Annotated in this window: 56 protein-coding genes and 1 riboswitch (2 of these 57 cut by a window edge); of the genes, 40 read left to right on the top strand and 16 right to left on the bottom strand. The window is 52.2% G+C overall.

From position 1 onward, the window contains the following. The 17 genes from M4I36_RS14620 to M4I36_RS14540 form a co-directional block, all read left to right on the top strand. A protein-coding gene (locus M4I36_RS14620; protein ID WP_258112490.1) for a LacI family DNA-binding transcriptional regulator crosses the window boundary here: on the top strand, positions 1 to 351 show its 3' portion. It extends 813 nt beyond the left edge of the window; only the last 351 of its 1164 coding nucleotides appear in the window; the start codon falls outside the window, past its left edge; its stop codon occupies positions 349 to 351. 151 nt (positions 352 to 502) lie between these two features. Next, positions 503 to 2194 carry an ABC transporter substrate-binding protein gene (locus tag M4I36_RS14615; protein ID WP_258112489.1) on the top strand — a complete coding sequence of 564 codons (1692 nt, stop codon included), beginning with the start codon at positions 503 to 505 and terminating at the stop codon, positions 2192 to 2194. A gap of 107 nt (positions 2195 to 2301) precedes the next feature. Continuing rightward, positions 2302 to 3294 (top strand): ABC transporter permease, encoded by a 993-nt coding sequence (locus M4I36_RS14610; RefSeq protein WP_258112488.1) that lies wholly within the window; start codon positions 2302 to 2304, stop codon positions 3292 to 3294. After that, a complete protein-coding gene (locus M4I36_RS14605; RefSeq protein WP_258112487.1) occupies positions 3291 to 4199 on the top strand; it encodes an ABC transporter permease in 909 nt (302 codons plus the stop codon). The genes M4I36_RS14610 and M4I36_RS14605 overlap by 4 nt, the downstream gene beginning before the upstream one ends. Next, positions 4196 to 5179 (top strand): ABC transporter ATP-binding protein, encoded by a 984-nt coding sequence (locus M4I36_RS14600; RefSeq protein ID WP_258112486.1) that lies wholly within the window; start codon positions 4196 to 4198, stop codon positions 5177 to 5179. The genes M4I36_RS14605 and M4I36_RS14600 overlap by 4 nt, the downstream gene beginning before the upstream one ends. Beyond that, complete coding sequence (locus M4I36_RS14595) at positions 5157 to 6116, top strand: ABC transporter ATP-binding protein (protein ID WP_258112485.1); 960 nt, start codon at positions 5157 to 5159, stop codon at positions 6114 to 6116. Before M4I36_RS14600 ends, M4I36_RS14595 begins: the two co-directional genes overlap by 23 nt. A gap of 2 nt (positions 6117 to 6118) precedes the next feature. Next, positions 6119 to 6868 (top strand): sugar phosphate isomerase/epimerase family protein, encoded by a 750-nt coding sequence (locus M4I36_RS14590; RefSeq protein WP_258112484.1) that lies wholly within the window; start codon positions 6119 to 6121, stop codon positions 6866 to 6868. 315 nt (positions 6869 to 7183) lie between these two features. Beyond that, positions 7184 to 8995 carry a peptide ABC transporter substrate-binding protein gene (locus M4I36_RS14585; protein ID WP_258112483.1) on the top strand — a complete coding sequence of 604 codons (1812 nt, stop codon included), beginning with the start codon at positions 7184 to 7186 and terminating at the stop codon, positions 8993 to 8995. Positions 8996 to 9160: 165 nt separating this feature from the next. Continuing rightward, positions 9161 to 9245, top strand: a riboswitch (cyclic di-GMP riboswitch). Between the two features lie 72 nt (positions 9246 to 9317). Next, a complete protein-coding gene (locus tag M4I36_RS14580) occupies positions 9318 to 10370 on the top strand; it encodes a PAS domain S-box protein (protein ID WP_258112482.1) in 1053 nt (350 codons plus the stop codon). Between the two features lie 213 nt (positions 10371 to 10583). Next, positions 10584 to 10706 (top strand): hypothetical protein, encoded by a 123-nt coding sequence (locus M4I36_RS14575; RefSeq protein WP_258112481.1) that lies wholly within the window; start codon positions 10584 to 10586, stop codon positions 10704 to 10706. Next, positions 10703 to 11314 (top strand): cytochrome b N-terminal domain-containing protein, encoded by a 612-nt coding sequence (locus M4I36_RS14570; RefSeq protein ID WP_258112480.1) that lies wholly within the window; start codon positions 10703 to 10705, stop codon positions 11312 to 11314. Before M4I36_RS14575 ends, M4I36_RS14570 begins: the two co-directional genes overlap by 4 nt. A gap of 1 nt (position 11315) precedes the next feature. Continuing rightward, positions 11316 to 12470 (top strand): hypothetical protein, encoded by a 1155-nt coding sequence (locus M4I36_RS14565; RefSeq protein WP_258112479.1) that lies wholly within the window; start codon positions 11316 to 11318, stop codon positions 12468 to 12470. 64 nt (positions 12471 to 12534) lie between these two features. Next, positions 12535 to 12756, top strand: coding sequence for a hypothetical protein (locus tag M4I36_RS14560; protein WP_258112478.1), 222 nt, complete (start codon positions 12535 to 12537; stop codon positions 12754 to 12756). 25 nt (positions 12757 to 12781) lie between these two features. Continuing rightward, positions 12782 to 13417 (top strand): hypothetical protein, encoded by a 636-nt coding sequence (locus M4I36_RS14555; RefSeq protein ID WP_258112477.1) that lies wholly within the window; start codon positions 12782 to 12784, stop codon positions 13415 to 13417. Between the two features lie 213 nt (positions 13418 to 13630). Then, on the top strand, positions 13631 to 14848 hold the full coding sequence (locus M4I36_RS14550; RefSeq protein ID WP_258112476.1) for an NAD(P)/FAD-dependent oxidoreductase: 1218 nt from the start codon (positions 13631 to 13633) through the stop codon (positions 14846 to 14848). A gap of 317 nt (positions 14849 to 15165) precedes the next feature. Then, positions 15166 to 15594 carry a universal stress protein gene (locus M4I36_RS14545; RefSeq protein WP_258112475.1) on the top strand — a complete coding sequence of 143 codons (429 nt, stop codon included), beginning with the start codon at positions 15166 to 15168 and terminating at the stop codon, positions 15592 to 15594. Positions 15595 to 15724: 130 nt separating this feature from the next. Continuing rightward, on the top strand, positions 15725 to 16420 hold the full coding sequence (locus M4I36_RS14540; RefSeq protein WP_258112474.1) for a response regulator: 696 nt from the start codon (positions 15725 to 15727) through the stop codon (positions 16418 to 16420). On the opposite strand, the gene M4I36_RS14535 is transcribed toward M4I36_RS14540, so the two are convergent. Continuing rightward, positions 16384 to 17499 carry a two-component system sensor histidine kinase NtrB gene (locus tag M4I36_RS14535; RefSeq protein ID WP_258112473.1) on the bottom strand — a complete coding sequence of 372 codons (1116 nt, stop codon included), beginning with the start codon at positions 17497 to 17499 and terminating at the stop codon, positions 16384 to 16386. The genes M4I36_RS14540 and M4I36_RS14535 overlap by 37 nt on opposite strands. Positions 17500 to 17778: 279 nt before the next feature. On the opposite strand from M4I36_RS14535, the gene M4I36_RS14530 reads away from it, so the two are divergent. The 10 genes from M4I36_RS14530 to M4I36_RS14485 all read left to right on the top strand — a co-directional run bounded on the left by M4I36_RS14530 (position 17779) and on the right by M4I36_RS14485 (position 27808). Continuing rightward, entirely contained in the window at positions 17779 to 18102 is a 324-nt protein-coding gene (locus tag M4I36_RS14530; RefSeq protein ID WP_258112472.1) for a cupin domain-containing protein, read from the top strand. Between the two features lie 238 nt (positions 18103 to 18340). Further along, entirely contained in the window at positions 18341 to 19378 is a 1038-nt protein-coding gene (locus M4I36_RS14525; RefSeq protein ID WP_258112471.1) for a tellurite resistance/C4-dicarboxylate transporter family protein, read from the top strand. A 32-nt stretch (positions 19379 to 19410) separates the two neighbouring features. Next, on the top strand, positions 19411 to 19863 hold the full coding sequence (locus M4I36_RS14520) for a hypothetical protein (RefSeq protein ID WP_258112470.1): 453 nt from the start codon (positions 19411 to 19413) through the stop codon (positions 19861 to 19863). 1 nt (position 19864) lies between these two features. Beyond that, positions 19865 to 20176, top strand: coding sequence for a hypothetical protein (locus M4I36_RS14515; RefSeq protein WP_258112469.1), 312 nt, complete (start codon positions 19865 to 19867; stop codon positions 20174 to 20176). A gap of 37 nt (positions 20177 to 20213) precedes the next feature. Beyond that, positions 20214 to 20471, top strand: a complete 258-nt coding sequence (locus M4I36_RS14510) for a hypothetical protein (RefSeq protein WP_258112468.1) — start codon at positions 20214 to 20216, stop codon at positions 20469 to 20471. A 12-nt stretch (positions 20472 to 20483) separates the two neighbouring features. Further along, positions 20484 to 24164, top strand: a complete 3681-nt coding sequence (locus tag M4I36_RS14505; protein WP_258112467.1) for a nitrate reductase subunit alpha — start codon at positions 20484 to 20486, stop codon at positions 24162 to 24164. Continuing rightward, entirely contained in the window at positions 24154 to 25638 is a 1485-nt protein-coding gene (gene narH, locus M4I36_RS14500) for a nitrate reductase subunit beta (protein ID WP_258112466.1), read from the top strand. Before M4I36_RS14505 ends, narH begins: the two co-directional genes overlap by 11 nt. Then, positions 25638 to 26336, top strand: a complete 699-nt coding sequence (narJ, locus tag M4I36_RS14495; RefSeq protein WP_258112465.1) for a nitrate reductase molybdenum cofactor assembly chaperone — start codon at positions 25638 to 25640, stop codon at positions 26334 to 26336. The genes narH and narJ overlap by 1 nt, the downstream gene beginning before the upstream one ends. A gap of 62 nt (positions 26337 to 26398) precedes the next feature. Next, the gene (narI, locus tag M4I36_RS14490; RefSeq protein WP_258112464.1) at positions 26399 to 27103 is read left to right on the top strand and encodes a respiratory nitrate reductase subunit gamma; all 705 of its coding nucleotides are present in this window, start codon (positions 26399 to 26401) and stop codon (positions 27101 to 27103) included. A gap of 27 nt (positions 27104 to 27130) precedes the next feature. Further along, positions 27131 to 27808, top strand: a complete 678-nt coding sequence (locus M4I36_RS14485) for a Crp/Fnr family transcriptional regulator (protein WP_258112463.1) — start codon at positions 27131 to 27133, stop codon at positions 27806 to 27808. A 41-nt stretch (positions 27809 to 27849) separates the two neighbouring features. On the opposite strand, the gene hmpA is transcribed toward M4I36_RS14485, so the two are convergent. Next, a complete protein-coding gene (hmpA, locus tag M4I36_RS14480; protein WP_258112462.1) occupies positions 27850 to 29073 on the bottom strand; it encodes an NO-inducible flavohemoprotein in 1224 nt (407 codons plus the stop codon). A gap of 216 nt (positions 29074 to 29289) precedes the next feature. On the opposite strand from hmpA, the gene M4I36_RS14475 reads away from it, so the two are divergent. Then, positions 29290 to 29733 carry an Rrf2 family transcriptional regulator gene (locus M4I36_RS14475; protein ID WP_258112461.1) on the top strand — a complete coding sequence of 148 codons (444 nt, stop codon included), beginning with the start codon at positions 29290 to 29292 and terminating at the stop codon, positions 29731 to 29733. 170 nt (positions 29734 to 29903) lie between these two features. Next, a complete protein-coding gene (locus M4I36_RS14470; RefSeq protein WP_258112460.1) occupies positions 29904 to 30887 on the top strand; it encodes a quinone oxidoreductase family protein in 984 nt (327 codons plus the stop codon). 141 nt (positions 30888 to 31028) lie between these two features. On the opposite strand, the gene M4I36_RS14465 is transcribed toward M4I36_RS14470, so the two are convergent. After that, positions 31029 to 31895, bottom strand: a complete 867-nt coding sequence (locus M4I36_RS14465) for an aldo/keto reductase (protein ID WP_258112459.1) — start codon at positions 31893 to 31895, stop codon at positions 31029 to 31031. A gap of 174 nt (positions 31896 to 32069) precedes the next feature. Here M4I36_RS14465 and M4I36_RS14460 point away from each other — a divergent pair, with 174 nt between their 5' ends. Together M4I36_RS14460 and M4I36_RS14455 are read left to right on the top strand one after the other, a co-directional pair. Continuing rightward, entirely contained in the window at positions 32070 to 32543 is a 474-nt protein-coding gene (locus M4I36_RS14460; protein WP_258112458.1) for a MarR family winged helix-turn-helix transcriptional regulator, read from the top strand. A 24-nt stretch (positions 32544 to 32567) separates the two neighbouring features. Further along, a complete protein-coding gene (locus tag M4I36_RS14455; RefSeq protein WP_258112457.1) occupies positions 32568 to 34397 on the top strand; it encodes an ABC transporter ATP-binding protein in 1830 nt (609 codons plus the stop codon). Here M4I36_RS14455 and M4I36_RS14450 read toward each other — a convergent pair. The 5 genes from M4I36_RS14450 to M4I36_RS14430 all read right to left on the bottom strand — a co-directional run bounded on the left by M4I36_RS14450 (position 34349) and on the right by M4I36_RS14430 (position 38647). Continuing rightward, complete coding sequence (locus M4I36_RS14450) at positions 34349 to 35203, bottom strand: metal ABC transporter permease (protein WP_258112456.1); 855 nt, start codon at positions 35201 to 35203, stop codon at positions 34349 to 34351. The two genes, M4I36_RS14455 and M4I36_RS14450, sit on opposite strands and share 49 nt — an antisense overlap. Then, positions 35200 to 36147 (bottom strand): metal ABC transporter permease, encoded by a 948-nt coding sequence (locus M4I36_RS14445; RefSeq protein WP_258112455.1) that lies wholly within the window; start codon positions 36145 to 36147, stop codon positions 35200 to 35202. Before M4I36_RS14445 ends, M4I36_RS14450 begins: the two co-directional genes overlap by 4 nt. Further along, positions 36137 to 37012: a metal ABC transporter ATP-binding protein gene (locus M4I36_RS14440; RefSeq protein ID WP_258112454.1), complete on the bottom strand. Its 876-nt coding sequence runs from the start codon at positions 37010 to 37012 to the stop codon at positions 36137 to 36139. Before M4I36_RS14440 ends, M4I36_RS14445 begins: the two co-directional genes overlap by 11 nt. Further along, the gene (locus M4I36_RS14435; protein ID WP_258112453.1) at positions 37012 to 38004 is read right to left on the bottom strand and encodes a metal ABC transporter solute-binding protein, Zn/Mn family; all 993 of its coding nucleotides are present in this window, start codon (positions 38002 to 38004) and stop codon (positions 37012 to 37014) included. Before M4I36_RS14435 ends, M4I36_RS14440 begins: the two co-directional genes overlap by 1 nt. Positions 38005 to 38218: 214 nt before the next feature. After that, complete coding sequence (locus M4I36_RS14430) at positions 38219 to 38647, bottom strand: Fur family transcriptional regulator (RefSeq protein ID WP_258112514.1); 429 nt, start codon at positions 38645 to 38647, stop codon at positions 38219 to 38221. A gap of 151 nt (positions 38648 to 38798) precedes the next feature. Here M4I36_RS14430 and M4I36_RS14425 point away from each other — a divergent pair, with 151 nt between their 5' ends. From M4I36_RS14425 to M4I36_RS14400, 6 genes are all read left to right on the top strand, one after another. Beyond that, the gene (locus M4I36_RS14425) at positions 38799 to 39623 is read left to right on the top strand and encodes an urease accessory protein UreH domain-containing protein (protein ID WP_258112452.1); all 825 of its coding nucleotides are present in this window, start codon (positions 38799 to 38801) and stop codon (positions 39621 to 39623) included. Positions 39624 to 39672: 49 nt separating this feature from the next. Further along, the gene (locus M4I36_RS14420; RefSeq protein ID WP_258112451.1) at positions 39673 to 40986 is read left to right on the top strand and encodes a cytochrome P450; all 1314 of its coding nucleotides are present in this window, start codon (positions 39673 to 39675) and stop codon (positions 40984 to 40986) included. 84 nt (positions 40987 to 41070) lie between these two features. Continuing rightward, entirely contained in the window at positions 41071 to 41454 is a 384-nt protein-coding gene (locus M4I36_RS14415) for a DUF423 domain-containing protein (protein WP_258112450.1), read from the top strand. 55 nt (positions 41455 to 41509) lie between these two features. Continuing rightward, the gene (locus M4I36_RS14410; protein ID WP_258112449.1) at positions 41510 to 43159 is read left to right on the top strand and encodes an SWIM zinc finger family protein; all 1650 of its coding nucleotides are present in this window, start codon (positions 41510 to 41512) and stop codon (positions 43157 to 43159) included. After that, on the top strand, positions 43156 to 46014 hold the full coding sequence (locus M4I36_RS14405) for a DEAD/DEAH box helicase (protein ID WP_258112448.1): 2859 nt from the start codon (positions 43156 to 43158) through the stop codon (positions 46012 to 46014). Before M4I36_RS14410 ends, M4I36_RS14405 begins: the two co-directional genes overlap by 4 nt. A gap of 2 nt (positions 46015 to 46016) precedes the next feature. Continuing rightward, the gene (locus M4I36_RS14400) at positions 46017 to 46196 is read left to right on the top strand and encodes a hypothetical protein (protein WP_258112447.1); all 180 of its coding nucleotides are present in this window, start codon (positions 46017 to 46019) and stop codon (positions 46194 to 46196) included. Positions 46197 to 46231: 35 nt separating this feature from the next. On the opposite strand, the gene M4I36_RS14395 is transcribed toward M4I36_RS14400, so the two are convergent. Together M4I36_RS14395 and aceB are read right to left on the bottom strand one after the other, a co-directional pair. Beyond that, positions 46232 to 47455: an APC family permease gene (locus M4I36_RS14395; RefSeq protein WP_258112446.1), complete on the bottom strand. Its 1224-nt coding sequence runs from the start codon at positions 47453 to 47455 to the stop codon at positions 46232 to 46234. 104 nt (positions 47456 to 47559) lie between these two features. Next, positions 47560 to 49170: a malate synthase A gene (gene aceB, locus M4I36_RS14390; protein ID WP_258112445.1), complete on the bottom strand. Its 1611-nt coding sequence runs from the start codon at positions 49168 to 49170 to the stop codon at positions 47560 to 47562. A 219-nt stretch (positions 49171 to 49389) separates the two neighbouring features. Here aceB and M4I36_RS14385 point away from each other — a divergent pair, with 219 nt between their 5' ends. After that, the gene (locus M4I36_RS14385) at positions 49390 to 50196 is read left to right on the top strand and encodes an IclR family transcriptional regulator (RefSeq protein ID WP_258112443.1); all 807 of its coding nucleotides are present in this window, start codon (positions 49390 to 49392) and stop codon (positions 50194 to 50196) included. A 127-nt stretch (positions 50197 to 50323) separates the two neighbouring features. Here M4I36_RS14385 and M4I36_RS14380 read toward each other — a convergent pair whose 3' ends face one another. The 4 genes from M4I36_RS14380 to M4I36_RS14365 form a co-directional block, all read right to left on the bottom strand. After that, entirely contained in the window at positions 50324 to 51751 is a 1428-nt protein-coding gene (locus M4I36_RS14380; RefSeq protein WP_258112442.1) for an APC family permease, read from the bottom strand. A 126-nt stretch (positions 51752 to 51877) separates the two neighbouring features. Then, complete coding sequence (locus M4I36_RS14375; RefSeq protein WP_258112441.1) at positions 51878 to 52123, bottom strand: hypothetical protein; 246 nt, start codon at positions 52121 to 52123, stop codon at positions 51878 to 51880. 202 nt (positions 52124 to 52325) lie between these two features. Beyond that, positions 52326 to 53138, bottom strand: coding sequence for an ABC transporter permease (locus tag M4I36_RS14370; protein ID WP_258112440.1), 813 nt, complete (start codon positions 53136 to 53138; stop codon positions 52326 to 52328). 88 nt (positions 53139 to 53226) lie between these two features. Then, positions 53227 to 54186 carry an ATP-binding cassette domain-containing protein gene (locus M4I36_RS14365; protein WP_258112439.1) on the bottom strand — a complete coding sequence of 320 codons (960 nt, stop codon included), beginning with the start codon at positions 54184 to 54186 and terminating at the stop codon, positions 53227 to 53229. 205 nt (positions 54187 to 54391) lie between these two features. Between M4I36_RS14365 and M4I36_RS14360 the strand changes: the two genes are divergently transcribed. After that, on the top strand, positions 54392 to 55702 hold the full coding sequence (locus M4I36_RS14360) for an MFS transporter (protein WP_258112438.1): 1311 nt from the start codon (positions 54392 to 54394) through the stop codon (positions 55700 to 55702). Positions 55703 to 55762: 60 nt separating this feature from the next. Further along, positions 55763 to 56512 carry an SDR family NAD(P)-dependent oxidoreductase gene (locus M4I36_RS14355; protein ID WP_258112437.1) on the top strand — a complete coding sequence of 250 codons (750 nt, stop codon included), beginning with the start codon at positions 55763 to 55765 and terminating at the stop codon, positions 56510 to 56512. A 166-nt stretch (positions 56513 to 56678) separates the two neighbouring features. Here the strand turns inward: M4I36_RS14355 and M4I36_RS14350 are convergent, their stop codons facing one another. Together M4I36_RS14350 and M4I36_RS14345 are read right to left on the bottom strand one after the other, a co-directional pair. After that, the gene (locus M4I36_RS14350; protein ID WP_258112436.1) at positions 56679 to 57320 is read right to left on the bottom strand and encodes a hypothetical protein; all 642 of its coding nucleotides are present in this window, start codon (positions 57318 to 57320) and stop codon (positions 56679 to 56681) included. Between the two features lie 339 nt (positions 57321 to 57659). Then, positions 57660 to 57671, bottom strand: partial view of an acetamidase/formamidase family protein gene (locus M4I36_RS14345; RefSeq protein WP_258112435.1) — the final stretch only. The gene runs 888 nt beyond the window's last position; 12 of the gene's 900 nt are visible here — the last part of the coding sequence; its start codon lies off the right edge, out of view — the gene reads right to left on this strand; its stop codon occupies positions 57660 to 57662.

Raw genomic sequence — 57671 nt, 5'->3', positions numbered from 1 at the left:
GAACTTTTGAAGCAAAGAGGCTATGTCATTCCGGAAGACTTCTCCATCATCGGGTTTGACGACATCGTCATGAGTAGTCACCTTTCTCCGGCTCTCACGACGATTCGACAAAAACGAGGAGAAATGGGAACCCGAGCTGCTCAAGAATTGCTCGAGCTTATTCACAAACCGGGAAAACCTCCCTCGGGAGTCGTGGTTGATGTCGAGCTGGTTGCGAGAGAAACGGTAAGGATAGTCTGCGCGGATTCTAGTTCGTCTCTCGCATCAAGCGATTTTTTTGAGAAAAGTGGGCAAGCGTGTGATGTGGATGCTGTCGAGCAAGTTTGTGTGACGCACAGTGCCGAAGAATAGGAGTCTGCTGTTAGGGAGGTGATGTGGGACGTTTTGCCGACATCCGGTGACGGTTGTCGTCTGATTTGCTGTGAGGTCTGCACGTCAAGTAAGCGTTTACAGGCGCAAATTGCTTTCATGAATTCTTGAAGAACAATGAGGGGGAGTCATTGTGGCAAAGAAGAGAATGCTCGCTGTAGTATCTTCGACCACGCTGCTGGTGGCGATGGGCGTGGCGGGTTGCGGTACGGCAACCACGTCAAACTCGAGTACAGCACCGAGTTCTACCACCACTGCAGCGGCCGGGATGGGGACGGCACCACTTGTCATCGGTGCTCAAGACGGATCGCCAGGATATACAGAAAACTTTAACCCGTTCTCACCGAACGCGCTTGAAGGCGAGTTCTTTATGTATGAACCGTTGTATGAAGTCGATGGGCTGACGGGTGCCAAGACGCCATGGCTTGCCACCAGTTATCAGTGGGTTGGAACAAAGAAGTTAGAATTCACCATTCGTCAAGGCGTCAAATGGTCTAACGGGAAGCCATTTACGGCAAAAGATGTAGTTTTCACGTTTGACTTACTGAAGAAATACCCAGCACTCGATAGCAACGGCATCTGGAGTTACGTCAGTTCGGTGTCTTCTAAAGGGAACGTTGTGACGTTCGATTTTTCGCAGCCAAACGTTCCAGGGTGGCAGTACATCGCCGAGCAGTTAATCGTCTATCCAGGGCAGTTCAAAAATGTCAATCCGGTGACGTTTACGGACGACAATCCGATTGTGACCGGGCCTTATGTGGTGGATACCTTCAATCCGAGTCAGTATACCTTGAAACTAAACCCTCTTTATTGGCAGAAAAATCTAGTGAAAGTGCCGGAAATTACGGAAATTGCGCTGAGTGGGAATCAAACGGCAGACCTGCAGATGTCGGAAGGCAAGTTTGATCAAGCTGTGCTCTTTGAGCCGGGCATTCAGAAAGTGTATGTGGATAAAAATCCGGCCGATTATCATTACTGGTTCCCTCTCGCGTCGCCGACCGCTCTGTATTTCAATTTGTCGGAGGCACCGTTCAACAACGTCAAATTCCGTCAAGCGATGGCTTACGCCATTAATAAAGAAGTCATCTATAAAAAAGGCGAATATGGCTATGAGCCGCCTGCAAGTCAGTCGCTGTTGCCTCCGTCGTTGGACAGCAAATGGCTAGACCCCACGCTGGCACAGAAATATCAGTATAACTACTCGCCGAAAAAGGCGTTGTCCTTGCTCGAATCGATTGGTTATCACATGCAAAATGGGAAACTGATAGGGCCGAATGGTAAGCAATTGAGTTTTACACTGGAATGCCCGACCGGCTGGACCGACTATATTCAAGACATGCAAATCATTCAATCAGAACTCGCAAAAATCGGCATTAAAGTCAACACGGAAACTCCTTCTCAGTCAACGGACTACAACGATGTCGAAACAGGGCACTTCCAAGCGGCTCTCGTTTATGGGTGGTCCGAGTCCAATCCTTATTACATCTATGACTACCTGATGTCGTCCTCAGAATCTGCGCCGATTGGCAAAGTTGCCGCGTTCAATGCCAACAGTGAACGATTCAACGATCCAAAGGCGAATCAACTGCTGACTGAGCTTGCACAAACTACGAGTTCGTCGAAACAACACAAAATTGTCGACCAGTTGGAGAAGATTGCGTTTACTCAAGTCCCGATTGTTGGACTGGTTTCCGGTGCGGGATGGAACGAGTACCAGACCAATCACTACGTCGGCTGGCCGACTGCGAGCAACCCGTATGCTTCGCCTGGCCTCACGTCGACGAACGCATTGCTCGAAATCATTCACCTGCGTCCGGTCAAGTAAAGGACGACATCTGCGGCGGGACGAGGCCCAGAGAAATGTTTTCTCGGCCTGTCCCGGCCCGTCCTATTCGCTCCCTTTACATCGATCCGTTACGGAGGAGGTGCCTGATGCGTTACTTTGTGAGGCGAGTGATCATCCTGCTCTGCACCCTTTGGGTCGCCATCACAGTCAATTTCATGATTCCGCGACTGATGCCGGGAAATCCCGTAGAAACGATGATGGCGCGATTTCATGAACGTGGTTCGATGAGTCCAAGTGCGATGAAAGCCATCGCGCTGATGCTCGGAGTAAAACACGGGAATGTATTTCAACAATACTGGCAGTATCTCGGAGAAGTTGTGCACTTCAATTTTGGTGTTTCTTATACGTATTTTCCTTATACTGTGACGTATATGATTGCGCACGCGTTGCCCTGGACGCTGGGATTGGTGGGGATATCCACGCTCATCAGCTTTGGACTGGGAACTGCGCTTGGTATCGTCGCCGCCATGAGGCGCGGTAAATCGGCGGACGGCGTGTTGACGACCATTTCGAGTTTCACAAACACGTTCCCTTATTTTTGGCTGGGACTGGCTGCTGTGTATGTCTTGGCATTCGTGTTGCACTGGTTTCCGTTGAGTGGCGCGTATAACGCTGCATTTCCCACAGGGTTCCATTGGAGCTTTATCGTCAGCGTTGTTCACCACGGATTTTTACCTGCCATGACTATTGTCATCAGTTCGATTGGCGGTTGGCTGCTCGGCATGCGCAATAACATGATTAATACCTTAAATGAAGACTACGTTCTTCTCGCCAATGCTAAAGGCTTGAAAAGTCGGTGGGTCGCTTGGATGTATGTGGCGAGAAATGCACTCTTGCCGAATTTGACGGGTTTCGCGATGGCCCTGGGATTTGTCGTCGGTGGTTCGCTGCTGACGGAAATCGTCTTCTCCTATCCAGGCATTGGGTTTTTACTCTACAATGCGGTCATTAATGAAGACTATCCACTCATGCAAGGCATTTTCTTGATTATCGTCGTATGTGTCGTATTGGCCAACTTTTTTGCCGATTTGGCATATGTGTTATTCGATCCCCGTGTCCGGCGAGGAGGGACATCATGAGCATCGGAACATTGGCAAAGCAACCAAAAGCTCCGGCTAGGGCTCGGTCTCGTGGTGCTGTTGCGGAGATTGCGAGTATTTTGTGGCGGAATCGCAAGGCACGGGTCGGCATTGTCATGCTCGGTATTTTTGTCGCGGTTTCTATCTTTGGGGCATGGTTGGTACCCTATAGTCCTAAGGACTCCAGCTTTGCTGCGATGGCAGGTCCATCGTGGCAGCACTGGCTCGGCACCACGCAGAATGGACAGGATGTTCTGTCTGAACTCATCTACGGAACGCGCGTTTCCATTCTTGTTTCTTTTTCCGTAGGAGCTATCGCCACTTTTTTGGCGATGTTGATAGGCATTACCGCAGGATATGTGTCAGGTTGGGTCGATGAAGTTCTGTCGTTTTTGACCAATGTATTTTTGGTGCTACCAGGACTGCCGCTGTTAATCGTCTTAGCCTCTTACGCCCCAGGACGAGGTATGACGTTAATTGTGATTATCATCGGCTTTACCGGATGGCCTTGGGGCGCGCGAGTGCTTCGCTCGCAGGTCGTCACGCTACGCTCTCGAGACTTTGTCACTGCGGCGCGTCTCGCGGGGGACAGTGTGGGCCGAATTATTTCTCGTGAAGTCGTCCCGAATATGCTGTCGTTGGTCATGGCCAACTTTCTTGGCGCTTCGACTGCGGGGTTGTTGGCTGCCGTCGGATTGGAGTTCCTCGGATTTGGGAATCCGAGTCAAATTTCCTGGGGCTCGATGCTTTATTGGGCTCAAAATTCGAGTGCCCTTTTGCAAGGGCAGTGGGCTTGGATTTTAGCACCAGGACTTTGTATTGCCTTCTTCGGAATGTCGCTCGTCCTCATTAACTTCGGGTTTGACGCCGTCTCCAATCCCCGTCTTCAGGAGGAATCGCGATGAGTACTCTCCTTTCCGTAGAAGATTTATCGATTGATTATGGGCGCCGCAACCCAGTGCACGCGGTTCGAAACGTGTCTCTGTCCATTGAAGAGGATGAATTTGTAGGATTAGTTGGGGAGTCTGGCTGCGGCAAGTCCACTCTCGGATTTGCCATTGCTCGTTTAGAGCGCCCCCCTGCTCAGATTGTCGGTGGCCGCATTCATATAGGTGGGAATGACTGGATGTCCATGGATGCAGAGTCGATGCGCAAAGCGCGGTGGGAGACGGTCTCTGTTGTCCTGCAAAGTGGCATGAATGCCCTCAACCCCATCATGACGATTGGCGCTCAGTTTCGCGATGTGATGGAACAACATGGTCACCGAGGAAGACGAGCTATCGAAGAACGGGCCGTTGAAGTGTTGGATTTAGTGCAAATCCGTCCTGAGGTCTTGCGTCGGTATCCACACGAGTTGTCCGGTGGGATGAAACAACGCATTGCGATTGCACTCTCCCTGGTTCTTCGGCCAAAACTTGTCATTATGGATGAACCGACCACAGCGCTCGACATGGTCGTGCAACGTCAAATTCTCGAGAACTTGAAGGCGCTTCGCCATCAGCAGTCGTTTGCCATGTTGTTCATCAGTCACGACTTAGGCCTCGTCTTGGAACTCGTAGACCGTGTAGTCGTCATGTACGCGGGAGAAATTATTGAAGAGCAAAGTTCGCGAGGATTACTCAAACATGCCTGGCATCCCTACACTCGTGCGTTAATGGACTCTTTGCCGGACCCTGAAAACCCCAAGGGGTCTTACCAAGGCATACCGGGTTCTCCTCCAGACCTTCACGTGATTCCGGAGGCATGCATGTACGCGCCTCGCTGTCCTTTAGTTCAGGAGTCTTGCCGCACATCGACGCCGTCCTTGGAGACATTTCAAGACGTTCAGTCGAGGTGTCCCGTGACGAGACAGGAGGTGGTCGATGGTGTCGGAGTCCGTTCTTGAGGTGCACGGGTTGACGAAAGTTTTTCGCGTGCCACGCCGTCGCGCGGAGCCCTTTGTGGCGGTGCGGGACGTCTCTTTCACGCTTGGCCATGGAGAAGTTGTGGCACTGGTGGGCGAGAGTGGCAGTGGGAAAACGACGATTGGTCGCATGTTGGCGGGAATTGAGACCCCTACTGAGGGTAGCATCCGACTGTCCGAAGAGAGCGCCGAACGCAGTGGACGAAGCCTTCGGCAACGCGTACAAATGGTCTTTCAAGACCCATATGCGGCACTCAATCCATTTAATCGGATCAGTTATACCATCAGCCGCCCCATCATCAATTATCACCAAATGAACAATGCAGCCGCCCTAGAAAGGGCACGTGAGATTCTCGGAACAGTACAGTTGATTCCAGCAGACGAATACTTGGAAAAACGGCCTCATCAGCTGTCGGGAGGACAGCGTCAGCGCGTGGTGATTGCGCGCGCACTCGCGGCTTCTCCGGAAATCGTCATCGCCGACGAACCCGTGTCGATGCTTGACGTTTCCATCCGCGCTGATGTTCTGCGCCTGCTGCGAGATTTACTCGACCAGAAGAAAGTATCCGCCATGCTCTACATCACGCACGATTTGCTCAGCGCCCGACTACTGGCGCAGCGCATCATGGTACTGTATCGTGGAAACGTTGTGGAAATTGGTGAGACGGAAACGCTGTTGACGAATCCGCTGCATCCGTACACCAAATTGCTCTGGTCAGCCATCCCCAATCCGCGCCGCGCCGCAGAAGGGAAAGCAATGGTCATTCCGACCGCAGGAACTGGAGATATTCCAAAGCACGGATGTCCGTTTGCGCCGCGCTGCCCGCTCGCCGATGAGCGATGTCAAGTGGAGATGCCACCGCTTGAGGAGAGGACGAACCAACACGCTGTCGCTTGTCACATGGTGGAAGGAGTATGAGTATGCCGAACATCGGGATCCAACTATATACACTTCGCGAGATGATGCAAGAGGCGTACCTGCCGACACTGCAAAAAGTGGCGGACCTTGGATTTGAAGGTGTGGAATTTGCAGGTTATGGGGGAATGACGCCACGGGAGTTACGGCATGCGGTGGACCATCTCGGTCTGACTCCTGTTTCTAGTCACGTCCCGTTGGCAGATTTGGAGGACAGTTTGGAGCGCGTAGTGGAGCAGTCGGCAGAGTTGGGGTTGCAACATGTCTTTTGTCCCTATCTTCCAGAGGAACGGCGTCAGACGAAAGCGGATTATCAACGTCTTGCGGAATGGTTGCAGAAATCGGGAGAGTTGTTTGCCGAGGCGAACATTGGATTTGGATATCACAACCATGCGTTTGAATTCATGTCGTTTGATGGAATCTTCGCTTTAGATTATCTGTACGAACAGACAGATGCCAAGTTTGTGGAAGCGGAATTAGACCTCTACTGGATTGCTTATGCGAATCAAAGCCCGAGTGCGTACATTGAGCGGTACGCTGGGCGTTGTCCGATTCTGCACATGAAGGACATGACCCCGGACGAGGAGCGCTTTTTCGCACCAGTGGGTCACGGGTGCCTGGATTGGTCAAGCATCTTTACGGCGGCGAACGCATCCGGAGTAGAATGGTATATTGTTGAGCAGGACGTGTGCCGAGGTAACCCGCTCGAGAGCATTCAATCGAGCTTCGAGTTTCTTGCATCGCATCGCCCCTGAGGCACTGGTTTTCATGAACGCTTTCTCTTCTACGGTCAGTATGGGCTGCCCCTAAGGTTGCGATTGCCGGCGGCAGTCCATGCGGCGCCGGCTGGCCGTTTGGCCCGGAGACAAGGTTTTAAGGAACGCCATTGGGTGAAGTGCAGCATATGGATGCAGCATATGGAATGACGGAGCTCTCAACTGGCATGTCAACGAATCTGACAAACGCTCATTGACCAATCCTTCACCTACCGTTATAATTGACGGAATCATCGGATCATTGTGTCGGGTTGTCCGACATGGTGATTGATCGATTCGAGGGGAGGTTGCCAAATGAAGTCGAAGGTTGGCATGCTGGTAAGGCCAGCGCGCATGAGAAAGAGACGTATGGCGGCCGTCACAGGAATGTTGGCGCTAGGCACTGCCGTGCTGGTGACGGGTTGCGGTACTTCTGCAACGACGGCGAAGGCGCCGGCTGGTAAGAAATCTTCGACTCCGTCTGCTCAGACGAATCAGGGTGGAAGCATCGTGTATGCACTGTCCCCGCAATCGAACATCACGTGGTATCTTCCGCTCATCAATGGGGCAAACGACACAACGTTTAACACGGAAATGACGCAGCAGATGTATAAACCGCTGATATGGATTGGCGATGGGTTCAAAATCGATTGGAAGTCGTCTATCGCAAGTAAAATCACCTATAACAAGCAAGGAACAGTCTATCATGTCTATTTAAATCCCAAGTGGCATTGGTCCAATGGACATCCTGTCACAAGCAAGGACTTTCTTTTCACATGGGACGTCATTAAAGCGACGTCTTCCGCGCATGCGCCGGCGCCTTGGCCATTTATTGGGGCAGGCACGGGCGATTTGCCGAACGGAATTCAAAGCGTGGTCGCGAACGGGTTGTACGAAGTGACGGTCACGCTCAAAAAACCAGCCAATCAAGAGTGGTTTATTTACAACGGGCTTGTCCAAATTACTCCTCTGCCCGCCGCTTCTATGGATAAATACCCGGACAATATGATGAAAGAAATGAAGTATCTCGGCAATGGGGCGACTAATCCGAAATTCGACAAAGTGGTCGACGGTCCGTTTGAATTAGTCAAAGCCGTACCCAACCAAGAATGGGTCTTGGTTCCCAATCCTCATTACGATGGTCACAAAAGCACGGTCCATCAGCTTATCTTCCAATATGAAGGGTCAAACAGTGCGGAATTCAGTGGATTGAAGTCTGGTACTGTCAACTACGGCTATCTCGATTTAAGTCAATATGGGTCAAAAGGGGCTTTGACCTCGATGGGCGACACCATCACCCCCGAGTATTCGCTCGCTATGGCGTATACCTCTTTGAATATGTATCCAGGGTCTAAAACGAAAAAGATTTTTGACCACTTCTACATTCGGAAGGCGTTTCAACTAGGCATTGATAACTCAGCCATCGCGAAAGCGGTATATCATGGGTACGCCAGTCCCACCGATGGTCCCATTCCGTCTGTGCCCAACACCCAATTTTTCGATCCCGCTCTTCAAAACAACCCATACCCGTATAATCCTCTGGCAGGTAAGCAATTGCTTGAGTCCCACGGGTGGAAAGAGGTCAACGGCGTCATGACCAAAGGGAACGAGAAGCTTCAGTTCGTCATGATGTACGTCAGCGGTAGTCAAGCGGAGACCGACGAGGTCGTGTTGATGAAAGAAGACTGGGCGAAAGAAGGTATTCATGTCACGCTCAAACCGGTCCCCTTCAGCACATTTGTCAGTATTGTCGAGCCTAGCCAACCGAACAGTTGGCAAATTGCCACGGGAACGGAGTGGTTTTATAACGGGCCTGGTTACTATCCGACGGGAGGACAGTTGTTTGCGACGAATGCCCCATCTGGGGTTGGGTATAGCAATCAAAAAGAAGATGCTCTCATCCAAGCATCGCATGAAGCTGGTGCGAATGCTGAGGCTACCCTCCATCAATTCTATCAATATGAGGAGTACACGGCGAAACAATTGCCCCTCTTGTGGGGAGATAATGTCGCTACTTTGGCAGTACACGCACCGAACTTGCACGGATCGGTTCAATACGCTGATGCGGTGGTTGGATATCCACAAATTCAATACTGGTCTGTATCGAAGAGTTCTTCGTCCAACTAAGTCGCATTGCGTCCATTGTAAAGAGAGATTTCCCGGAAAAATCGAACTCAGGGGCAGTGGGTCTCACGGTAGGAGATTGCCAGTCGCTCGGTATGGACCCTTGGCGCAGGTGTGAATTTTTGGTTGTCTGAAAGTTTCGTTCGTTGTACAATGATCTTGACCACAAGTGAATATGGGCAAACGCATCGAAAGTTGCGGGCGCAAAGCCACGGGTCTAACGACGAAAGTCTATGGTAGCCGGGTTGCAGACGTTTCAGGCGACAGGGTTCTGCATCCGCAGAACCCTGTTTGAATGTTCTCGATGGGAAGAAGGGTGGCTAAGATGATGGAAAACCTGTTAAATTACAGGGCCTTTCTGTTTGAGCCGATTGCAGAAGCCATGGAGGAAATGCTCATTCTCATTGATGAGGACTTCCGCGTGACCTTTATGAATCAGTCTGCAAAGCGGATGCTTGGTACCACGAGTGACGATTACATAGGACGACATTTTTTTGACGAATTGGGAGCATGGGTCCTTCATGGAAATCGGGAAAACACAAAAGTTCATGAAGTGTTGAAGAGAGATGTTGCGGTACGGGGTATCATGCGTCAGACGACGGATGGTCGCACATTGTCCGTCAATCTTGTGCCAGTGACGATTCACGAGGGCTTGCGCGGCGTGCTCATTACTGCAGAGGATGTGACGCATCTGCGGGAGATGGAGCAAGAACTCGATATGGCGTTTGCGCTGACGTTGCCGAACAGTAAAGTGGAATATCGCCTTCGTTCCATCCCCGAGTATCAAGATTGGTACAATCCGGACACAAAGCAAATCACCATTACAGGCATTGTTGTTGATGGTGGATATCGGCATGTGGTCAACTGCCTGAAAATTTTCTCTCAGTTGACGGCAAAAGGCGTGAGTCGGCTGATAGGCATTGACAAGGATGAACTGGTACAAGTATTTGTTTACCATGATATAGGAAAGTCACAGCCAATTTTAAAAGTAGGTGATGTGGTTGACCCTCGGTCCGTCTTTGAAGATGGCAAGCAGCATGCGGACCGTAGCGCCGATATGGCCAAGTATTATTACAATCAGAATGATGACATTGTAGACATCATCCGATTTCATCATCATTCCGAGCGCGAATTACCGGAGACATTTCCGCGCAGACTTTTGCCTATGCTACGTCTGTTTCAAATCGTGGATGGAACTTCTGCGGCTGTCACGCGGGGTGGAGTCAGTGTCTGTTTTGATGTGCAAGATTGCACCGTCAAAATCCGCGAAGTCAACCACAGACCCGAGTACAATGGGATTCGAACCGTGAACTTATACACTGGGCAGCGTGAGTGGGAGCCGCTCGGTGAACATCAACATCCGCAGACTCGCGAATAGACTCGCCAATAGTGGGTTTTGATAATCCTGATATCTAAAGCATGGAGCGAGATAGTCCAAAAAGACTAGGGAGACCTAGTCTTTTTGCATGAGAAGGGGTCTCTTTGAACTAGTCTCGATGCGGGCCGAAGATAGTCCGTTTGGAACTGCCTGAAACGCTGCACGGTCTCTATCATGAACCTTGTAAGCAGAACAAGAAAGGGAGTGTAGCTCATGGTCGACTACGCCAATGCATGGCCGAATTATTACGTTGGATTTCTGTGGCTGGCTGCATTTATCGGATTTGTTGCCTTTAAGTATCCGCACGGAAAAGGAAAAGGCGGGAAAAAATCGTGAACTGGTCACGGGCCATTCGAACCAAAGTGTCGGAAAAATTGACCTGGGATAACCTGCTCCCTTCCGAGCAACCCGTGTATGTATCGTCTTTGGTGTATAGCTTCGGAGTTTTCACTCTCAGCAGTCTCGTTTTCTGCATTGCGTCAGGAGTCATCATGGCGGCCAAGGGGCCGCTCTGGTATCAGCATACGTCTCTCGGAGACTTTATGCGCAGTGTTCATTTTTGGAGCGTCCAAGCATTTTTCTTCTTTATGACCATGCACTTAGTCGGGCAGTTCTTTATGGGTTCCTGGCGAGAAGGACGCGCTATGACTTGGGTCTTAGGCTCCCTTTCGTTCGCGGTTGCTGTCGTGGAGGCGTTTACCGGCTATCTCAGTCGCGGCGACTTCTTTGCTCAGTGGAACCAGGTGCAAAGCAAGGACGCATTCAACGGAGCGGGTCTGGATGGGTTTTTGAACATCCTCAACAACGGTCAGGTGTATGGGCTACACATCGCCGTACTGCCGTTGATTTTGATTGGTTTGGTTGGACTGCACATGTTGGCGGTTCGCAGCAAAGGCGTAGTACCGCCCTATCGAGCCAAGTCTCGTTCCAAGGAGGATGCGTGAGATGGCGAAGACACGTCGAGCACGATTTTCTCGGGACACACTTCAATTTCCGCAAAAAGAGTTTGACATGGTCAAAGAGGGAACAGTCAGCCTGGTCATCGCCGGGGTATTGATTGTCGGCGTGGCAGCGTTCTTCGGGGCCCCGTATCGCCCCGCCGTCACCAATCAGCAGATTGCCAGCACCAAGCCCATCCTGCTCGAACAGACGGCCTTGGGTGATCTCGACGGCACAGGCGAAATGTCTCATTACGGTCCTCCGTATAATCACGGATTTCACGGGGAAGCGCCGCAACATGTGCAATCGATTTTAGGATATCATCCACAAACTTTTTGGGGAACGCCGTATCCGGTCAACACGGCGACGGACGACGTCTTGAACCCGCTGCGCATGTTGGCGACGGCATCCAATAATGCAGCCTTGAGCGGGGCAGTGGCAACCTTCCAAGCGGCGCCGTTTGCTACGCAACAAACGTGGGCTATGAACTACGCGAATGCCTTGAAAAAGGCGGCCGTGGTGAATGGGCGCGTCGTGGTTCCCAGTGGGGACTATGGACCGGTTCAAACCATGATGACAGCGGAACTGTCGTTTGCCAAATCAGGTCTACTGTCGGGAGCATTAGACCGGGAGAGCAATCCAGGGACGATTTATCGCTACAACATTCAAGATGACCTTTTATTTTTGCAAGGTAAGGCGCTCCATCAGATTGCCCACGGGATTGACATGAAAGGCGGGCAGTGGGGCATCAACCACGATGAGCAGCCGTACCCCGGTCCGTGGTGGCTGACGCCCTATACGTTTCTGTATCAGATTCCACCGGGATCGACCGCACCTTGGGGAGACGAGTTCGTCGCTTACACCATTGCTTTCCTGTTCGTGCTTTTGACGCTCCTGCCTTGGATTCCGGGATTGAATAAGTTACCGAGGGCACTGCCTGTGCATCGGTTGATTTGGCGGGACTGGTATCGGAGACTCGAGACGAACAAGACGTGCGCCACGTGTCCGCTGAAAGCGGCTTGTACGCAGGAGTTTCGTGGTCCGAAAGTAGCAGCAACGGCAGCGTCAGCCTCGCCTGCTTGCTATGAGGGGAAACAAAATGTGCCGATGCCACCGAGACCAGAGGGGAAAGGGACGTCCGGTGCACCCTTCGGCATGTGAGAAACGACGAGCGTGACGGTGGATGTTCGATTGGAAAGCAAACGAATCTTTTGAGGAGGAACGGATGATGGGAAAAGTCGTGCGGATGTATGCCATATGGATGTTGGCGCTTGCTTCTGGGGTGTATGGAACGGCGTTGGTGTATCGCGGCATTTTTCAAGGAGAGACCAACAATTTGATTTTTGGCATTCCGATTCTCTTGTTAGGCATTTGGGTGACTGGGAACATGTGGGCGTCTGCCCGGCAAATCTATCGCAAACAGCGGGCCGAAGGGAAGGCCGTCTGACTCGAACGAAGGGTGGGGGCGACGGATGCATCGTGTGGTTCGGGGTTGGCAGATGCTCCAAGCGTGGGATGAGGCCTTTCTGGCGTTCGGACGTACGCATCTGCCTTTGTGGATGGCGTTACTGTCCAGCCTGTTGGCCGTCTTCGGACTCTTTTCGGGGTTTCCATGGTTTTCTCTTCGACTCGCGCTGATAGGTTCTCTGGCTTACTTTGGTGGCTTGGTACCAGCACTGTGCCTCGGCTTTTTCTCCTGCACGGCATGGGCTGTGGATGGGTTCCTTCATCCGTCGATGACAACAGACACCACGCTGAGTTTGGCTATCGTTCAAGGGATTGGGGTGGTGAACATCTGCTGGCTTGGGTACCATCACGCGATGCTCCGCCGGCAGCAGGAAGCTCGGACACGAGGGGGCGGAGACGGGCTCGATGTGGGGCGAAACGGCACGACGGATTCGGTGCTTCCCTGGAGAGTGGTCAATGACATTCGCTCTTCCCTGGCTGCGGTGCGATTTCTCTTGTTTCCCCTTCGGGACGGCGTCGAAGACGGAAGTGTGCGGGCGGCGACCTCCGAGCTTGAGCGGTTAGAGAGCCTCTTTCAAGGATTGACGCAAAGGCCGTCCGAGCAGCCCCTTGAGAAGAAAGATGGGGAGAGCGATGCATGAGGCAGAAGCACGGTCTGCGCTTTCTCCTGTGGCAGATAAGAGAGAGGGAAATTCCATGCGAATTCTCATCAACGAAACCACGTGGCAGTGGCTCGATGCGCAATACGCTCGCAGTTCGGTACGGGTGTTGTTAGACTGTGATTACAGAGAGTGGTTCCAGACTGTCGGAAGCGTGGTTGCTTCGGAGTGCACTCTACTAGGGGAGGACATTGTGTGTATAGAGTCGTGATTTTGGGAGCTGGCTTTGGTGGAATGACCGTTTTTCATCACATCGTTCCGTGGGCGAAAAAAGAGCAGGTACAGTTAACGGTCATTGACGAGCGAGAGACCTTTTTGTTGAAGCCGTCGCTGCCAGAAGTAGCCATGGGGGAGAAGGGCATTCAGGATGTGACTTTTGCAGTGCGTCCGGTGATTGAAGCGCATGGCACATTCCTTTGCAGTCGGGTGCAGCGGATTGACCCGGAGGACAAGTCGGTCGTTTTGGAAGACGGCACAAAAATTTTCTACGACACCCTCGTTCTCGCCTTGGGCGCACAGAAAGACTTTCGTGCCATTCCGGGCTTTTCCGACTTCGGGCATTCGGTCTGCACGGATGTTCTCGCGCCACGCCTCTTTCAGGCTTTAGAAGAATTCTCGGGTGGAGACCTTGTGATTGGTTCTGCACCTATGACTCAAGGCACGCGTACTCCGGATGTTCCGTTTTTAAAAGCGGCATGTGAGGGACCTGTTGGGGAAATTGCGTTTATGGTGGATGCGTATCTGCAAAGACGCGGTCTTCGGGAAAAGTCCCGCATTCATTGCTTCAGTCCAGCCGATGTCTTTTTTGAGGATGTCGGAGACAAGGTGCATGAAGCGTTTGGGGAGTTCACCGAGCAGCATCAAATTGGTATCGAGACCAAGAAAATCATCGATCATCTGGAAGCGGACAAAGTGGTGTTTGCGGACGGGACAGAAATTCCTTCGGCACTGTCGATTCTCATCCCTGCGTATCGCGGTCCAGAGGTTGTCGCGGAAAGTCATCTTGGCGACGAAGCGGGGTTTGCACCCACGGACGAACAATTTCGCCATCTGGATTATCCAGATATCTATGCGATTGGCGATGGAGCCTCTCGGACGGTGCCGAAGTTGGGCCATTTAGCGGTAGAACAGGGTGCCTTGGTGGCCAGTCTCCTGCACCGGGAATTGACCGGACGAGGGGCCATTCATGACTTTGACCCAGAGATTTTTTGCATTATGAACATGGGAAACCACAGGGCGATGCTCATTCGTTCGAATACGCTGTATGGAGGAAATATGGACATTGCGTATTATGGAGCAGTATCCAGCTTCATGAAGAAAGCTTTCGACGATTATCTCCTTCATCTTAAAGGGAAGATGCCACCAGACATTGCCCAGCGTTTGCTCAATGTCTACTTACAGCGCTTGGCGTAAACTCTCTGTGGCCTCTCTTGCTGTTCGGTCGTTGCAAAGGTGGCGGGGGCCAAAAGACATGAGGCGACTTATTCTGCGGGAAGATGCTGTGTGAATTGAAAAGGTTAGACTTGGAGTTGTACGGTCTATCTTGTATGAAACAGGAAATTGCGTCCAAAATGTGTCTTCCGAGCCCATGCAAGATAGTCCTTTCGGACCTGTCGCGATGAAGACAGAGGGGCTATTCTAGAATCGGATGGGGATGTTAGCTGCGGGGACTTCGCCGCCACCCCCTGTCATGGGGCATTGCGGCGAATCAAATGAAGGAGTGGATAGACGTGAAGAAGGTGTTGTTTGCTTCGGACGGATCGGCCAGTTCCAAAAAAGCACAGGAAGCCGTAGTAAGCATCTTGTCTGCATGGCCGGAAGTTGAAGTGACCGTGTTGCATGTGATAACCGAGTCGGCGATGGTGATGAGCAGCAACATTCAACCACAACTTTTGTGGGATGCCGAAACGGCAGTCGTCCAGGAAGTGAAAGAAGCAGTCAAGCCGCTGTTAGACGACTTCCCCAATCGAGTAACGTTCCGAACCGAGCGTGCGATTGGCTCGCCAGCACACAAGATATGTGAAGTTGGAGAGCAAACCCACGCGGATTTGTTAGTGGTGGGAAGCCATGGTCGAGGCACAGTGGATGGACTATTGCTCGGTAGTGTCAGCCATGGCGTGATGCATCGTGCTAAGATGTCTGTTTTGGTTGTGAAATAGTCGTTGTAGGAGTTTGTCATGGGACGCGCTACCACTACCCTTCAGACAGCCCGGGATGCCTGTGGTGTGGTCTCTGGTGCTGCATCGTTCGCGTGGACCAGGGTAGGCGGAACCAAAGGAGGTGGGCAGGGTGCCAGACGAAAAAATGGGCGAGACGCGCATTCGTGTTCTCCTTGCCGATGACCATGAATTGTTTCGTCAAGGCGTGAAAGCCATCCTGACCCGGGTGCCTTGGATTGACGTTGTTGGAGATGTGGCTAACGGACAACAAGCGTTTGAACACTGCAACTCGGCAAGGAATCTGGATGTCGTCCTCATGGATATTCACATGCCGGTATGGGACGGATTAACAGCAACCAAAGTCATTCACCGAGAATTCCCTGAAATAGGAATACTTATGTTAACGGCCTCCGACACAGAGGAATCTCTGTTTGATGCGATTCAAGCGGGTGCGTTGGGGTATGTGTTGAAGACCTCCAGTCCGGACCACGTCTTAGAGAGCATTCAACGCGTCTATCGAAAAGAGCCTGTTATTCCGGAACAATTGGCGCTGCGCATCTTGACGGAGCTAGCGCCCCAGCGAAAAGTCCATTCTCCGGAGAGCATCGAACCTTTGACACAACGAGAGCAGGATGTATTGCGCCAACTGAGCATAGGAGCATCCAACCAGCACATCGCAAAGGCACTGTTTATTAGCGAAAATACCGTCCGCAATCACGTTAGAAATATTTTGGAGAAATTGCATCTGGCTAATCGAGTACAGGCCGCAGCCTACGCGGTGCGGGAAGGCTACACATTGCCGCCTGTCCCCTCAGAAGATTCGTAAAGCGGAAGGGTGACCGTAGCAGTGGTCCCTTCTCCGACTTGACTGCGAAAGTTTAAGGCACCTTGGTGGGAATGCAGAATCTGGTGGCATACGGTGAGTCCTAAACCAGTTCCATCCGGTTTGGTCGTGAAAAAGGCCCGCTCTAAATTCGAGAGTTGCCAAGCCGTCATACCGCATCCACTGTCCGCTATCGCAATGGAGATGCACGGGCGGTTGGAAGAGTCGTGAGTTTGCTCTGCTCGAACGGTCAGCCGTCCACCGACTTCCATCGACTCCAAGGCATTCTTCATGAGATTGAGAAAGACCTGACGAAGTTGGTGTTCATCGCCCCAGACCTTTCCGGAGACCGAATGCACCTCGACGTCGAGAGTAATCCCTTGCTGCCGGGCTTGCGCCGCAACGATGTCGACCGTCTTGCAGCAAACTAAGTCTGGCAAGTCAATTTCGAAGAAGACAGACTCTCTCTTTTTCGACAGGGTGAGAAATTCCGTCAAGATGGCATCAATTCTAGTCAATTCCGCCTGAACCAGAGACAGTTGATGTTCGCGGTCGGCAGCATCGTTGGACAACGAGAGCAAAGTCCACTGGATGGCCGCAAGCGGGTTTCGTATCTCATGCGCAATGCTGGCGGAGATTTGTCCAGCAATCTGCAGTTGGTCAAGGCGACGCATCTGCTCTTCCACGTGCTTTCTCGCCGTGATGTCGACACGAAAAGCAATATATTGATACGGTTTTCCCTTCTCGTCGAGGCAGGGAACGATGGTGGTGTCAACCCAGTACAAGTCGCCATTTTTTGCCCGATTTCGGATTTCGCCTTTCCAGATTCGCCCTTGACCGATGGTGCGCCAGAGGTCTTTGAAAAACTCCGGTGGATGAAATCCAGAATTGACGATCCGATGATTCTGCCCAATGAGTTCTTGTTGGCTGTATTGGGAGATGTCACAGAATTTTTTGTTGGCAAAGGTAATCATGCCTTGTTGGTTGGTGATAGCCAAAATGATGGCTTCATCAATGGCTCGGTTGACCTCCATCAAATGGGAAACATTTTGCCCGAGTTTCAGCAAGACATCATCCATCATGGGCCAAATCGCCTCCTGACTGGTGTTTCAAGACTTGGGAAGACACGATGGTCTTAACGTAGCAGACTTTATGGCTGATTGCTACACGGCCTTGCTAACAAGATGACAAAAAATGAGTCTCATGGGTGTGAGTTTGATCACATCGCGATACCTCTCATCTTGGCATAATCATGACAGAATGGCATTTTGCTCTGTCCTGTCATCGTAGAGACTTGCGCTGTTGTGGCTTGTTGGTCGTTCCTACTTTGAATGTACCTGTATGAGGAAAGGATGATGAATATGGAAAAATATTCTTTGCAATTTCGCCATGCCAAAGTGGAAAGTATTTTAGAGCGCGAGAAGAGAGGGCACGTACAGACAAAGTTTGTTCAACTCTCTTTGCTTCCAGGTGCTTCGTTGCCGAAGCATCATGCTCATGCCCCTGTAGCCGTCATTTTACTTAGTGGCCGCATTCGCTTGGAAGCTGGAGACAAGAGTATGGAACTCAAAGAGTTGGAGATGGTTTTGATGGAACCTGAAGAAATTCATGCGCTGGATGCCCTGGAAAAGAGCATCGTACTTTTGGTCGTCAGCCAAGCCGATAGTGCGCCACCGGTCGAGTAAACAGCCGATATGTCCTATCCGCAGTATCATCTGTGATACATCACCATCAACAGCAACTGATATGTTCTCATAGTATTGAGCTTCAAGGGAACGCTTTGGGATGTGCCTTCCAAAGCTGGAGGTGTGACATATATCACAGCTATGCAATCCTTAAATTGGTAAGATGAGAGGGTGTTCATGACTGTGAAGGCCGCTCTCTTAGTGTCCCACAAATATTCTATGAAGAGGAGGCACCGTATTGGACAAGTCGGCTACTTGGAGTTTGAGTAACCTCTATCCTGGATATTTTGCTTTGGTCATGGCCACTGGCATTCTCTCTGTCGTTGGATTTTTGGTTCATTGGACCGATTTGTCTGACGCGTTGTTTATCATTGCGAGCGTATTTTACTTGTGGCTGATTGTCCTCTACATAACCCGAATTTTCCGTTTTCCTGCGCAAGTCAAGGCGGATATGTTTAATCCATTGCGTGTCTTTGGCTACTTTACATTTGTTGCCGGAACCGACATCTTGGCAACGCGCCTAGGTCTTTCAGGATATCTTTGGCCCGTCTTGATTTTGGGCTGTATCGCTTTTCTCGTTTGGTGCGGACTCTTGTACTTTATCTTCGCGATGCTTGTCTTTCACAACGAGCGGGCGGTTCACGAGTCCGTTAATGGCGCGTGGCTGATTGCGACCGTGGGAACAGAGTCGCTCTCCATCGTTGCAGCGATTTTGGCGGTTCATCTGCACTTTATGAGTGAAGCCCTGTTGTTTGTCGCCTATGCGTTCTGGTCGTTTGGCATCTTGCTATACCTCATTTTCATCGTGATTATCATGTATCGGTTTTTCTTCAAAGCGGTTCATCCTGCAGACCTTAGTCCTCCGTATTGGATTAATATGGGGGCTATGGCGATTACGACAGTTGCGGGTGTGCGGCTCGCGAATCCAGGTGCTGCAACAAAGTTTCTGGCCGCAGTCCATCCCTTTGTGGTTGCTTTTACAGTCACCATGTGGACATGGGGAACTTGGTGGATTCCCCTCTTGGTCATTATGGGCATTTGGAAATATCGAATGTACAAACGGATTGAACCGTTCGACCCTAGTTTATGGAGTATCATCTTCCCACTAGGCATGTACTCGGCGGCATTGGCACTGATGAGCAGTTTCCCAGGACTTCACTTCCTGCATTATGCTGTGAAATACTTCTATATTCTTGCGTTAGTTTGTTGGTGTTTGGTGCTGGTCGACTGGTTTGCTCACGATGTTTTGAAAGTGCGGTCCCAAGAGGCCAAATAAGGACGCCAGATGTATGGAAGGAGTACTGCGATATGTCGGGAAAAGGTTTGGCTCAGTTTGATGCGCACCACGCTATTCACCAAGCGGCGTTCGATGAAGCTGAGCAGTGGACGCGTATTCTCCGCAAAAAGGCACATGAAGGGCAGGTGGATGAAGCGCTGCATCTTGCGTCCGTGCTCTTGGAACATTGGGAAACGCGTACTCTCCGTCATGCGGATTCGGAGGAGGAAGGTTTGTATCAAGAAATCGAACGAGCCGAATCGCGCGTGGCGAGGAGAATCGCCCAACTCACGAGAGATCACGATTTAATGCGCACTCTGGTAACAGAAATTGAAGGTATTTTGGCTACACACGGATGGTCGGATGGCGTGGTGGAGCGATTTGAAGCGATGTTGCTGATAAACGCCATTCACGGACGAGATGAAGAGAAGTTTTTGTTTCAATCGGGTCTGCCGCTTGCCGACATTCTGGCAAAGGAGAGGTGATATGGATAAACCGCTCCGCTTTGCAAGTCCCGCCTTGTATCAACAAGTCATGGATAAATTATCGGCTCATGGATTGAACCCGTATGACGTTGACGGACAAGTCGTCGATGAGCGAGGGGGTCACATTCTGGTCATGTCCTATGGCGGTGACTTTACATATCATGCAGACTATGCGTTCGAGCATGGTGAGTGGGAAATGGTCGAGACAGGTTTTTTACCGCCTGCGTTCCATGAGTACCTGGACAAAACCGTTTTGGATGTGAAGGATCGCTTAGTCAAGGATTATCGGAAGGGGATGAAACAAAAATTCTGAGAGCCGATTCAGACGAGAGGAAGAGGGGAGAGGGCATTTGGACGAGCATGTTGTGAACTCAATGCTGATGGTCGATCTCGCTGATTTGATTGCGCTGTTGGAAATGAAGTTTGGCCCTATTCCTTCGGAGGTCATGGAGAAAATAGAGGCAATTCGCAAGCCGGAGGTTTTACAGCGACTCATTCTTGTCGCGGCTAATGCACCCAAGGCGAGTGTTTTCTTGGCGGAACTAGCTGCCGGAGACGGAGCGTTTCGACTTGTTGGTCAAGAGTTCAATCCATTGCGACAGGAATAGGGGGAGCAGACATTGACAGAACAAATCCCATACTGGAAACGCATTTGGTACTTACGCAGAGGTCCTCGAATCAATGACGGTTGGACCGAACTGAGCCGACGGTCTCGAAATTGGGAATCTATGTATCGAGAGCGTTGGCAGCATGACAGGATTGTCCGTTCGACGCATGGAGTGAACTGCACTGGGTCCTGTAGTTGGCAAATTTACGTCAAGGACGGCATTATCACGTGGGAGACGCAGCAGATTGACTATCCGTCCCTCGGACATGACTTCCCAGAATATGAGCCGCGTGGATGTCCGCGCGGAGCCAGCTTTTCGTGGTATACATATAGTCCGATGCGCGTGAAGTACCCATATGTTCGCAAAGAACTGTTGTCTCTTTGGCGAAAAGAGCGCGAGACAAGCCATCCGGTTGAGGCTTGGCGGCGCATTGTGACGGACTCGGACAAACGTGCTCAGTATGTGCGCAGCCGTGGTAAGGGGGGTCTCTTGCGCGCAAGCTGGGATGAAGTGAGCGAAATCATTGCGGCATCCAACATTTACACCATTTTAGAATATGGACCAGACCGAATTGCGGGATTTAGTCCGATTCCCGCCATGTCCCAAGTGAGTTATGCGGGGGGATCGCGCTATTTGTCGTTGATAGGCGGGTCCGTTCTGAGCTTCTATGACTGGTACGCTGACTTGCCACCTGCATCTCCGCAAATTTGGGGTGAACAAACGGATGTTCCGGAAAGTGGCGATTGGTACAATGCCAAGTATTTTATTATTTGGGGTACGAATTTACCGATGACACGGACTCCCGACGCTCATTTCATGGTGGAAGCACGCTACAACGGAACGAAAGTGATTGGCGTCAGCCCGGATTATTCAGAGTACATTAAGTTTGCAGATCAGTGGTTACCAGCGAAAGCGGGTACCGATGCTGCGCTGGCCATGGCCATGACACACGTCATCTTGAAGGAATTTTATGTCGACAAATCGACCCCGTATTTTTTGGACTACGTACAGCGTTACACTGATTTACCGTTTTTGGTCACGCTTCAAGAATCGGATGGCACGTTCCGGCCAGACCGCCTACTGCGAGCAAGCGACCTGGGTTCTGTGGAATCGAACGCCGAGTGGAAACCCGTAGTTTGGGACGAGCTTCGCAACAGTCCGGCCGTTCCAATTGGAAGCATCGGTTATCGATGGGATGAATCGGGTCAATGGAATTTGAATTTAGAGGATGCGGCAGGAAGCACCATCCGTCCGGTACTCAGCTTGCTCGAAGGCGCTGAAGATACAGTACCCGTCGAATTTCCTCATTTTTTGGACGGCCATCGACAGGCTCAGTTGATGCGACGCCATGTTCCCTGCAAGCGACTACGGCTGAATCATGGCGAAACTGTGGTTGTCACGACGGTTTTTGACTTGCTCCTAGGGCAGTGTGGCGTTGGACGGGGACTAGCTGGCGAATATCCTGCGAATTATGATGATCCGATGCCGTGCACACCGGCTTGGCAAGAAGCCATTACAGGCGTTCGCCGTGAGGATGCAATTCGCGTTGCAAGAGAATTTGCGGAAAATGCGGAGTTGACACGAGGTAAGTCCATGATTGCTCTTGGGGCGGGGACAAACCATTGGTACCATAGTGACCTCATCTATCGAAGCATCATCAATTTAGTTCTTCTGACCGGATGTGAAGGGGTGAACGGAGGTGGATGGGCGCACTATGTCGGACAAGAAAAAGTACGGCCGATGGAGGGGTGGTCTACGGTCGCGTTTGGTCTCGACTGGGTTAAGCCTCCGCGTCAAATGCAAGGAACGCTGTTCTTCTATTTTGTGTCCGACCAGTTTCGCTACGAGGAACTCCACGCCGAGTCAATTGGCACACCGTTTTCTTCGCGCTTTCAAAGCATGCATCCAGCGGATATGGCCGCACTGTCTGTTCGACTGGGTTGGCAGCCTTCTTATCCGCAATTGCGCCAAAATCCTTTGAGGGTTGTCCAAGAGGCTCGTGCGGCCGGTGCAAAAACGGATGCGGAAGTTGTGCAGAGAGTAGCTGACGGCTTGGCGAGCGGCGAGATACAGTTTGCCGTTGACGCGCCGGATCATCCACAAAATTTCCCTCGAGTATTTTTTGTCTGGCGCTCGAATTTACTAGGTTCCAGTGGGAAGGGTCACGAGTACTTTATTAAACACATGGTCGGTAGTGACGGACATGTGTTGGCCAATGAAAAGTCGTCCTGGAAGCCGGAAACTATCGATGTCCCGGAAGATGCGCCCATTGGAAAGCTCGACTTGCTCGTGGATGTCGACTTTCGCATGACCTCGACCGCGCTATACTCAGACGTCATTTTACCCGCCGCCACGTGGTATGAGAAATACGACGTATCGACTACGGACATGCATCCTTACGTACACCCATTTAATCCGGCCATCTCTCCTCCTTGGGAGACGCGCAGCGACTGGGCTGCTTTTCGGAAGCTCGCGGAAACCTTTACATGCTTGGCGAAAGAATATCTACCTTTGCAAGAAGACTTAGTGATGTCTCCGCTCGGACACGATGCGAAGGGAGAAATCGCTCAGCCGTATGGGAAAGTCAAAGACTGGCGGCGAGGTGAATGTCCACCCAAACCGGGGCTGACGATGCCGAATTTTGCGATTGTGAAGCGGGACTATCCACATTTGTACGAGCAGTTTGTGACTCTTGGACCCTTGGCGGAGTCTGCGTTGACAACGAAGGGGATTACGATTCCTGGAAAATCTGCATATCAGGAACTGATTCAAAGAGTAGGCACGTATTCCGAAGAGGGAATTGGAAACGGACGTCCTACACTGGAAATGGATAAAAATGTGGTTGAGGCCATTCTCACTTTATCGGGTGCGACCAACGGAGAGAGAGCCCATGAAGAGTGGACAGCGTTGGAGAAAACGACAGGACTCCATTTGTCAGAAATAGCGGATCATCATCGGTCCATTGCGCAAACGCTCCAGACCATCAGTGCCCAGCCTCAATTTACTTTGGCGACTCCTGTATGGAGCGGACTGGAGGGTGCAGACAGACGCTATTCGCCGTTTACCTCGAACGTGGAATACAAGATTCCCTGGAGAACGTTGACAGGCCGTCAGACTTTTTATTTGGAACATGAAATGATGTTGGAATTTGGCGAGTCCTTGCCAGTCTATCGCCCACCTCTTGAACTCACTCCGTTTCGCTCGGATGAGGGTGTGCCAATGGAGGGAAAGACGGTCACCGTACGATATCTGACGCCGCATCAAAAGTGGGGAATTCATTCAACGTATGCGGATACTCCGCGCATGTTGAGCTTATTTCGTGGCGGTCAGACCATCTGGATGTCAGAGCAAGATGCTGAAAAAATTGGTGTGCGCGATAACGACTGGGTGGAAGTGTACAACCGCAATGGTGTCATTGCCGCTCGTGCGGTTGTGTCGTATCGGATTCCGGAAGGTATTTCAATGATGTATCACGCGCAAGACCGCACAGTCGGAGTTCCGGGAACGCAGATAACAAAAGACAGAGGCGGAACACACAACAGTGTGACGAGAATCATTCCGAAGCCTACGCACATGATAGGGGGTTATGCCCAACTGTCCTTTGGCTTCAATTATTATGGGCCAACTGGGCACCAAAGAGATGTTATGGCAGTGATTCGACCGCTCAAGGAGGTGCGTTGGCTTGAAGATTAAAGCACAAATTGCCATGGTAATGAATCTCGACAAGTGCATTGGCTGTCACACCTGCAGTGTCACGTGTAAGAATACGTGGACGAGTCGTCCTGGGGCCGAATACATGTGGTTTAACAACGTCGAAACCAGGCCAGGCCCAGGTTATCCGAAATTATGGGAGGATCAAGACAAGTATCAAGGAGGGTTTGTGCTCAAAAATGGGCGTTTGATGCTCAAAACAGGCGGCGCTGCAAAGCGCCTGTCGAACATTTTCGGTCCAGCAGAAATGCCAGTGATTGACGACTATTACGAACCATGGACATATGACTACGGAAATCTTCTGGAGAGTCCCCACCGCAAGCATCAGCCTGTGGCCCGACCGAAATCAAGCTTGACTGGGAAAAATATGGACAATCCTGTGTGGGGCCCTAATTGGGACGACGATCTCGCTGGAGGAAAACAGATTGCCCCGACGGATCCTAATTTTAGAAACGTTCAAAGTCACGTGGCGTTTGAGTATGAGCAGACGTTTATGATGTACTTGCCACGCATTTGCGAGCATTGTCTGAATCCAGCCTGTGTGGCCGCGTGTCCGTCGGGTGCCCTGTATAAGCGAGATGAAGACGGTATTGTTTTAGTCGATCAGGAGGCGTGCAGGGGGTGGCGTTTCTGTGTAAGTTCGTGTCCCTACAAAAAAGTGTATTTCAACTGGAACACGCATAAAGCGGAAAAATGTACCTTTTGTTATCCGCGAATAGAGGCCGGACTGCCGACCATCTGTTCTGAAACATGCGTCGGGAGAATTCGGTATTTAGGTGTGCTGCTCTATGATGCTGACCGGGTACGAGCAGCGGCCTCGGAACCGCAAACCGATAATCTCTACAAAGCGCAATTGGATTTATTTCTCGATCCGTTTGACCCAGAGGTCATCAAATGTGCTCGAGAACAGGGTATCAATGATGCCTGGTTGGATGCTGCCCAGCAGTCTCCCGTTTATCAGATGGCGGTAGAATACAAAGTTGCTCTTCCCTTACATCCGGAATTCAGAACTCTCCCTATGGTTTGGTATGTGCCTCCGCTAAGTCCCATTATGAATCAACTGAGTAACGAGGAACACCTGACGGACCAAGGATATCTCGCCGCTATTTCTGATATGCGTATTCCAATGGAGTACTTGGCATCGATTTTGACGGCAGGAGATGTGGAAGTGATTCGCGGGGTATTGCTTCGCCTGACGGCCATGCGCATGCATATGCGCAACAAGACTGTGGGTGGGATGACAGAGAATGCCTTACTCCAAGCGAGTGGCTTGACCGCAAGCGAACTTGAGCGCATGGCCCGGCTGTTTGGTGTAGCAAAGTACAATGAGCGTTTTGTCATTCCGACAGGACAGCGTGAAATGGACAATATGTTGCCGTATCAGCAAGGCGCGTGTAGCATCGAGGAATTGGCGCCGCCGGAGGGACCTGGTGCATTGATCGGGTGGGACAGCTGATGAGCGAGCAGACGGAACGCACGCTGTACGAAGATGGGCGAAAAATCCCATTATCGCCGCGGACGATCACACTTTTTTCCGCAGCGCGTATGCTCTCCTACCCGGGCGAAACAGATTTTTTTCGTCAGTTGCGAGACAGTTACGATGCTCTGGAGGAAGTCGGGATGCCAATGGACAGTCCATTGGCCCGTGCTATGGGCGCGATGCTTGGTTTATCTCCTGTCGATTTGGAAGAGCACTATGTGTCAGTGTTTGATTTGTCGCAAGAGACCACTTTGCATTTAACTGCGCACGAATACGGCGACGGGCGCCAGCGCGGTCCTGCTCTTCTGGAATTGGCTCAGACTTTTCGCGCGGCGGGATGGATGCCTGCGGAGGAGCAATTATCCGATTATTTGCCGCAACTCTTGGAGTTTTTAGGTATGGTCGAGGCTTCTCGGCAAACCCAAACAGTACTTGCGTTGGAACAGCGCATTTCTAATCTTTGCCGCCTGATGGAACAACGGCTGGCAGGAGACGGCGTCTATGAATTCATCTTTTCCGCACTGCGAACCGTCTTAGTGCCAGCCGATGAGACGATTTTAGCGCGGGCGGAGCCATCGGCCGATTTTGATAGTCGGTCCGGCGGCGAAGACGATGCAGCAGCGGACATGCCGTATCCTCTTCACTATGAATCTGACAGTCGCAGTCGTACCTGAGACGAGAGGGACCACGTTGCGGTGCGTATCTGTAAAAGTTTTCAACAAAGGAGGTTTTCTCGATGGCAATGCTGTGGTGGGGGGTTTTTCCGTACATCTGTTTAGGTTCGATTGTGTTTGGGTCGATGTACCGCTATGCGTATCACCCGATGAGTTGGACATCCAAATCCAGTGAGTTGTTAGAACGACGTTGGTTGCGGATTGGTAGTATGCTGTTTCACTGGGGACTACTCTTTGTGGTTATTGGTCACATTATGGGATTGCTAATCCCGATTCAAGTATACCAATGGCTTGGTGTATCGAATACGATGTACCACACGAACGCGGAACTCTTTGGTGGATTCTTCGGTTTGGTTACCTTAATCGGGATGACGATTCTTTTGCTGCGGAGGATTTTTAACGCCCGCGTGCGTAGGAACTCCAGTCCGTCGGACTTTCTCGCGGATGCGTTGCTTTGGATTGTGATTGCTTTAGGGGAGGCCATGACGACCATTTGGGACACCGTCAATGGTCCCTACGAATATCGAACGACGGTCGGTCCGTGGGTGCGTAGTCTGTTTACATTGCAACCGAAAATTGAACTGATGGTTCATGTTCCTTTGTTACTGCAAATCCACATCATCGCGTCGTTCGTCCTGTTTGGAGTAGCGCCGTTTACGCGGTTGATACATATGTACAGTGCACCCATCATCTATATCACAAGGGCACCTATGCAGTATCGGTCCCGTGTTCGCTATGCACATCGCCCACCAAGAGAGCGCAGTTAACTTGATGACGCGGGAGGAGACTGTTCTGTGTCGCAGGTTCAGCTCGATAGTTTGAGAAAAGTAAATATCTTTCAAGACTTTACGACGGAGCAACTGACGGAAATTCAGAGCATGGCGACCATGCATACATTTGACCGAGGATATACGATTTTTATGGAAGGCCACGAGCGCGAATTTGTTTTCTTCATTCTTCGAGGATTGGTGAAGGTTTTTCAAGTCAATAAAGACGGACGTCAGCATATCGTTAACATACTTGGCGTTGGCGAGATGTTCCCGCACATTGGCTTTTTTAGTCGGGTCCCGTATCCTGGGACCGCTCAAACGATGGATGCGACTACACTCTTGTCGATTCGCTGTACTCAGTTCGATGCTTTTTTAGAAGCTCATGAAGACATTACGCATAAAGTCATGGCTGTGATGAGTACTCAAATTTCTCGTCTCCAGTTGAAAATTCAAGAGCTTTCGCTCTACGATTCGCGCCATCGTGTTATCGCGTTGTTGAAACATTTGGCGGAGGAACATGGAGAGATTTGTGGAAACCAAGCGCACATCCAACTTCCTTTGACGCATTCTGAGATGGCTCAGATGATTGGCGTCACGCGTGAGTCCGTCAATCGCGTGTGGAGCGAATTGCGCCGCGAAGGGGTCATTACCGGGAGGACTGACCAGTGGACTTTTCATTTTGACAAACTGACCGACGACTGAGAGAGTCGCCGGTCAGTTTTTTTCTTCTTCTTTTTCTTTGCTTAAGCGGTGAAAGACAGTTGAGGGCCAAAAACTTCATAGTGAATGTCTTGCTCCGCAACTCCAAAATCGCGCAAAGAGCGATTCATGGCGTGCATGAAGGGCGCAGGTCCACAGAAGTAAAAGTCCGCCTCGGGTCCGGCCAGTACAGACTGTAACCAAGGTAGGTCAATAAATCCGGATTTATCGAATTTACGCTGCACTTGGTCGTTTTCTGTGGGAGTTTCGTAGACAACCTTGTAGGTCAGGTTGGGATGTGATTTCGCGAGTGTCTCCACTTCTTCTTGGAAGGCGTGCACATCTCCGTTGATGGCTGCGTGAATGTAGGTGATGTCGCGCGTTGCGTTGTTGTGCAATGCCGACTTCAGCATACTCAAAATGGGCGTCATACCAACTCCACCACTGAGGAAGACGAGCGGCCGAATGGTGTCTGTGTCTGACAGGATAAAGTCGCCTGCGGGAGCACTCACTTCCAAGACGTCACCCTCGTTAACGTGTGCATGGAGATAAGTGGACACTTTCCCAGGTGGCTGATTGGGTATGGTGTCTTCTCGTTTGACGGAGATGCGGTAGTGATTTGGGTTTGGTACGTCCGATAGGCTGTAGTGTCGAACATGTGCGTATTTTTCGCCAGGAATGTGAATCGAGAAAGTCAGGTACTGCCCCGGTTCGTAAGAGACAATGGCGGAGCCATCCTCTGGACGTAGGTAAAAGGACGTGATAACGTCGCTTTCGACCACCTTTTTATCGACAATGAATCGCCGGTACCCAATCCATCCTCCTGGTTTATTGGCGACTTCTTCATACATTTGCTGCTCGACGGAAATGAACGCCCCTGCAATTTCACCATAGGCCTCTGACCAAGCTTGAAGGATTTCCGGTGTGGCTGCATCCCCTAAAACTTCAGACATTGCTGCGAGCAGATTCTCACCGACAATCGGATAATGTTCTGGCTTCACTCCGATACCTCTATGTTTTTGAGCAATTTGCTTGACGGTGGGCATGATGTCATTCAATCGATCAATGTGTACGGCAGCTGCGTAAACTGCGTTTGCCAGCGCTGTCTGTTGGCGACCTTCCTGTTGATTGCTATGATTAAAGACATTCAATAACTCGGGGGTGTTTTCAAAGAGCCGAGCGTAAAACCTGGTCGTGATTTCTGTTCCGTGAATCTCGAGAACAGGGACGGTGGAGCGGATAATTTCGATGGTCTGTTTGGACAACAAGGGCATGACCTCCTAGGACAATGGGTGAAGAAAGAGCGCAACGGAGTGAAGTAAAACCACAACGACGACAGTATAGACCCTTCGCCGCATTAAAGGTGTATTTTATATGCATCTTTTGTGGAGATAATTTGACACTTTCTCCATCTGATCTTCGGTTTCTCGGTTAGGATGTTGTTAGACACGGGTAGAATGTCTCGGACACTTGGAGGGTTATTCATGAATCTGACGCGATTTAGTGACTATTCTCTGCGGATTCTTCTTTACGTGGCGCTGCAGCCCGATAACGAATTATCCAATATTGAATCCATTTCGCGAGTTTACCGCATTTCTAATCACCATCTGGTCAAAGTGGTTCACGAGCTTGGCAAGCTCGGTTATTTGAAAACGGTTCGCGGCCGCTCTGGCGGTATTCGACTTGCGAAGCCACCTGAGGAAATTTGCATTGGCGAGGTGATTCGCCATACGGAAGATAACTGGAATTTGGTCGAGTGTTTCGATGAAGAGAACGGTTTTTGCATTCTCAATCCGATGTGTCGTCTGAAAGGAGTATTCTCGGAAGCGCTACGGGCCTATCTTGAGGTTCTGGACAAGTATACTTTGGCCGACATGATTGTGAATCGACAAGCACTACAAAAGCAGTTTGAATTGCCTCTCTCGTGAAGCATCGATGTCAACAAGAGCAAGGCGCCGACCATGTAGAACTCGACTAACAGTCCTTCAACTATGACATCAAGCGGACAGACGGGGACTGTCGTGGTGTGTGCACTGCCTTTGTTGAAGGGACTATAATGAGGCGTGAATTGCACTCAGTTTGGAGGGACGATGGACCGATGAAAGCCGTGGTTGTGACGGCATTTGGCCGACCCGATGTGTTGCGCTATGTGGATAAGGAGATGCCCGTGCCAGGTCCGGGGGAGGTGCGCATTCGGACCGTGGCGACGAGCGTCAATTTTGCCGATGTGATGGCTCGCCAAGGCCGCTACCATGCGGGTGGACAGCCGCCCTTTGTGCCCGGGTTGGATGTAGCCGGAACTGTGGATGAGCTGGGCGAGGGAGTCGATGCTGGATGGCAAGGGAAGAGAGTGGTCGCCTTCCCTAGCGGCGGATCGTACAGCGAATATGTGGTCGCTAAGGTGGACTTGACTTACGAAATTCCAGAGAACCTGGATTGGCACACGGCCGCAGGCATGCTGACGGTTGCTGTGACGTCTTATGAATTGTTGACAAAAGTGACGCAATTGGCGGCAGGAGAGCGCGTGTTGGTCCATGCTGCGGCCGGAGGTGTGGGTTCCGTCGCACTTCAGTTGGCGCGGCACTTGGGAGCCAGTAGAGTCATTGGTGTGGTCGGCAGTACGAAGAAAATGGAGTTTGCGAGCACACACGGCGCAGACGTGGTCATTAAAGCGGCCAATGGGGGCTTTGCCGAGGGTGTATTGGAAGCCACGGAGAGAAAAGGAGTCGATGTCATCCTAGACTCCGTCGCAGGCGATGGCTTTGCGGAGAACCTGCGCTGCTTGGCTCCGTTCGGTCGAATTGCGGCCTTCGGCAGTGCTTCAGGGAAGCCCGGACAGGTCCAGACCCAGGAGTTGCACGGCAGTTGTCGATCCGTTCGAGGATACAGCATGGGAACCACCCGTCGCCTGCGTCCGCAAACCTTGCGTCCATCGGTGGACGCCGTCTTGGGTTTGGCGGCCAGTGGCAAGCTGCATGTGCCCGTCAGTGCGCGTTTTCCGCTCGAAGACTGCAAAAAGGCGCATGAGTTGCTGGAGAGCCGTCAAAGCACAGGAAAGATTGTGCTCGTTGTTCAGCCTTAAACGGACTGCGTCGTAGCATGCAGATCCGCTCTGCTCGCAGGTGTCCACCGCGGCTCTCATCCGTCGAACCCAGAGCCGCGGTCTGACCTGCCTTGTTGAGAAGCATGGAAAGCGGACGTGTCATCAAGCGACCGAGTCTGTTCAGACGGCGTGGGTCAGCGCGTCGAAGTCCGCTGGGTCGAGTGTTATCGCAGCTGCTGCCATATTCTCTTCGAGATGGGCAACGGAGGATGTTCCAGGTATGGGCAACATGACAGGCGATTTTTTGAGCAACCAGGCCAGTGCGAGTTGCGATGGCTTCGCCTGATGACGTTTTGCGAGTTCATCCAGCGGGCCACCTTCTTTGGCAAGTGCGCCAGTCGCAAGCGGGAACCAGGGGATGAAGCCCATCTCGTGTTCTTCGCAGTATCTGAGCACGGATTCGGCGTCTCGCTTGGCCAGATTGTACAAATTTTGCACCGACACGATGGTTGCAATCTTCTTCGCCTGCTCAATCTGTTCCACGGTCACTTCGCTTAGGCCAATGTGGCGAATTTTCCCCTCTTTTTGGAGCAAAGCAAGCTCCCCAATTTGTTCCTCCAATGGAACCTTCGGGTCAATGCGGTGCAACTGCAAGAGGTCGATCCGCTCTAGACCCAGATGGCGCAGACTGAGCTCGACTTGCTGGCGCAGATATTCGGGTCGGCCGACTGGGCGCCAATCGTTGGGACCGCATCGAGTCAGACCTGCTTTGGTCGCGATAACCAAGTCTTTCGGATACGGATGCAGTGCTTTGCGGATGAGCATCTCCGATACGAACGGTCCATATGAGTCGGCTGTATCGATAAAGTTGACGCCGAGTTCAAGCGCGCGCTTGAGCACGCGAACCGCCTCGTCAGGGTCTTTCGGGTCTCCCCAAATGCCAGGGCCCGTCAATTGCATTGCGCCATAGCCGAGGCGGTGAACCGGCAAATCTCCTCCAAGCGTGAAGGTACCGGATTGTTTTGCGTGAACGCTGTCTGTCGCCATCTCTGCACTCCTCCATTTCGACTGGGTACACTGTCCATTTTATCGCTCTTTGGACTCAGAGCGAAATTCTGGGTCCATACTCCTTGATTTATTTAGTTTCGCTAGATAAACTGAAATCCGGAATGGAGTGAACGGTTGCGGTTGGCTTATGGACCGCAGGAGGTGTTTTCGGAGATGGAGGACGAGATGCGAGAGAACGGCATGATGGGACAATTTTTGGATGCTATGCAACAACTGCATCGCCTGTTGCGAAGGCAGCGCTTTGCCGAGATAGAGGGAGTGGAACCAACGAGATCGCAATGGCTCATTCTGCGAACGCTGGGGCGATGCGAATCCTGCTCGATGGGTGAACTGGCCGAGCGACTCGATGTGAGAGCAAGCACGATGTCGCAGATGATTGACCGATTGGAATTGGCTGGACTTGTGGAACGTCGCGTGGATGAGGCGGACGCACGCTCTCGTTCTGTCTCTTTGACGATATCCGGTCGCGAGGCGCTGGAAGCTGGGCGGCGGGCTCAGGAAAATTTACTGGCCGCAAGTTTTGCTGCCTTTGAAGCCGGAGAGGTAGAAGTGTTGGTGCGGTTACTCACGCGTCTGGCCGAGGTGATGAAGGATGCGGGGAGCGCATCGAATGTGCCGCGACGATAGGGTGCAATAAAGGAGGAAAGAACGATGCACGGAGGTAGCGGGTTTGGACGGATTTCGTCGTATAAGACCCTCGACAAGAGTCAGAAAATTCCGTTGCGTAAGGTTCCGTGGAAGCGCATCTGGAGTTATTTTCGCCCCTATAAAGTCCCTCTCATCTCGGTTATTTTTGTCATTGCCCTAGCGGCTATTTTCGGCACACTGCAACCTGTATTGATGCGGCAAATTGTCGACAATGCGCTGCTCAAGCACAACTATCCGCTGTTGGACAAATTGACGGTCTGGATTATCGGACTCATTGTGGCCAGTTCTCTCCTTGGAGTACTGCAGACGTACATCAACTCGTGGATTGGCGAGGCGGTCATGAATGACTTGCGCGTCAAGCTTTACGCCCACTTGCAGCGCATGCCCGTCGACTTTTTTACGAAGACCAAGACGGGCGAAGTGATGTCGCGCATGACAAATGACGTTCAACAGTTGCAGAGCGTGGTCACGCAGACGTATGGGCAGACGCTGAACAATCTGCTGGTGGTGGTCACCACGACGATCGCGATGTTGGAGATGAATCTGGAACTCGCTGTCGTCTCGCTTGCCATTTTGCCTATCTTCATCTTGCCGTTGCGCCAGGTGGGAAAAATCACGTATCGGGTGCGGCGGGACACGCAGGCAAAAATCGGCGAGATGTCGTCGCATATGGCCGAAACGCTGTCGCTGAGCGGAGCCCTGTTGATTAAACTGTTTGGCCGGCAGCAACAAGAGGTGGAGCATTTTACTGGCATTAGCCAGGAGATTCGCGCGCTCGATATTAAGCAGACGCTCGTTGGCCGCTGGTTTTTCATGTTTCTCAGTATCATTACCGCGTCCGGACCAGCTATCATTTATTTCGTCGGAGGACATCCGTTTTTTGGTCGAACGGTCTCCATCGGCACGATGGTAGCGTTTACGGTGTTTCTCACGCGACTCCTCCAGCCGGTCTCGTCTCTCGCGAATACGGGTGTCAATGTGTACAGCAGTGTAGCTTTGTTTGACCGACTCTTTGAATATCTCGATTTAACCCCGTCCATCGAGGATGCGGCAGAGCCGGTCGATGTGCCCGAGGTGCGAGGTCACGTGCAGTTCCACGACGTCTGCTTTTCATACGGGGGAGACCGGCTAGCACTCGACCATGTCCAGCTCGAGGCCAAACCTGGCCAAATGATTGCGCTCGTCGGGCCAAGTGGCGCGGGCAAGTCGACGATAAGCTATTTGGTGGCCAGACTGTACGACCCGTCCGCGGGCTCGGTCACGCTCGATGGTATCGACCTAAAAAACATTCGACTCTCTTCGCTCTCTGTGGCCATGGGCATGGTGACGCAAGATACTTTTTTGTTTCACGACACGATTCTCGCCAACTTGCGCTTTGCCAAGCCAGACGCCACTGACGACGAAGTGGTCGCAGCGACCAAAGCAGCGGCCATCCACGACCTGATTGTCTCTCTTCCTGAGGGGTATAACACCGTGGTGGGTGAGCGTGGGCACAAGCTTTCGGGCGGCGAGAAGCAGCGTATGTCGATTGCGCGTGTGCTGCTCAAAAATCCGAGAGTTGTCGTGTTAGACGAGGCCACTTCAGCGCTCGATTCGGCTTCTGAGCGCGCCGTGCAAGACGCATTGGCGGCACTGTTGACGGGGCGCACCGCCATTGTCATCGCGCACCGATTGAGTACCGTGTTAGAAGCCGACTGTATCTATGTCGTGGAGCAAGGTCAGATTCGGGAACACGGTACGCACGCAGAGCTTCTCGAAACAGGCGGTCTCTATCAACGACTCTTTCACGAACAATTCGCCCGCGCTTTGGAAGATGTGCGCGTGGTGGGATGAAGTGCGCGTGACAATGCATACACGGCGGCAGCGAGTGCTGCAACAAAAAAACCCACTGGCCAGCCAGTATCGTAAGAGAGGAAGATGGATAGAGCGACGATGAAGACCGCGATGGCAGCGGACAATCCCATGGCGTGAAGAGGACGGACGGTCCAATAGCGCGCTGCTGCAGCAGGAGCTATCATCAGGCTGAAGGACAAAAGTGCTCCCACAATCGGCACGGTGACTGCCGTTGCGAGACCAACTACGATGAGAAATACCGTCTCCATCCGGCGCGGTCGGATGCCGCGGGCTTCGGCAGTCGTCGGAAGGATGGACAGTAGCAGTAAGGGACGGTAGAGAAAACCGAGCAAAACGACAGAGATGACCCCGATGGCGGCTGTGTCGAGAACTTCCCGGTGCGTAATACCGAGGATTTCGCCAAACAGGAGGCTATAAATCTCCGGCGCGTAGAGGTTGTTCAAATTGAGAAAGAGGGCTCCTGTTCCGAGCAGAAACACGAGCGTCAAAGCAGTGACCACATCGTGTCGTCCGCGGCGACCCAGCCAGGCGATTCCAAGCGCACCGCCGACGCTAAACATGGCTAAACCAAGAATGGAATTGAAGCCGAAAAATGTGGCACACGCCGCACCGGCAAATCCTCCTTTGGGTAAAGCGTGCGCCACAAAAGCAGAGCCGCGGAGGACCACAAAGAAACCCACGAAACCAGCGATGACGGCGACGATGCTGGCCCCTTCCCACGTGTCGACCATAAAGCTGGAAGAAAACAGTCCAGGTGGGAACAACCATGACCAGAGTGTACTCATGCGTCTCCTCGCTCTCTCGGCGATGCAACCTTTTTCCACGTTTGTGGAAAATGCCTGTAAGGGTTCCGCCGTATTCTGACGCGCGAAATCGATGTAGCTCCGGCGCTGGCCGCAAGATAAAACAACAAGAGGAGTGCAGCTACAAAGAAACTCACTGGCCAGCCGCGATGGAGTGGCGGCCAGTTGTAGCTGTCATAGGCACAGAGAATGCCGAGCCATGTTGCCAACAGTCCAACCAGGGCCGCAACGGTCATGGCTTGGCCAGGACGTTTGACGAGCCGTATCGCCGTGGCTGCGGGGCCGATGAGCAAGGCCGTGCTAAGCAGCGCACCTATGAGAATGGCTGCTTGTTCGACGGTCATCGCCAACGCCGACATGAACAGAATGCTGACGACGCGAACGGGTACGCCGCGCGCTCTCGCCAAGTCGGGGCTGAGAGAACTCAGCAGCAGGGGTCGATAGAGAACGAACAAGAGCATGAGCGTGAGTATGGCCAAAGAGAGAGTGATAGGGACAAGAGCGGGATCGATCAAAAAAATCGAACCAAACAGAATGGTCATTGGAGCTCCTGTGGTGTTGCTGTGCGTGGTATCGAAGTAGAGAAACAGGGCGCCGAGACCGAGAATGAAAGTCAGTGTGATACCTGTTGCCACGTCTCGCTCCCGAGGGCGGCGGCCGAGTACGTCCATGGCTGTGCCTCCGAGGAGTCCGACGGTGAGAAAGCCCCAGATGGCAGGGGCGCCGAGCAAAAAGGCGCCTGAGGCGCCTGTAGCGCCAAAATCGCCGAGCGCATGACCAGCGAACGACTGGCCGCGGAGGACGGCAAATACACCAACCATTCCCGAGAGTATCGCGGTTGCACTGCCGAGTAGCAGAGCTTGACGGACGGACCCGTTCTGAAAGAAGCCGGGCGCGAACACGGCGTGGAAGACATCACTCCACATAAGAGAGAGGCTCCTCTTCTGGTGCAGATGCTTCTGTGCCCGGCCCGCTGACCACGAGGATGCGACCTTTGACGCGCAACACTTCCACGGGGTAGCCATAGAGCTGACTGAGAACGGAACTCTGCACGACTTGGTCGACTGGACCCATGAGGGCCTTTCCATCGGCGAGGTAGACAATGCGGTCCATGACGCTGAGCAGCGGATTCATGTCGTGAGCAACCAGCATGACGGCGACATGCTGTTCTTTGGCAATCTCGGCGACGAGATTCACGACCTCGTGGGCACTGCGGATGTCCAGATTGGACAGAGGTTCGTCCAGTAGCAGCAGTTTCGGCTTGGTGAGAAGTGTCTGTGCGATGAGCAACCGTTGCTGCTCTCCGCCCGACAAGCGTCCGACTGGAGCATCGGCGAAGCTTTGCGCGTGGACTGCGGCGAGCGCCGCATCCACTTTCAGTCGGCGGCGTTTGCTTGGCAGTGGCACGCCGAAGCGGTGGCCGTCGAGGCCGAGTGAAACAAGGTCGCGAGCGCGCATGGGTGTGTCTGGTTCTAACTGAATTTTTTGAGGAACATATCCGACGAACGAGTTGCCATGCCGAGCGGGTAGGCCATCGATGTGGACGCTGCCGGACGTTGGCGTAAGCAGTCCGAGAATGACACGCAGCAGAGTCGTCTTCCCCGCCCCATTTGGGCCAATGAAGCCCATGAATTCGCCTTCACGCACCACAAAATTCACATTCCGCAAGACATCCCGCGCCCCGAAGCGAACAGAAACGCCGCGAACTTCCAGAACCGCATCGCGCGTTGTGTCTTCCACAGTGCGTTCTGTGCTCGATAAGGGAGCGATTTTTCGCATGAGCTGTTTCATCAGTTCATCGTCTCCGTCGATTTGTGATCTTGAAGCGCCGCCTGTACATCTTGAACTTCTCGGAGCATCCAAGTTTGATAGTTTTCGTTGGGTGGCATGGTTTCGTACACGCCTACCACCGGAATGTTGTTTTGCTTGGCCAAGAGAAGAAGCGAGTTGGTCAGCGGATCGACCACCTGTTGGTTGTAAAGAAACACCTTGACACGATGCTCGGTGAACAGCTTTTTTTGAATCTCGACAGTCTGTGGAGAAGGGTCCGTACCATTCATCACGTCCGCCTGAAATGTCCATGGTGTCTCGTTCTTGAGTCCGGCGGCGTTCAGCATGTCATCTGCGACGGGTTCGGTTGTTGCCACGGGCGCACCCGGGTACTGGGCCTTCAACGCGGTGATGGCGGCGTTCCACGGCTGCAGTGAATGAAGGAATCGCTGCAGATTTGCCTGAAAGTAAGCTTTGTGTGCAGGTTGCAACTGGCTCAGCCTATTCTCGATGGCGGTCGCCACCACCGGCATGGTGGAGGGGCTGTACCAAAGATGCGGATTCGGCGTGCTGTCCGGTAAATCGAGCAGGTGTTGCACGTCAATCACGGTCCGCGCCGGATTTTGCGATGCACTTTCCAGTTTGCTCATAAACGTGTCATAACCCAGTCCGTTTTGCACGATGAGTTTTGCGCTGCTGATGACGTTTGCCACTTGTGGACTGGCTTCGAATGTATGCGGGTCGGTATTCGGATTACTCATGATAGCGGTCACCTGTACGTACGGACCGCCAATTTGTGAAATCACGTTAGCATACTCGTTTTCTGCACCCACTGCGCGAATCACGGTGGATGAATTCGTCAGCTTGGTGGCCGGCGTAGTCGAGGAGTGCGATGAGTTGAGTTCTGCGGGGGCGGAACCGCAGCCGACTGCAGCCGCCAGAATCAGGCCGACCGCGGCAAACGTAGGTAACGAGTGCTTCCAAAAAGGTGATTTCGTAAAAGGGGTGGTCATCGTCTCATCGCTCCTGTAGGATACCTAGTCTTCCCATTTCAGAGCGAGTATATCAGCATCATTACGAATTGTAAATAGGAATCGTTACGAAATAATCATGGTCGATCCCGCTGCTGTCTCTGTAGGTATCCGTCACAAAAAATCACTCCGGGTTTCCGGAGTGATTTTTTGTCATTCAAACTGGAATGCGCAGCGTTTTGGCCGCTTCTCGCGATTATCGTGAACTGTCCGCAGCATCTTGGCAGTCGTGGCAAATGCCATAGACTTCGAAGCGATGGCTGACGACTTTGAAGTCCGATGGAACGCCTGCTAGTGCATCCATCGGGCAGTCGTCAAGCGGAGAGATGGCCCCGCAACGCACGCAGACGAGATGATGATGGTGCTGTTTTTCGCACGTGAGTCGATAGCGAACGGCATCCTCGTTAAATTCCATCTCTTCAATAATCCCCAATTCGCCAAGCAGATTGAGGGTTCTGTAGATGGTATCGTAACTGACACTCGGGTATTTTTCGCGGACCCATTCATACACATCTTTGGCTGTCAGGTATTTATCTTTGTGCTCCACGAAAATGTCTGCAATCATCTCGCGTTTGCCAGTGAACTTGTATCCGGCATCTTTGAGTTGTTGCAGCACTTCGGCCATCTGGTCCACCTAGAACGCTCCCCTCGCATCTTCTGCTTTCACTCTATCACGAATCGGTACAGAAGGCATCCGCAGCTTTCAGGCATCACCGCTATCCTCTAAGAATACGTTGTCCATGAAACCTACAGCAAGTCTTCAGGGGGATGCTTGTATGGTGCTTATCTATGCGCTTCCAGCAGCAGCGGGGCTCGGCGCACTGCATTCGTTGGAACCAGGTCACGGGAAGGGCGTGCTGTCCGCCTATCTTGTCTCTACTGGAGCAAAAGCGAAGGACGCAGTTCTGATTGGTTGCGTTTCCGCATTTGCGCATACGCTATCGATTTTCCTGTTGGCGGTCTTGTTTCACGCGGGGAGTCATCTCGTCCTCGCCGAACACAGTCTGCAGACGGCGGTTGAACTCGTATCTGGATTGGTTGTGGTCTATCTCGGGGGAAGGATGGTCGTCAGACGGTTACGGCCCAAGGTACAGGTCATCGGGCGTCTTCGTGAGGTGGCACTCGAAGGTTCCACAGCCCCAGCACTTGTGTCCACTTCGCCGGCAGGTGGGAGCGATGAAGGTGGCCTTGTGCCATCCGCACGGGGCGTCCAAGCCCACGTCCATGCTCACAGCTACGAAAGTGGTCACCACGACCATCATCACCATCACTTTGCTGTCGAGCGTGAACCATCTACGTTGCCGGAACTGGTTTCCGTAGGCTTTCTGACGGGCTTGATACCCTGTCCGTCGGCGCTCGCCATTCTGCTGTCCGCCGTCGCCGTCCATCAAATGTCCGTGGGAATCTGGTTGGTGGTCGCTTTCTCTGTTGGATCCGCCACGACCATGTCCACGCTCGGCGTACTGGTGGTTCGTGCAAAGAGTACATTGGCCCACTTTGACAGTTGGCGAGCCGCGGAGAACATGGCTTTTCTGTCCGGGATTCTCTTAATTTTGCTCGGCGGTGTGTTGTCTTGGCAGGCTGCACTGACATTGCTTTGACAATGTGTCATCATAGAGGGGAGACACGGGAAAAAGGGGAGTGGGAAGAATGGAGTCACAGGCATCGGAAGCACATGAAATGTTGCGGCGAGCAGGGGCTGCCGCAGCATCCCAAGCAGGACCGAATAACCCGCTGGCTGGTTTTCTTCGCAGTGCACTAAGAACTCGTGAAGAGCGCTTGAATCCATTTGCTTGGTACCGGGAGAGGCGCAGTGTCGGGCCCATACTTCGGGATGAAGAGAGCCAAACATGGGACGTATTTGGCTACGCACAGGCCCAGTCCATCCTGCGCAACCATACACATTTTTCCTCTGCGAGGTTTGCGGGACGCGAATCTGGGATGGGCGAGTTTACGCCTAACATCCTCAGTATGGACCCACCGCGGCACACGGAACTTCGCAGTCTCATCAACCTCGCGTTCACACCAAAAGCCATCGCTGCTTCTGCACCGCGAATTACGGAAATCGCCGAAGAACTGTTGAAGGATGTCTCGTCACGCCTCGCCTCCCATTCCTCGACTGCGTCGGAGGAGAAGGTCATGGATGTCGTTGCTGAGTTGTCCTACCCTCTTCCGGTTATCGTCATCGCGGAAATGATGGGGGTTCCACCAGCGGATCGAGAATTGTTCAAAAAATGGTCTGATTTATTGGTGGAGGGACCGTCCGACGCACGTCCGGAAGCCTTGATGGACTTGATGAATCGGAAAATGGTCGGAAGGCGCGAGTTGAACGAGTATTTCCGGGAAATTGTCGCTCATCAGCAGAAGCACCCTCGAGATAATTTGATTGGAGCCTTGCTCGAAGCTCAATTGGATGGAGAGAAGTTGTCTATGGAGGAATTGCTCAGTTTTTGCGTCCTTCTCTTGGCAGCTGGCAACGAGACCACGACGAATCTCATTACGAATACTTGGCGCTGTCTCACAGAGCATCCGGATGCCTTGGCCGAAGTCGAGGCCAATCGCTCGATGATTCCCGGGGCCATGGAAGAGGCGCTACGATATTATTCACCCGTCCAAGCGACGAGTCGAATCGTGTTGGAAGATGTCGAAATAGAGGGGCAGCAACTTTCCAAAGGAGAGCGAGTCACGGTTTGGATTGGGTCGGCCAATCGAGATGAGAAGATGTTTTCTGAATCTGAGTCTTTTGATATCCACCGCTCACCCAATCCGCACATGGCTTTTGGATACGGCATTCATTTTTGCCTCGGTGCACCGCTCGCCAGGCTTGAAGCCCAGATTGCCTTGACCAAAATGATGGAGTACTTTACGAACTTCGAGTCGGTCCCTGTACCCCTAGAGCCGATTGTCAGCGGCTTCGTCTATGGGGTCAAGTCTTTTCCTATGAAATTGGCTCAACGTCAGTAACTAGGATGAACCAACTTGTGTGAAGGATGGTGGCGAGGACCGATTGGGTTCTCGCCATAGTCGCCAGAGAAAGGGCGGAACATTGTGGGATTTGCGGTAGTCGGTGCTGTTTTCGGATTTTTGTCGGTGGCTTTTGGGGCTTTTGGTGCCCATGTCCTGGCGAGCCACCTGTCATCTCAGATGATGGGCGTGTTCGACATCGGGACCCAGTATCAGATGTACCATGCGCTCGCTCTGTTAGCGGTGGGGATACTCATACAACGCAAACTGGGAGGACGTCTGGTCGTTGCGGCGGGATGGTTGTTTACGGTCGGCATTGTTCTGTTCTCTGGAAGTCTCTATGTGCTGAGTATGACAGACGCAAAAGCGCTTGGCGTCTTAACTCCTGTCGGGGGATTGTGCCTACTGGCAGGTTGGGTGTTTCTCGCTGTTGGATTGTGGAAAGGTGTTCGGTCAGAACGGGTCTGAAAAGATGTGTTGTGTTAGACTGTCCTTAATGAACAACAAAGGGCGGTTGTAGACGATGGGACGTGTTTCGCACGAACTCTTGGCGCGCATTGAGGGCGCGATTGACTCAGAGACACAGGATTTTATTGAAGAGAGAGGATATCGGTACTTCCTGGAAGATCGAGTTGAGACTGTTACCATAGAGGACGGAATGGTTCAAGCCGTCGTTCGCGGGAAACGTATGTACATTGTGCAAATTGATGTCTATGACGGACGTTGTAATTTCTTTTGTTCGTGTCCACATCAAGAGCGTTGCTGCAAGCACGTGGTGGCAGTAGCCTACGCTTTGCGAGACCAGTTGAGTCGTGGAGAGCATGACGTGGACGGGCATGGCTCGGCCGCTGTGGCCACAGGATTGGTGCTCCCATTTCCTAAGCACACGGCAGCACCAGCACATACCTCGGCCCCAAAGATGCGTCCACTTGAAGTTGGGGACAGCTGGCAAACATGGCGCGACACAGTCGCCGCGATGTTTGACGCTGCCAACACGCTAAAGACGGCCAAAATGAGGGCGCGCGAATGGGGCGCCATTCTCCAGCAAGAATGGAAGCGGTCGCAAAACTGGCCTCCCTACCAACAACGGGCGTTCCGACTGTTGGTGGGACATCTGGCGCTAAGTTATGTCGTCGTTTCTCTACCGGACAGCTTTGGTAGCGAGGGCGGCTGGCATTACGACGAAACGGGGATGTCGGCTCTGATGAGCATTATCCTCCGAAGCATGCTCGAGATTTTGGATGAGTTGGAACGTAAGCCGATGAAGCATGACTTGCTGTCCTCAGAGCTTGCCGACCTTTGGACAAATATTTTATGGATGAACCAATTCCCGGTCGGTGCGCTGGAAGTTTTGTTGCAGTTGCACCATGCGGTCTGGATGTCACAATGGTCCGTGTTGGACGAGCAGGCGAAAGCAGATGTGTTGGAGCGGTCGGATGTCTCTGGTGCGACTTTTCCAAATGCCAATGAGGATGTGCTGGATGTTCCACTCGCTCTGCGAACGCAGTGCTTTGCGTTTTTGCTAGCTTTGTCTGGCAGGGACGAAGAGGCGATGGAGTGGTTAAACAAGCTTTCCAGACACCACGTATGGTCCTATTATAAAATTGCCAAGTTGTTGCGCAAACACAGGCAGGATGAGCGTGCTGTAGATTGGCTGGCTCTTCTGTTGACGAATTTAGAACCAAAAAGTTTGCTTGGGTTTTTCCAAATACGGTCGATGTTTGCCGAAGAATGGATGCTTCTTCTGCATGGTGGACGCATATCGGTGCAACGGGCCGCTCAAATTTTACGCAACCACTTGCCAATGACTCGAGGCATTTACTCCGACTTTTTGATGCAATCCGCACAGTATGCGGATTGGGTCGATTATCATCTGTTTCAGGGAACGTCGCTTGAATACTTGTCGCGCGATGCTTTAAAAGTCCTGGAGAAAGAGCAACCTTCTGCACTCTTTCCGCTCTTCCATCACCAAATTGCCGATCTCGTTGCACTTCGCAACCGGGACGCTTACCGAATGGCGGCTCGGCATATGAAGAAGCTCAGTGGCTATTACAAGAAGCAGAAAAAGATGGCTGAGTGGCATCAGTTTCTTTCCGAATTTCGCTCACAACATTCGCGGTTGCGGGCACTGCAGGAAGAGTTGGCGAAGAAAGGGCTGGCCGAACAGTCATGAGCACTCCCTACATCCAAGTGAATGGCTATCTCGATGAACGCGGACAGTTTCTGTTCAAGGGTGAGACGGTCTTCTCGCCGGTTTTGACCGAATCTGTTCCTGCCTGGCAACTGGCGCGGGCGCTCTGCGGTTGGGACCCGCTGTCTTTCTATGGAACACAGTTGCGCACGCCGCAAGGACAAAGCGATGCACGCGAGTTGCAGATGTCGGCATTGGATACGATGCGAATGTGGTCGAATCCGGTATCTCTACGTCATTTGAAAATCGAATGGTCTGCTGATTTGGAACGGTTTCGACAGCTTGCATCTGCTCTCGCCGATGCTCTGGTGGCAGGGCGTATCGTACCCACATTGCCTGCACCTGGTCACTCACCGCGCTGGCGTCCTTTGGACGCGCATCTTTTTGCGGATATGCCGGAAGAAGACAAAGAAGCGATGCTTCGCTGGTTGACGGCGGCTGTCGAGGAGTGTCTTCTGCATCCCACTGTGGCACCTGCCTGGGAGCGTGTGGAAAACTCCATTCCTGCGTGGTCAAAGGTCGATTTGTTTCACGACGAAGACGATTGGCACATTGCCCTTGGATTTCGAGAGGACAAGCGTCCATTCCGGGTAGGGCTTCAGTTGGTCGATCCCGCCCATTCATCGGACGACTGGGAACTGAATGTCATTTTACAAGACAAAGCGGACAAAGACGCCTTGTTTTCGTGGCGCGGACAAACCAGCGGCAGCGAGTTGCCGCTCGCATGGCAGTCCCATTACCAGGCCATCGAGCGAGAGATGGGGCGTTGGGTGGCCATGTTTCCATGGCTTACTGAGGGTTCCAGGATGAGTGAAGCGCTATCTTCTGGGTTTTCCCCCATTCGTTCAACATTGACCGATGACGAAGCGTGGATTTTCCTGACGGACCTCAGCCAATCGTTTCGCGATGCAGGTATTCCTGTGTTCGTACCTGCGTGGTGGGAGCGAGTGCGCGAGCATCGGGCGAGACTGAAAGCTCGCTTTCAGTCTACGGTCGGATCCGCCGTAAATCCGTTGCTTGGCTTGAATGCGACGCTCGCCTTTGACTGGCGAGTTGCTTTAGGCGACGTCGAGTTGACGGAAGCGGAGTTTCGTCAATTGGTTGATGAGAAACGCCGGCTTGTTAAAGTTCGCGGCGAGTGGATAGAGATGAATCCGACATTTGTCGGTGCCGCCAAGAAAGCGATGGATGAGGCGAGAAAACGGGGGTTGCGCCTCTCTGACGTGTTGATGGATGCGCTCGTTGACTCTCGGCAAGAAGTTCCCGAAAGTGAAGACGGCGAACCCAGATTGGCGATTGAAATGGAATTGAACAAGCATCTGCAGGAGTGGGTTCGGGAAGTGAAAACGGCACCGGTGGCGTCGGAAGTGTCGGTACCGGAGGATTTTCAAGGGGAACTCCGCCCGTATCAGCAAATGGGTTTTGGCTGGCTATATGCACTGGGCCGCTTGGGCCTGGGTGCTTGCCTTGCCGATGACATGGGGTTAGGAAAAACCATTCAGTGCATTGCCTATCTGCTCGCCTCAAAACGTGATGCCGCCAACAGGAAAGAGTCACGGCCGAGTTTACTCATTTGTCCCACGTCGGTCCTCAGCAATTGGCAACATGAGTTTGCTCGTTTCGCTCCCAGTCTGGTGGTCCGGTTGCACTACGGACAACAGCGCTCTGGGCTCGAAACATTCGCTTCGGACCTTAAAGGGGTAGACGTTCTCATCACGTCTTATACGCTTGCGCAGATGGACCAAGAGATACTGTCCTCCGTCGATTATCACTTGGTCTGTTTGGATGAGGCACAAAACATTAAGAATGCTGCATCAAAGCAGGCGGAAGCTGTGAAAACATTTTCATCCAAGCATCGCATTGCACTGACGGGCACGCCGATGGAGAATCGGCTTACAGAGTTGTGGTCCATTTTTGACTTTATCAATCCAGGGTACCTTGGTACACTATCACAATTTCGCCAACAGTTTGTCTATCCTATCGAAAAGTCTCGCGATGCAGACCGCATCGCCACGTTGCAGAAGTTAATTCAACCGTTTCTTCTGCGCCGATTGAAGACAGACCCGGCTGTGCGATTAAATTTACCTTCCAAGACCGAGGCACGGGAGTACGTTCCACTCACCGCGGAACAAGCGTCTCTGTATGAAGGAGTTTTGACCGACATGCTCGAACGCATTGAGCAGACGACACCTATGCAGCGCCGAGGACTGATCTTAGCGAGTTTGACGAGATTGAAGCAAATCTGTGACCATCCTGCTCTGATGTTGAAAAATTCGACTTCTGCATCCTGGCGTCAGCGGTCAGCGAAACTTGACCGTTTGCTGGAAATGATTCAAGAAGTTCGTTCTGAAGGCGAGAGTTGCTTGGTGTTCACGCAATTTGTCAGTGCAGGTGAATTGATTCTTCGTGCTTGCGAGGAAGAATTGGGGGAACGCCCCATCTTTTTGCACGGCGGAGTGGTGAAATCGAAACGTGATGAATTAGTCGACGCGTTTCAAAATGGAAGGCATGGTGTTTTTGTTCTTTCTCTGAAAGCGGGAGGAGTCGGCTTGAATCTCACAGCTGCTACCCATGTGTTTCATTTTGACCGCTGGTGGAATCCGGCTGTAGAGAGCCAAGCGACAGACAGAGTGTATCGAATTGGTCAAGATAAGCCTGTCGAAGTGCACAAATTCGTGTCGCTCGGCACAGTGGAAGAGCGGATTGACGAGATGTTGCAGAATAAGACGCAATTGGCGGAACAGGTTGTCGGTGAGACGGAGCAGTGGGTGACAGAACTGTCGACCGATGAGTTGAAATCGCTCTTCGCCTTGCGCAGAGATTGGGTGGATGGATGACGATGCAGACAACGAAAGCAAGCGCCAAGCGTAAACCACGCGTGGTGGAACCTACGCCGACTGAATTGGCGGAAAGGCGAATCGCCGAACTTCAACGGACGGACAATGGCACGATGTCGGAGGTATGGGTAGAACTCTTGACTCGGGTTTCAGAACATGCAGCGAAGCGATTGATGCGCTAACCCGGTTTCGGTCTGGCGGTCTATCGACTCGCGGTTTAGCGGCTTCTTGACGCTCGGAAGAACAACCAGCCAGCCCCGAGCAGGCCTACGGGAATGAGTGCTGTCCAGCCACTAAAACAGTAAACGATGGCACAGACGAAAAGACAGAGGACTGCGAGGCTTCTCACGGCAGTGCCAGTGAGCACGAACAAGGCCGCAGTAAGGCACATGCAATAGATAGAGATGTCGCTCACACTGACAATTTTTACGAATGCTGCGAGACTTGGGTGGAGCAGTCCGTAGGATAAAAGGGCAAGAGCACATAGGGCCAGCAACAACATCAAGGCGCCGATAGGTGTTCCGTATTTTGGATGCAGCGATGCGAAACGCTTTGGGAAGTGACCATCTCGCGCTTGGGCAAAGACCATTCTGGAAAAGCTCGCTGTGTTCGTGTGCACCGTGCCAAACGTGATGAGCAGGGCCAAAATGGCGGTCATTTTGGTTGCCACCACTCCAAAGCCAGTTCCAACCAGCGCACTGAGAGGTGCGAGACTGAGGTGCCCTCCGTAAACTTTCGTGCCAATCGTAACAAAAGCGAGTGCTAAATACAGTACGGAGACCAAGATGGCTGCTATGGCTAAGCCCATTGGCACATCCCGCTCGGGATGCACAAACTCCTCGGTCAGGCTTCCAGCCGCTTCCCATCCTACAAAACACCAAAAGGTCAGCACGGCGGCCAATCCCACGGAGGCGAACCCATGTGGCATGAAAGGTCGAAAGTTCGACCAATGCACGTGGGGCAAGGCAGCGACTATGGCTATGACCAACATGGCTGCAATCAGAACCGTGATAATGACTTGAATCCAACTTGCAAGTTCAATGCCTCGTACGTGCAGTAGCACGGAAGACGTCAATATGAGGGCCGCGATGAGCGTAATCTCGGTGTGATTTAGCCCAACGACACTGCCCGCGTAATCTGCACCGATGACGGCCACAATTGGTACGCCAATCGGATACATGAGGAGTAGCATCCAGCCAGCGGATTTACTGAGCGGCGAGCCGAGAGCTGCAGCAATGTACGCGAGTACGCCCCCAGCATGAGGTATTTTTGCCGCGAGTCTTGCAAAGAGGAGCGCGAGCGGAAAAGAGAGAACCGCTAGCAAGAGCCAAGCCAGTAGGGAAGCTGGACCCGCGACTTCTGCTGTGAGTGCTGGCAATACGAGAACACCAGACCCGAGGACCGATCCGGTCGTAATAGCGGCCGCATGGTACCACCGCAAAGAGCGCGCAAATTCTCCGGGAGGGGCACGGTGCCCCTCGACTGGAGTGAATGGTGTTGGGATGGCGTTCTTCTCTGTTGTCATGGAGTCTATTGTAGCGTATCCTAGAGCAACTCGTAACCTGGTAAGGTCAGGAATTCGACGTAGTCTTCACGTGTGGACAAATCATCAAAGAGAGCGATTGCCTGTTCAAAATGACCTGGTAGCGAAGCATCCATGCCGGACTCATGGCGTATTTTTTCGACCTCTTCTCGGAGAATCGCACGGAACAACGGAATATCAACCTTGCGGCCGTCGTCTAAAATACCTCGTGGATGGTGTATCCATTGCCAAATTTGTGTCCTCGAAATTTCCGCCGTAGCCGCGTCCTCCATTAAATTGAAGATGGGCACAGCGCCGTAGCCGCGCAACCACGCTTCGATGTATTCCAGGCCGACCCGGATGTTGGTGCGAAGACCATCTTCTGTGATGTGACCAGTTGGCGGTTTCAGCAAATCGGCTGCGGTCACATGCACGTCATCTCGCTGTTTGAAAATCTGATTGGGCGTGGGCATGGCGGCATCGAAGACGGCCATGGCGATAGGGACAAGTGCTGGATGCGCTACCCACGTGCCGTCATGTCCGTCTTGAACCTCGCGCTCTTTGTCTGCTCGCACTTTCGAGAGTGCTTCTTCGTTGGCGACTGGGTTGTCTTTCACAGGGATTTGTGCCGCCATTCCGCCCATAGCAAAGGCTTTGCGACGATGACACGTCTGAATGGTGAGAAGAGAATATGCGCGCATGAATGGGACGGTCATGGTCACTTCCATACGGTTCGGAAGAAGGTAGTCTGGATGGTTCCGAAGACGCTTGATGTAACTGAAGATATAGTCCCAGCGCCCACAATTTAATCCAGTTACATGGCTTCTCAGTTCATACAAAATTTCGTCCATTTCAAAAGCCGCTAAAATGGTTTCAATGAGTACCGTCGCTTTGATGGTGCCATCTTGAAGACCAAGATATCTTTCAGTATCGCAGAAAACGTCATTCCAGAGACGGGCTTCCAAATGGCTTTCAAGTTTCGGCAAGTAGAAGTACGGACCCGAGTTGCGGCGGAGCAGTTCTCTGGCGTTATGGAACACATAGAGTCCAAAATCAACGAATGCACCAGACATCGGTTCGCCATCGACAAGGATATGTTTTTCTAGTAGATGCCATCCGCGAGGCCTAGCAATGAGGACCGCCGTCTGGTCTCGAAGTCTGTATTGTTTGCCATCTGGACTGGTGAAATCGATGGTTCGGCGAATAGCATCAAACAGATTCACTTGACCTTGAATGCTGTTTGCAAACGTCGGAGAGTTGGCATCCTCAAAGTCGACGAGAAAACATTTTGCGCCTGAGTTGAGTGCGTTGATGACCATCTTGCGGTCGCTGCTCGGTCCGGTTATCTCCACTCGCCTGTCTTGCAAGTCCGCAGGGATTGGGCCAATCTCCCAATCAGCAGCGCGGATGGATGCGGTTTCTGGCAAAAAGTCGGGCAGTTTTCCATCGTCAATCTCGTGCTGGCGTATTTCTCTCTGCGCGAGTAGGCGCAAGCGGGTGGCGTTATAACTGCGGTGTAAATGGGCGAGAAAGGACAGAGCATCGGTGGTGAGGATTGCACCGAAAGACTCTGTCCATGCTGCGTCGACGGATACTCCCGGTGGGCATGGATACTGTGGCACGGTGGTTGGCATTCAATCATCCCTTCGCAATGGCGTGGTGTTCCTTCGACAGCACTTCAACTTTTCCCAAATGTCAAAAACTTTTTTCAACGTTCATCGGTCGATGCCTTTGCAATCTTCTAAGTACCCACATCATAACACGCTGTTTTGCATTATGGAAGTCAGTTCTGTATTATAGAACACAAAGAACAAGTGAGCGCTGGATTAGAGGATTGTTAGGGAGGTGTGGCAATGGAAGACTATACTGTGAAGTCGGTGGACAAGGCTCTTTGGATTCTTGAGGTCGTCAGCGATTACCCGGAAGGAATTTCGATTACAGAATTAGCAGGCAAGCTGGATATGTATAAAAGTACGGTCCATCGGTTGCTGAGTACGCTGGCACGGCGTGGGTACATTGAACAGGACGTGCACAGCGGGCATTACAAGTTGGGGTACACCGTGCTTGACCTCGGTATGCGCTTGTTGACATCGATTGATTTGCGGCGCGAGGCACTGCCGTTTCTCCAACAGTTGGCCGCACAAACGGCGGAGGTCGTTCATCTCGCCCTGCTCGACCAAGGGGAAGTGGTATACGTGGAAAAAGTCGATAGCCCAATGACGATTCGGATGCACTCCCGTGTTGGCAAACGTGTTCCGGTTCACGCCACGGGTCTTGGCAAAGCCATTCTCGCGCATTTGCCGACGAGTGAAACCCGTACTATCATTGCGCGCTACGGGCTGTCACCTCTGACTGAGTTCACATTGACAGACGAAGGGACGTTTTTGCGCGCCTTGGTCGATGTTCGCAAACAAGGATTCGCTGTGGATATTGAAGAAAACGAGTTAGGCGTGTGCTGCGTTGCCGCTCCCGTGTTTACAAATTCCGGCCAAGTCATGGCAGCGTGCAGCGTTTCCGGTCCAAAAAGCCGCATGGATGAAGCGCGTTTAAAGACGCTGGCACCGATGGTTCGAGAGACGGGTCGACAGATTTCGGAGCGGCTCGGGTACAAAGTAACCGAGCAGGATGGAGGAAGGAGCAATCTGCAGAGCGAGAGATGAGACTGCCCGTTGAATAGGTGGGTTTGCGCTCAGGAGAGTGAGAGGCAGGTACTCAGGGAGTACGAGAAAGCCAGCGCCTTTGTCCTAGGCGCTGGCCATGAGGATGATGTCGTGTTCGAGGTCTGCCTCAGGCAAATTCGTCAATCACGTTGACCATATTGTCTGGCAATCCATCGGCGAGCCGAAGTTGGTCTGGTTTCCGGCGGCGCAGGCGCATAATGTACCAGAGGACGGCGGCGGCGACGACTAGAAAGACAATCGGCGAAATCCAAAGTGGGAAAACTGGGGGCCAGATAGAGTAGTAGAGCACTGCGAACAGAACCAATGTCGACAGAATGGGTAAGACAAAATGTCGGATGGGGTGCATGGTTCGCATTTTGTGATACAAGCGAATCACCGACACGTTCAACAAGGTGTGAGCGGCCACCAGACCGAACAAAACGGCCGTTGTCAACATATTGAAAGCGTTGCTCGGACCGAGTAGCACGCCAGCAATAATGGCGATGGCGAAAGCCAACAGGGAGAGCAGCAAGACACCAATGCGCGGAGCAGACCGGCCATTGACTTGTGCGAAAGACGCGTGCATTAATTCGTCCCGTCCGATAGAGTAGAGTATTCGAGCAGAACTGGTAATGAGTGCAATGCCGTCGGCCAATGCGCTGTTCAAGGCGAGAATGACTAATGCGATGGCTCCGACTGGGCCAAGGTACCTTTCAAAGACGACGACGCCTGGCGCCCCGTTGCTGGCAAAAGTAGACATGTTGTGAAGACCCCAGCCTACGGTCAGGGCGTATGCCGAGAGTGTTAATGCGGCGCCGACCAGAGCTAATGAGATGAGTGCTGCGCGACCGACAATTCGACCACGGTCATTGCGGCGACTCTTTGCCTCCTCACCCAGCGGGGTATGACTGCCCACGCCGATAAAACTAGTGATACCGAAGATCATTCCCAGAGCTACGCCTTTTACTCCGCCGGTGTGAAGTTTGAACGGGACTAGAGGAGCGTGCGGATGAACTTTTGCAATAATCATGATTGACGTGACGATTAGAAAGGCAATTTCAATGAGACTAGAAAACGCGATGAAGCGAATCGTCGGTCGAATGCCGGCTAAACCAAGTGCGAGTGGTACTCCGATAAAGAAGACGACGGTTGCAATCCAGAACCACGAAGGCAATGTGATGTGAAGACTGGCCAGAAGACCGGGTAAAAAGACGCCACCAATGTAGACAGGAATGCCTGCAACACTGACGATTTGATAGAAAATCACCATAAACGCAGTAAAAACGGCCGACTTGGGACCAATGCCTGCGGCGACGTAACTGTAGTAACCGCCTGCCGAGGTGCGGTGCTTGGAAAGATGATAAATGGTGTTGACTTCGATGAACATGACCAAAAAAGCCAGCAAATACGACAGAGGAAGGGCAGCCAGCGCAAAAGCGGCTCCCGCAGTCATAAAGGCGACCACGTCACACGTGGGGGCCATGCCGCTGATGCTCTGACTGACCAACCCCCAAAAACTCACAGAGTCAGACCGTAAGTTATTGCTTTGACTCATGAACTTTCACGCCTCCTTGACCCTCGTGCAGCGGAGTGCTGACAAATCACTTAGCTCTACCGCAAACAAGAATGATTCCTATTTGAGTCAAGGATAACATGAAGATGGGCTCTTGTAAATCGTATTCTATCTTATTTTCTTTGTTGTTTGTGCTGTAGCACGTTCTTGTTCTGGAGCAATGATGAAAAATGCCAGCAGGATGAATACTACGCCCCATAAGACCCAGTCTTTGGTAGCCTCTGCCTGCTGGTCGGCCGGGCGGCTCATAATATCCATTCCAGTCAGTGTGAATAAGAGCAAAAATGTGAATAGGCCTCGACTCGCTGCCGCTTCAGCGTCAAGCCAGTTGGCTTGACGCAATGGGGTCTGCATCTCCCTCACCACCCTTATCGGCTTTCACGCTCTCTTGTTGCCCGTTGGTACAGGGTATGTTCAAAGCACAATGGCTGTAGAGGATAATGGCTTATTTTGTGCTCGATGGTGGAGGGAGAAAACGAGACAGACGTCCGTTTGGCAGCTCGCACAGCAAAGTTCGCGTCGACCACAGTGAGGTGTACTCATCTCGCCCTCGGTGTCATTTCCGGCGAAGCGTTCTGCGTGCTGTGAATACCGCCCATCCTAGCGTGATCGCCGAAAGAATGACGATAGCCAATATGCCCTCGAGAATGGGTCGAGACTTCCAACCATACATGAGTACTTCACGCATCGCGCCAAAGACATACGTCGTCGGGTTTATGCGGGCAGCTACTTTGAGCCACGCTGCGCCAATGAGCGAGAGTGGCACAAAGGTGTCGCTCAGAAACAGCAGTGGAAAGAAGACGAAAGTTGCCGCCTGGGCCGTTTGGCTATTGCCCGAGCGGAGGGCGATGGCCACCGCATATCCGGCAAATGCAAGCCCCCAGCCAGCTGCCAGTAGAACGACGACGAGTAAGCCTACGAAACCTGTTGGGACACTCAGTCCCATAGCGGCCGCGACGACGAGAATCAAGATAGTCTGAACGATTAACTGCAGCATGCCAGCTATCATCGGTGCGAGCACAAAGGCGGTAGGCGAGGCAGGCGTCAGGCGCAATTTGGTGAAATATCGACTTTCTAAATCGCGAATCAATGCCTGCCCGGACCCACCCGCACCACCTACTGCTCCCGAGACCACGGCAACGGGAACGATGAAGTTTAGATAATGAGCTCCGCCAAAAGCGGGCAAGGCCGAAATTCCACTCAACCCTCCTTGGTAGACGAGGAGGAAGAAGAGGCTGATGGCTAAATTAGGGATGACTGCAAAAGGCAATCTCCACGTAACTTTGATGGAACGTCCAGTCAAAACGAATAAGTCGCGCCAAAACGAACGACGATAAGTCGGACCGATGGCATTCATAACTACCGTCATGAAAGTTCCTCCCTTGTCAAGGACTCCTGGGTGTTAACGACGCTTCTAGGCTGTGGCTTTAAAATTTACACGCACATCCCGAGGATGGTCAGCCTTCATTGACAGAGGCCGTCGTCAGTTGCAAAAAGACATCGTCAAGCGAGGGTTGCGTCACGCGAAGTCCGGCGATACCCACACTTTTCGATTCCAGATGCTGTAATACTCCTCCGATGGAGTGCGCTCCGTTCGCACTGAAGACGCGGATGAGGTCTTTGTCCGCCACTGCGTCAAAGCCCGCAGTGCGCAAAGTTTCGGCAATATGAGCGGCTTCTTCGGGGTGCTCTGGGTCGAGTTCAATGACATCACGTTGGAGTCGACGTTTGAGTCCTGTAGGAGTGTCTTCCGCAACAATTTTCCCCCGGTCCATAATGGCGATTCGTTGACAGAGCGCATCAGCTTCCTCTAAATATTGCGTCGTCATAAAGATGGTGGTTCCAGTCTCTTCGTTGACTTGTCGCAACAGGTCCCAGAGCGCGATGCGATTGACTGGGTCAAGTCCAGTGGTTGGTTCATCGAGAAACAAGATGGACGGTCGATGTACCAGTGCTAGAGCCAAGTCCAGTCTGCGGCGCATGCCACCACTGTAGGTCTTGACGCGCCGGTCTGCTGCTTCTTGAAGGTTAAACTGGTTGAGCAACTCCGTAGCGCGATTGCGGGACTCCTGCTTCCGCAACCCAAAGAGTCGCCCTTGAATGGTCAGTAACTCGCGACCCGTCAGGAGCGGGTCTACGCCCGTGTCCTGGAGTGCTACACCAATGCGGAAGCGGACCATCTCGGGATGACGAACGACATCTGCACCGCCGACTTGAGCTGACCCTTCAGTAGGCAAAATTAATGTGGTGAGAATTTGAATGGCGGTGCTTTTCCCAGCCCCGTTTGGCCCAAGAAAACCGTACAGTTCTCCCCATTCCACGCTGAGGTCAATCCCGCGGAGTGCTTCCACGTCGCCGTAGCGCTTGCGAAGGTTTGCTACCCGAATGGCTTGATTGCTCGTAGGTTCCGTGGTCATCGTTGCCCCTCCTTTAGATGCAATCTGAATCCTATCGCCATTCTACAACATATAATTAACCTAATGGTATAATATAATAAAAAAATAAAATTCAGTGTATTCTTTAGACTCCAAATTATTGGCTCGCAGACTCCGAAATACTGGAGATTTAGCGACCGCTTTGTGGTAGTATCGTGCCAAGATATCTGAAAAGGGGGATTTCTTGTTGGACCAAGTTGGAAAGCCGACTTTGTGGCATGACTTGTTATTCACTTTCTATTGGTTCTCCAAAAATGTAGAGAATACTGCACTTAGCGTCGTTTTGTTGGCAAAGATTGTTCTCATGATTGTTGGCCCGTCGCAATCGGGTAGTTGGTTAGCCTATATTTCAGCTGCTGCGGCACTGGTCGGGGCTCTAGCTTACCCCATCATGGGGCATTGGTCAGACCGGTCCAAAAGTCGCTTTGGGCGCCGCCGCCCATTCATGGTGGTCGGCATTTTTGTGTCGTTTTTGTTCTTGTTTGGGACGTTGTTTTTCAGAGAAATTATTTGGTTGACGATTTTCTTTCTTATTTTACAGGTCGTGCACGCCATGGCGTCCATACCGTATGAAGGCCTGTTGTCCGACTATGTGGCACCAGAAAGAAGTGGGTTTGTCACGGGGTTGCTCGGTATGATGTCACAATTTGCGAATTTGGCTGGTGTCATTCTCGCATCGCTCCTCACTTTGCCACAGGTATACATCGCACTTATTCTTCTTCAGTTATTGGGTTTGTTGACCACACTTGTCACAGTTCGCCAAGAGAAGGCGCTTACTCGCGAGAGCCATGCACAGCGCGCCCCCCATGCCTTGAGAAATTTCTTCTCCGGACTCTTGATTTCACCACGTGAAAACCCCAATTGGTGGTGGGTCTTCGCATCTCGCGTCGCCGCCATGACCGGATTTGCTGTCGTCTATACCTACTTGTACTACTATCTCGAATTCGTTGAACATTTGAGCAATCCGGGGTCTGCCATTGATGTCGATCTCGTTGCAACCACCATCGGCGCAGTCGTTGCAAACGTCATTGCAGGGGCAGTTTCAGACCGAGTACACAACCGTAAATGGGTGACGTTTGCTGGCAGTATGGTCATGGCTGCCAGCGCATTGGCTTTCGCTTTGGTCGCTTCGCTCGGCCTCTATGTCATTTATGTGATGAGTTTTTTTTATGGCATTGGCTATGGCATGTATCAAGGGACAGAACGAGCTTTGTTGCTGGATGTTCAGCCCAATAAAGAGGCGGCGGCGAAAAGTTTCGGATTGTGGCAAATGTCTTATAACATCGGAATTATGTTTGGAACGCTGTATGCAGGTATTATGTTGTCATCGGTCTTTCATCACCTCTCCCTCATGAACGCTTATCGCGGTTTGTATGGGAGTACATTCGTGTTCTTTCTGGTGGGCGGGGTCACTTTGTTCGGGGTCCGCTCCAGGAAGAACATCGCCTCTACTGCGATACTCGAATTGGAAGCGAGTTCCGCGGAAAGTTCGAGTTAACCGCAGTTTACTGTCTTGAAAGCCTAGCTTTAAATTGGGTTCGCGGAGGAGGTTCACCACATGAGTTTTGACGGACGCGTGGCGCTCGTCACCGGAGGCAGTCGAGGGATTGGCGCCGCTACAGCAAGACTGCTTGCCAAACGCAACATCGCAGTGGCCGTCAATTATGCTTCGAATGAGGAGGCTGCGAGGGAGGTCTTATTGGATATCCAGGCTGCGGGTGGAGAAGCCATGTCCATTCAGGCAGATGTCCGCGATGCCCACCAAGTTCACAAAATGGTGGATGCAGTGCTGGGCCGTTGGGGTAAATTGGACATTCTCGTCAGCAACGCCAGTATGGCATTTCAGATGAAGTCGATTGCTGATTTCACCTGGGAGGAGTTTGCGCAAAAGTTGAACGACGAAGTGAAATCTGCATTTCTCTTGACCCAACAGGTGACCCCGCACATGGCGGCAGCCCAATACGGCCGTATTGTCTATGTGGCGAGCGGTCTTGCTAGACGCCCGGGACCGCACATGGCGGCACATGGAACTGCAAAAGCGGCTCTTGTCCAATTTGCCAAGTATGTGGCCGCAGAATACGGCCCGCAAGGGATTGTTGCTAACATTATTTCTCCTGGGTTAGTGCAGACCGATGCCACCCGTTTTCAACCGGAGGAGAATTTGCAGCGTGTGGCCCGAATGACGCCGCTCGGGCACGTGGCGACTCCGGAAGACGTTGCCCACGCCATCGCTATGTATACAGGCGAGGACTGCTGTTTCGTGACCGGATCGTACGTGCCTGTCAACGGCGGCATGGCGATGGATTAAACGGGAATTGGTCAATTTGCCAAACTGGCCGACACTGAAGCATTCAGGAAAAATCTTACCCGATGAAGAGTAGCCCGCAGAAGAGTTTTTCGTCTGCGGGCTACTCTCGCGTATGGCTAGCCAATGCGGCCTCGGCGCTGTCCGCCGAGATATCATGGAACGAAATTTACCCCTGCGTCACGTTAGACGTCTCTATTTGATAGTGACCTTTGTACAAGGTGACCACTCCGGCAACGGTGACCGTCTGACCAGCTGTCGGCAGCGTACCACTCGGTTCATAAATAGAGATGGTTCCAGTGCTGTCGGACAGTTGGAACGTCTCGTCCGTAACATGAGAGACGGTACCATGTAAGCTCACATACCCTTCGAGATAAGCATCGGAAACTTGGCTGACTGAGATGGCTATGGGAGCGGGAGCGGCAATGTGACCGACGATCGTTGGTTTCAGCGTGGGGTCGATTTCGGGCGTGCCGTCGTACATGCTGACCGTCCCAGACACATCCAGTTCATCTCCAGCTTGAACCGGAATTTTGATGTCCGCTGGTAGGTAGACACGCATGCCCTTGTCGCCAGCTTCAAGATAGAGGTTCGATCCGCCCGAATACACGGCGCTTACGACTCCGTCTTGGATTTGAACATCATGGTGCAAGTAGGCTCTGACGTTATTGACGAGGGTCGAGAGAGAAACCACTTTTGCAGCGGTCACTTTACCAATCGGCTCGTACGAGTTCGGATTATAGACGAGAACTGGAGACAGCGAATAGCTTCCGTGACTGATGACGTCCATCGCAAGCGCGCTCCACTTCATTCCGCTCTTCCATCCGTCTGATGTGACTCTTCATTGATAGCATGAAAGTGTTTATACTCTGTAAAGTATCGGTAAATTTTACGTGCATCTCTTGTGAATTGAAATCAATTGCAATTTGTTCGTCTAGGAGAGATAATCGAGTTTCGTGGATTTGATTGGGTGTACTTGGAACTCTTTCTGTGCGAGACGCTTCTGCGGGATACAACGGAAATGTCATTAAGGCTGATTTTAGGAAGAAAAATAAGGTGACCTACGAGACAGAACCTCGTATCGGCCACCTTGGCACCTCGGCTGGTTAGACAGCCCTCATCGCCTTCATCGAAGGCGGATTTGTCATGATTAGAGTGGTAG

The organism is Alicyclobacillus sp. SP_1, assembly GCF_024706985.1.
Classification (GTDB): Bacteria; Bacillota; Bacilli; order Alicyclobacillales; family Alicyclobacillaceae; genus Alicyclobacillus_I.
Note: the sequence above shows the minus strand (reverse complement) of the source record. Positions and strands in the feature narration are given on the sequence as shown.

Bases quoted from the DNA above. Each gene is read 5' to 3' on its own strand.
- M4I36_RS14610 (WP_258112488.1), top strand. From the start codon at position 2,302: ATGCGTTACTTTGTGAGGCGAGTGATCATCCTGCTCTGCACCCTTTGG.
- M4I36_RS14605 (WP_258112487.1), top strand. From the start codon at position 3,291: ATGAGCATCGGAACATTGGCAAAGCAACCAAAAGCTCCGGCTAGGGCT.
- M4I36_RS14600 (WP_258112486.1), top strand. From the start codon at position 4,196: ATGAGTACTCTCCTTTCCGTAGAAGATTTATCGATTGATTATGGGCGC.
- M4I36_RS14595 (WP_258112485.1), top strand. From the start codon at position 5,157: ATGGTGTCGGAGTCCGTTCTTGAGGTGCACGGGTTGACGAAAGTTTTT.
- M4I36_RS14590 (WP_258112484.1), top strand. From the start codon at position 6,119: ATGCCGAACATCGGGATCCAACTATATACACTTCGCGAGATGATGCAA.
- M4I36_RS14585 (WP_258112483.1), top strand. From the start codon at position 7,184: ATGAAGTCGAAGGTTGGCATGCTGGTAAGGCCAGCGCGCATGAGAAAG.
- M4I36_RS14580 (WP_258112482.1), top strand. From the start codon at position 9,318: ATGATGGAAAACCTGTTAAATTACAGGGCCTTTCTGTTTGAGCCGATT.
- M4I36_RS14575 (WP_258112481.1), top strand. From the start codon at position 10,584: ATGGTCGACTACGCCAATGCATGGCCGAATTATTACGTTGGATTTCTG.
- M4I36_RS14565 (WP_258112479.1), top strand. From the start codon at position 11,316: ATGGCGAAGACACGTCGAGCACGATTTTCTCGGGACACACTTCAATTT.
- M4I36_RS14560 (WP_258112478.1), top strand. From the start codon at position 12,535: ATGATGGGAAAAGTCGTGCGGATGTATGCCATATGGATGTTGGCGCTT.
- M4I36_RS14555 (WP_258112477.1), top strand. From the start codon at position 12,782: ATGCATCGTGTGGTTCGGGGTTGGCAGATGCTCCAAGCGTGGGATGAG.
- M4I36_RS14535 (WP_258112473.1), bottom strand. From the start codon at position 17,499: ATGATGGATGATGTCTTGCTGAAACTCGGGCAAAATGTTTCCCATTTG.
- M4I36_RS14530 (WP_258112472.1), top strand. From the start codon at position 17,779: ATGGAAAAATATTCTTTGCAATTTCGCCATGCCAAAGTGGAAAGTATT.
- M4I36_RS14520 (WP_258112470.1), top strand. From the start codon at position 19,411: ATGTCGGGAAAAGGTTTGGCTCAGTTTGATGCGCACCACGCTATTCAC.
- M4I36_RS14515 (WP_258112469.1), top strand. From the start codon at position 19,865: ATGGATAAACCGCTCCGCTTTGCAAGTCCCGCCTTGTATCAACAAGTC.
- narJ (WP_258112465.1), top strand. From the start codon at position 25,638: ATGAGCGAGCAGACGGAACGCACGCTGTACGAAGATGGGCGAAAAATC.
- narI (WP_258112464.1), top strand. From the start codon at position 26,399: ATGGCAATGCTGTGGTGGGGGGTTTTTCCGTACATCTGTTTAGGTTCG.
- M4I36_RS14475 (WP_258112461.1), top strand. From the start codon at position 29,290: ATGAATCTGACGCGATTTAGTGACTATTCTCTGCGGATTCTTCTTTAC.
- M4I36_RS14470 (WP_258112460.1), top strand. From the start codon at position 29,904: ATGAAAGCCGTGGTTGTGACGGCATTTGGCCGACCCGATGTGTTGCGC.
- M4I36_RS14465 (WP_258112459.1), bottom strand. From the start codon at position 31,895: ATGGCGACAGACAGCGTTCACGCAAAACAATCCGGTACCTTCACGCTT.
- M4I36_RS14460 (WP_258112458.1), top strand. From the start codon at position 32,070: ATGGAGGACGAGATGCGAGAGAACGGCATGATGGGACAATTTTTGGAT.
- M4I36_RS14455 (WP_258112457.1), top strand. From the start codon at position 32,568: ATGCACGGAGGTAGCGGGTTTGGACGGATTTCGTCGTATAAGACCCTC.
- M4I36_RS14450 (WP_258112456.1), bottom strand. From the start codon at position 35,203: ATGAGTACACTCTGGTCATGGTTGTTCCCACCTGGACTGTTTTCTTCC.
- M4I36_RS14445 (WP_258112455.1), bottom strand. From the start codon at position 36,147: ATGTGGAGTGATGTCTTCCACGCCGTGTTCGCGCCCGGCTTCTTTCAG.
- M4I36_RS14440 (WP_258112454.1), bottom strand. From the start codon at position 37,012: ATGAAACAGCTCATGCGAAAAATCGCTCCCTTATCGAGCACAGAACGC.
- M4I36_RS14435 (WP_258112453.1), bottom strand. From the start codon at position 38,004: ATGACCACCCCTTTTACGAAATCACCTTTTTGGAAGCACTCGTTACCT.
- M4I36_RS14430 (WP_258112514.1), bottom strand. From the start codon at position 38,647: ATGGCCGAAGTGCTGCAACAACTCAAAGATGCCGGATACAAGTTCACT.
- M4I36_RS14425 (WP_258112452.1), top strand. From the start codon at position 38,799: ATGGTGCTTATCTATGCGCTTCCAGCAGCAGCGGGGCTCGGCGCACTG.
- M4I36_RS14420 (WP_258112451.1), top strand. From the start codon at position 39,673: ATGGAGTCACAGGCATCGGAAGCACATGAAATGTTGCGGCGAGCAGGG.
- M4I36_RS14410 (WP_258112449.1), top strand. From the start codon at position 41,510: ATGGGACGTGTTTCGCACGAACTCTTGGCGCGCATTGAGGGCGCGATT.
- M4I36_RS14405 (WP_258112448.1), top strand. From the start codon at position 43,156: ATGAGCACTCCCTACATCCAAGTGAATGGCTATCTCGATGAACGCGGA.
- M4I36_RS14400 (WP_258112447.1), top strand. From the start codon at position 46,017: ATGCAGACAACGAAAGCAAGCGCCAAGCGTAAACCACGCGTGGTGGAA.
- aceB (WP_258112445.1), bottom strand. From the start codon at position 49,170: ATGCCAACCACCGTGCCACAGTATCCATGCCCACCGGGAGTATCCGTC.
- M4I36_RS14385 (WP_258112443.1), top strand. From the start codon at position 49,390: ATGGAAGACTATACTGTGAAGTCGGTGGACAAGGCTCTTTGGATTCTT.
- M4I36_RS14380 (WP_258112442.1), bottom strand. From the start codon at position 51,751: ATGAGTCAAAGCAATAACTTACGGTCTGACTCTGTGAGTTTTTGGGGG.
- M4I36_RS14375 (WP_258112441.1), bottom strand. From the start codon at position 52,123: ATGCAGACCCCATTGCGTCAAGCCAACTGGCTTGACGCTGAAGCGGCA.
- M4I36_RS14370 (WP_258112440.1), bottom strand. From the start codon at position 53,138: ATGACGGTAGTTATGAATGCCATCGGTCCGACTTATCGTCGTTCGTTT.
- M4I36_RS14365 (WP_258112439.1), bottom strand. From the start codon at position 54,186: ATGACCACGGAACCTACGAGCAATCAAGCCATTCGGGTAGCAAACCTT.
- M4I36_RS14355 (WP_258112437.1), top strand. From the start codon at position 55,763: ATGAGTTTTGACGGACGCGTGGCGCTCGTCACCGGAGGCAGTCGAGGG.
- M4I36_RS14350 (WP_258112436.1), bottom strand. From the start codon at position 57,320: ATGAAGTGGAGCGCGCTTGCGATGGACGTCATCAGTCACGGAAGCTAT.